This window comes from Enterococcus sp. DIV0970a (genome assembly GCF_051711265.1).
GTDB lineage: Bacteria > Bacillota > Bacilli > Lactobacillales > Enterococcaceae > Enterococcus_D > Enterococcus_D casseliflavus.
This window is the reverse complement of the sequence record NZ_JBIOMF010000001.1, coordinates 3088438-3137500: the sequence shown is the minus strand read 5'-3', so window position 1 is coordinate 3137500 and position 49063 is coordinate 3088438. Positions and strand designations below refer to the sequence as shown.

Annotated in this window: 42 protein-coding genes, 19 tRNA genes, 1 pseudogene, 1 riboswitch and 1 other annotated feature (2 of these 64 running past the window's edge); of the genes and pseudogenes, 48 read left to right on the top strand and 14 right to left on the bottom strand. The window is 45.2% G+C overall.

Annotated features, from left to right (window positions below):
* The 22 genes from IGK14_RS15220 to IGK14_RS15115 all read left to right on the top strand — a co-directional run.
* A tRNA-Arg gene (locus IGK14_RS15220) sits at positions 1–57 on the top strand (it extends 17 nt beyond the left edge of the window).
* An 11-nt stretch (positions 58–68) separates the two neighbouring features.
* A tRNA-Pro gene (locus IGK14_RS15215) sits at positions 69–142 on the top strand.
* Between the two features lie 13 nt (positions 143–155).
* Positions 156–228, top strand: a tRNA-Ala gene (locus IGK14_RS15210).
* 28 nt (positions 229–256) lie between these two features.
* Positions 257–330 (top strand) — tRNA-Met (locus tag IGK14_RS15205).
* Positions 331–343: 13 nt separating this feature from the next.
* Positions 344–417, top strand: a tRNA-Ile gene (locus IGK14_RS15200).
* A gap of 26 nt (positions 418–443) precedes the next feature.
* Positions 444–533, top strand: a tRNA-Ser gene (locus IGK14_RS15195).
* A gap of 66 nt (positions 534–599) precedes the next feature.
* Positions 600–673 (top strand) — tRNA-Met (locus tag IGK14_RS15190).
* 38 nt (positions 674–711) lie between these two features.
* Positions 712–788 (top strand) — tRNA-Asp (locus IGK14_RS15185).
* A gap of 1 nt (position 789) precedes the next feature.
* Positions 790–860: transfer RNA gene (locus IGK14_RS15180), tRNA-Gly, on the top strand.
* A gap of 17 nt (positions 861–877) precedes the next feature.
* Positions 878–951, top strand: a tRNA-Ile gene (locus tag IGK14_RS15175).
* A gap of 21 nt (positions 952–972) precedes the next feature.
* Positions 973–1060: transfer RNA gene (locus tag IGK14_RS15170), tRNA-Ser, on the top strand.
* 9 nt (positions 1061–1069) lie between these two features.
* Positions 1070–1141: transfer RNA gene (locus IGK14_RS15165), tRNA-Glu, on the top strand.
* Between the two features lie 12 nt (positions 1142–1153).
* Positions 1154–1243: transfer RNA gene (locus tag IGK14_RS15160), tRNA-Ser, on the top strand.
* A 66-nt stretch (positions 1244–1309) separates the two neighbouring features.
* Positions 1310–1383: transfer RNA gene (locus IGK14_RS15155), tRNA-Met, on the top strand.
* 39 nt (positions 1384–1422) lie between these two features.
* Positions 1423–1496: transfer RNA gene (locus IGK14_RS15150), tRNA-Asp, on the top strand.
* A gap of 8 nt (positions 1497–1504) precedes the next feature.
* Positions 1505–1577 (top strand) — tRNA-Phe (locus IGK14_RS15145).
* 7 nt (positions 1578–1584) lie between these two features.
* Positions 1585–1655 (top strand) — tRNA-Gly (locus tag IGK14_RS15140).
* A 16-nt stretch (positions 1656–1671) separates the two neighbouring features.
* A tRNA-Ile gene (locus IGK14_RS15135) sits at positions 1672–1745 on the top strand.
* Positions 1746–1760: 15 nt separating this feature from the next.
* Positions 1761–1832: transfer RNA gene (locus IGK14_RS15130), tRNA-Glu, on the top strand.
* 91 nt (positions 1833–1923) lie between these two features.
* A riboswitch (SMK box riboswitch) is annotated at positions 1924–2005 on the top strand.
* Complete coding sequence (metK, locus tag IGK14_RS15125; RefSeq protein ID WP_010749002.1) at positions 2003–3187, top strand: methionine adenosyltransferase; 1185 nt, start codon at positions 2003–2005, stop codon at positions 3185–3187. It overlaps the preceding riboswitch by 3 nt.
* Positions 3188–3253: 66 nt before the next feature.
* Positions 3254–4711: an MDR family MFS transporter gene (locus IGK14_RS15120; protein ID WP_010749003.1), complete on the top strand. Its 1458-nt coding sequence runs from the start codon at positions 3254–3256 to the stop codon at positions 4709–4711.
* Between the two features lie 22 nt (positions 4712–4733).
* Positions 4734–5513: an alpha/beta hydrolase gene (locus IGK14_RS15115; RefSeq protein WP_010749004.1), complete on the top strand. Its 780-nt coding sequence runs from the start codon at positions 4734–4736 to the stop codon at positions 5511–5513.
* A 24-nt stretch (positions 5514–5537) separates the two neighbouring features.
* Here IGK14_RS15115 and IGK14_RS15110 read toward each other — a convergent pair whose 3' ends face one another.
* Genes IGK14_RS15110 through IGK14_RS15100 form a run of 3 tightly spaced genes read right to left on the bottom strand, consistent with a single transcriptional unit; the run spans position 5538 to position 7739 of the window.
* On the bottom strand, positions 5538–6116 hold the full coding sequence (locus IGK14_RS15110) for a tRNA (mnm(5)s(2)U34)-methyltransferase (RefSeq protein WP_010749005.1): 579 nt from the start codon (positions 6114–6116) through the stop codon (positions 5538–5540).
* On the bottom strand, positions 6091–7074 hold the full coding sequence (locus IGK14_RS15105; protein WP_010749006.1) for a TIGR01212 family radical SAM protein: 984 nt from the start codon (positions 7072–7074) through the stop codon (positions 6091–6093). Before IGK14_RS15105 ends, IGK14_RS15110 begins: the two co-directional genes overlap by 26 nt.
* 14 nt (positions 7075–7088) lie before the next feature.
* The gene (locus IGK14_RS15100) at positions 7089–7739 is read right to left on the bottom strand and encodes a phosphatase PAP2 family protein (protein WP_010749007.1); all 651 of its coding nucleotides are present in this window, start codon (positions 7737–7739) and stop codon (positions 7089–7091) included.
* Between the two features lie 312 nt (positions 7740–8051).
* On the opposite strand from IGK14_RS15100, the gene IGK14_RS15095 reads away from it, so the two are divergent.
* On the top strand, positions 8052–9749 hold the full coding sequence (locus tag IGK14_RS15095; protein ID WP_010749008.1) for a LysM peptidoglycan-binding domain-containing protein: 1698 nt from the start codon (positions 8052–8054) through the stop codon (positions 9747–9749).
* 42 nt (positions 9750–9791) lie between these two features.
* Positions 9792–10011: a binding site (T-box leader), on the top strand.
* 87 nt (positions 10012–10098) lie between these two features.
* The gene (gene leuS, locus IGK14_RS15090) at positions 10099–12513 is read left to right on the top strand and encodes a leucine--tRNA ligase (protein ID WP_010749009.1); all 2415 of its coding nucleotides are present in this window, start codon (positions 10099–10101) and stop codon (positions 12511–12513) included.
* A gap of 105 nt (positions 12514–12618) precedes the next feature.
* Here leuS and IGK14_RS15085 read toward each other — a convergent pair whose 3' ends face one another.
* Entirely contained in the window at positions 12619–12849 is a 231-nt protein-coding gene (locus tag IGK14_RS15085) for a hypothetical protein (protein WP_005227680.1), read from the bottom strand.
* 220 nt (positions 12850–13069) lie between these two features.
* Between IGK14_RS15085 and IGK14_RS15080 the strand changes: the two genes are divergently transcribed.
* On the top strand, positions 13070–13369 hold the full coding sequence (locus IGK14_RS15080) for a DUF5960 family protein (protein ID WP_005227682.1): 300 nt from the start codon (positions 13070–13072) through the stop codon (positions 13367–13369).
* Positions 13370–13439: 70 nt separating this feature from the next.
* Here IGK14_RS15080 and murE read toward each other — a convergent pair whose 3' ends face one another.
* Entirely contained in the window at positions 13440–14960 is a 1521-nt protein-coding gene (murE, locus tag IGK14_RS15075; RefSeq protein ID WP_010749010.1) for a UDP-N-acetylmuramyl-tripeptide synthetase, read from the bottom strand.
* Between the two features lie 199 nt (positions 14961–15159).
* Here murE and IGK14_RS15070 point away from each other — a divergent pair, with 199 nt between their 5' ends.
* The 3 genes from IGK14_RS15070 to IGK14_RS15060 all read left to right on the top strand — a co-directional run bounded on the left by IGK14_RS15070 (position 15160) and on the right by IGK14_RS15060 (position 18813).
* On the top strand, positions 15160–16806 hold the full coding sequence (locus tag IGK14_RS15070) for a putative polysaccharide biosynthesis protein (protein WP_010749011.1): 1647 nt from the start codon (positions 15160–15162) through the stop codon (positions 16804–16806).
* A 69-nt stretch (positions 16807–16875) separates the two neighbouring features.
* Positions 16876–17595 carry a pseudouridine synthase gene (locus tag IGK14_RS15065; RefSeq protein WP_143112430.1) on the top strand — a complete coding sequence of 240 codons (720 nt, stop codon included), beginning with the start codon at positions 16876–16878 and terminating at the stop codon, positions 17593–17595.
* 141 nt (positions 17596–17736) lie between these two features.
* On the top strand, positions 17737–18813 hold the full coding sequence (locus tag IGK14_RS15060; protein WP_034696289.1) for a M23 family metallopeptidase: 1077 nt from the start codon (positions 17737–17739) through the stop codon (positions 18811–18813).
* A gap of 94 nt (positions 18814–18907) precedes the next feature.
* Here IGK14_RS15060 and IGK14_RS15055 read toward each other — a convergent pair whose 3' ends face one another.
* On the bottom strand, positions 18908–19762 hold the full coding sequence (locus tag IGK14_RS15055; protein ID WP_010749014.1) for an RluA family pseudouridine synthase: 855 nt from the start codon (positions 19760–19762) through the stop codon (positions 18908–18910).
* A 191-nt stretch (positions 19763–19953) separates the two neighbouring features.
* Between IGK14_RS15055 and IGK14_RS15050 the strand changes: the two genes are divergently transcribed.
* The 5 genes from IGK14_RS15050 (at position 19954) to IGK14_RS15030 (ending at position 27545) form a co-directional block, all read left to right on the top strand.
* Complete coding sequence (locus IGK14_RS15050) at positions 19954–22116, top strand: PBP1A family penicillin-binding protein (RefSeq protein WP_438712563.1); 2163 nt, start codon at positions 19954–19956, stop codon at positions 22114–22116.
* Between the two features lie 70 nt (positions 22117–22186).
* Positions 22187–22528, top strand: coding sequence for a YlbF family regulator (locus tag IGK14_RS15045; protein ID WP_005227708.1), 342 nt, complete (start codon positions 22187–22189; stop codon positions 22526–22528).
* Between the two features lie 193 nt (positions 22529–22721).
* Positions 22722–23912: a metallophosphoesterase family protein gene (locus IGK14_RS15040; RefSeq protein ID WP_010749015.1), complete on the top strand. Its 1191-nt coding sequence runs from the start codon at positions 22722–22724 to the stop codon at positions 23910–23912.
* A complete protein-coding gene (locus IGK14_RS15035; RefSeq protein WP_010749016.1) occupies positions 23909–26584 on the top strand; it encodes an AAA family ATPase in 2676 nt (891 codons plus the stop codon). Before IGK14_RS15040 ends, IGK14_RS15035 begins: the two co-directional genes overlap by 4 nt.
* A 16-nt stretch (positions 26585–26600) precedes the next feature.
* Positions 26601–27545 (top strand): 3'-5' exoribonuclease YhaM family protein, encoded by a 945-nt coding sequence (locus IGK14_RS15030; RefSeq protein WP_026008117.1) that lies wholly within the window; start codon positions 26601–26603, stop codon positions 27543–27545.
* A gap of 170 nt (positions 27546–27715) precedes the next feature.
* On the opposite strand, the gene IGK14_RS15025 is transcribed toward IGK14_RS15030, so the two are convergent.
* The 3 genes from IGK14_RS15025 to IGK14_RS15015 form a co-directional block, all read right to left on the bottom strand.
* Positions 27716–28750, bottom strand: a complete 1035-nt coding sequence (locus IGK14_RS15025) for a peptidylprolyl isomerase (protein WP_010749018.1) — start codon at positions 28748–28750, stop codon at positions 27716–27718.
* A gap of 115 nt (positions 28751–28865) precedes the next feature.
* Positions 28866–29240, bottom strand: coding sequence for a YtxH domain-containing protein (locus IGK14_RS15020; RefSeq protein ID WP_005227717.1), 375 nt, complete (start codon positions 29238–29240; stop codon positions 28866–28868).
* The gene (locus IGK14_RS15015) at positions 29241–29666 is read right to left on the bottom strand and encodes an HIT family protein (RefSeq protein ID WP_005227719.1); all 426 of its coding nucleotides are present in this window, start codon (positions 29664–29666) and stop codon (positions 29241–29243) included.
* Between the two features lie 212 nt (positions 29667–29878).
* On the opposite strand from IGK14_RS15015, the gene IGK14_RS15010 reads away from it, so the two are divergent.
* The 5 genes from IGK14_RS15010 (at position 29879) to trmB (ending at position 33976) form a co-directional block, all read left to right on the top strand.
* The gene (locus IGK14_RS15010; RefSeq protein WP_010749019.1) at positions 29879–30358 is read left to right on the top strand and encodes a hypothetical protein; all 480 of its coding nucleotides are present in this window, start codon (positions 29879–29881) and stop codon (positions 30356–30358) included.
* A gap of 77 nt (positions 30359–30435) precedes the next feature.
* Positions 30436–31170, top strand: a complete 735-nt coding sequence (locus IGK14_RS15005; RefSeq protein WP_005227728.1) for an ABC transporter ATP-binding protein — start codon at positions 30436–30438, stop codon at positions 31168–31170.
* Positions 31167–32378, top strand: a complete 1212-nt coding sequence (locus tag IGK14_RS15000) for an ABC transporter permease (protein WP_010749020.1) — start codon at positions 31167–31169, stop codon at positions 32376–32378. Before IGK14_RS15005 ends, IGK14_RS15000 begins: the two co-directional genes overlap by 4 nt.
* Positions 32379–32482: 104 nt before the next feature.
* Positions 32483–33262 (top strand): phosphotransferase family protein, encoded by a 780-nt coding sequence (locus IGK14_RS14995; protein ID WP_005227730.1) that lies wholly within the window; start codon positions 32483–32485, stop codon positions 33260–33262.
* A gap of 57 nt (positions 33263–33319) precedes the next feature.
* A complete protein-coding gene (trmB, locus tag IGK14_RS14990; RefSeq protein ID WP_005227731.1) occupies positions 33320–33976 on the top strand; it encodes a tRNA (guanosine(46)-N7)-methyltransferase TrmB in 657 nt (218 codons plus the stop codon).
* A gap of 124 nt (positions 33977–34100) precedes the next feature.
* On the opposite strand, the pseudogene IGK14_RS14985 reads toward trmB, so the two are convergent.
* Together IGK14_RS14985 and IGK14_RS14980 are read right to left on the bottom strand one after the other, a co-directional pair.
* Positions 34101–35395 (bottom strand): annotated as a pseudogene (locus IGK14_RS14985) (ISL3-like element ISEfa11 family transposase).
* A gap of 195 nt (positions 35396–35590) precedes the next feature.
* On the bottom strand, positions 35591–37141 hold the full coding sequence (locus IGK14_RS14980) for an IS1182 family transposase (protein WP_430599240.1): 1551 nt from the start codon (positions 37139–37141) through the stop codon (positions 35591–35593).
* Between the two features lie 210 nt (positions 37142–37351).
* Between IGK14_RS14980 and comGA the strand changes: the two genes are divergently transcribed.
* The 10 genes from comGA to IGK14_RS14930 all read left to right on the top strand — a co-directional run bounded on the left by comGA (position 37352) and on the right by IGK14_RS14930 (position 45280).
* Complete coding sequence (gene comGA, locus IGK14_RS14975; RefSeq protein WP_010749022.1) at positions 37352–38314, top strand: competence type IV pilus ATPase ComGA; 963 nt, start codon at positions 37352–37354, stop codon at positions 38312–38314.
* Positions 38268–39296, top strand: coding sequence for a competence type IV pilus assembly protein ComGB (gene comGB / locus IGK14_RS14970; protein ID WP_010749023.1), 1029 nt, complete (start codon positions 38268–38270; stop codon positions 39294–39296). Before comGA ends, comGB begins: the two co-directional genes overlap by 47 nt.
* Positions 39293–39598, top strand: a complete 306-nt coding sequence (gene comGC / locus IGK14_RS14965; RefSeq protein WP_010749024.1) for a competence type IV pilus major pilin ComGC — start codon at positions 39293–39295, stop codon at positions 39596–39598. Before comGB ends, comGC begins: the two co-directional genes overlap by 4 nt.
* Positions 39573–40046: a competence type IV pilus minor pilin ComGD gene (comGD, locus tag IGK14_RS14960; protein WP_010749025.1), complete on the top strand. Its 474-nt coding sequence runs from the start codon at positions 39573–39575 to the stop codon at positions 40044–40046. The genes comGC and comGD overlap by 26 nt, the downstream gene beginning before the upstream one ends.
* Complete coding sequence (locus IGK14_RS14955; protein ID WP_010749026.1) at positions 40027–40341, top strand: hypothetical protein; 315 nt, start codon at positions 40027–40029, stop codon at positions 40339–40341. Before comGD ends, IGK14_RS14955 begins: the two co-directional genes overlap by 20 nt.
* On the top strand, positions 40331–40756 hold the full coding sequence (gene comGF, locus IGK14_RS14950; protein WP_010749027.1) for a competence type IV pilus minor pilin ComGF: 426 nt from the start codon (positions 40331–40333) through the stop codon (positions 40754–40756). Before IGK14_RS14955 ends, comGF begins: the two co-directional genes overlap by 11 nt.
* Positions 40719–41090, top strand: a complete 372-nt coding sequence (gene comGG, locus IGK14_RS14945; RefSeq protein WP_010749028.1) for a competence type IV pilus minor pilin ComGG — start codon at positions 40719–40721, stop codon at positions 41088–41090. The genes comGF and comGG overlap by 38 nt, the downstream gene beginning before the upstream one ends.
* 167 nt (positions 41091–41257) lie before the next feature.
* Positions 41258–42262, top strand: a complete 1005-nt coding sequence (locus IGK14_RS14940; protein ID WP_008382040.1) for a class I SAM-dependent methyltransferase — start codon at positions 41258–41260, stop codon at positions 42260–42262.
* A 24-nt stretch (positions 42263–42286) separates the two neighbouring features.
* Complete coding sequence (locus IGK14_RS14935; RefSeq protein ID WP_005233419.1) at positions 42287–43471, top strand: acetate/propionate family kinase; 1185 nt, start codon at positions 42287–42289, stop codon at positions 43469–43471.
* 348 nt (positions 43472–43819) lie between these two features.
* Positions 43820–45280, top strand: coding sequence for a peptide MFS transporter (locus tag IGK14_RS14930; protein WP_010749029.1), 1461 nt, complete (start codon positions 43820–43822; stop codon positions 45278–45280).
* Positions 45281–45375: 95 nt separating this feature from the next.
* On the opposite strand, the gene abc-f is transcribed toward IGK14_RS14930, so the two are convergent.
* The 3 genes from abc-f to IGK14_RS14915 all read right to left on the bottom strand — a co-directional run.
* Positions 45376–46959 carry a ribosomal protection-like ABC-F family protein gene (gene abc-f / locus IGK14_RS14925; protein ID WP_010749030.1) on the bottom strand — a complete coding sequence of 528 codons (1584 nt, stop codon included), beginning with the start codon at positions 46957–46959 and terminating at the stop codon, positions 45376–45378.
* A 104-nt stretch (positions 46960–47063) separates the two neighbouring features.
* Positions 47064–47192: a hypothetical protein gene (locus IGK14_RS14920; RefSeq protein ID WP_010749031.1), complete on the bottom strand. Its 129-nt coding sequence runs from the start codon at positions 47190–47192 to the stop codon at positions 47064–47066.
* Between the two features lie 80 nt (positions 47193–47272).
* A protein-coding gene (locus tag IGK14_RS14915) for a KUP/HAK/KT family potassium transporter (protein WP_005227748.1) crosses the window boundary here: on the bottom strand, positions 47273–49063 show its 3' portion. It continues 210 nt past the right edge of the window; only the last 1791 of its 2001 coding nucleotides appear in the window; the start codon falls outside the window, past its right edge — the gene reads right to left on this strand; it ends in the stop codon at positions 47273–47275.

The window sequence follows — 49063 nt, the reverse complement described above, 5'->3', positions numbered from 1 at the left end:
GGATAGAGTGTTTGACTACGGATCAAAAGGTTAGGGGTTCGACTCCTCTTGGGCGCGCTTTTTAATAACGGGAAGTAGCTCAGCTTGGTAGAGCACTTGGTTTGGGACCAAGGGGTCGCAGGTTCGAATCCTGTCTTCCCGATACTTTTTCAAAAGGGGCCTTAGCTCAGCTGGGAGAGCGCCTGCTTTGCACGCAGGAGGTCAGCGGTTCGATCCCGCTAGGCTCCATATCATTTGAATAAATGATTCTTTTTTACGCGGTGTAGCTCAGCTGGCTAGAGCGTCCGGTTCATACCCGGGAGGTCGGGGGTTCGATCCCCTCCGCCGCGATTTTTAAGAGCCTGGACCTTTAGCTCAGTTGGTTAGAGCAGACGGCTCATAACCGTCCGGTCGTAGGTTCGAGTCCTACAAGGTCCATTGTGGCATTGTATCTGTTTTATTATGGAGGATTACCCAAGTCCGGCTGAAGGGAACGGTCTTGAAAACCGTCAGGCGGGTAAAACCGTGCAAGGGTTCGAATCCCTTATCCTCCTTAACTGTCTCTTTTGTTGCGAGCAAAAGAATCACAGTCTTTTAATTACTGTAAAGTAATTACTTATCGCGGGATGGAGCAGTCTGGTAGCTCGTCGGGCTCATAACCCGAAGGTCGTAGGTTCAAATCCTGCTCCCGCAATTGCTTTTGTTTTCAAAAGCGCAATAAAAGCTAAATATGGTTTGGTAGTTCAGTTGGTTAGAATGCCTGCCTGTCACGCAGGAGGTCGCGGGTTCGAGTCCCGTCCAGACCGCCATGCGGGTGTAGTTTAGTGGTAAAACCACAGCCTTCCAAGCTGTTGTCGCGAGTTCGATTCTCGTCACCCGCTTTAGCTTTTATTTTTTGGGGCCTATAGCTCAGCTGGTTAGAGCGCACGCCTGATAAGCGTGAGGTCGATGGTTCGAGTCCATTTAGGCCCATCAAAATGTAGTCATACATTTGGGGAAGTACTCAAGTGGCTGAAGAGGCGCCCCTGCTAAGGGTGTAGGTCGGGAAACCGGCGCGAGGGTTCAAATCCCTCCTTCTCCGTTTTTTATTGGTCCGTTGGTCAAGTGGTTAAGACACCGCCCTTTCACGGCGGTAACACGGGTTCGAATCCCGTACGGATCATTTTTTACTTTTGGAGGATTACCCAAGTCCGGCTGAAGGGAACGGTCTTGAAAACCGTCAGGCGGGTAAAACCGTGCAAGGGTTCGAATCCCTTATCCTCCTTAACTGTCTCTTTTGTTGCGAGCAAAAGAATCACAGTCCTTTAATTACTGTAAAGTAATTACTTATCGCGGGATGGAGCAGTCTGGTAGCTCGTCGGGCTCATAACCCGAAGGTCGTAGGTTCAAATCCTGCTCCCGCAATTGCTTTGTTTAACGGCAAAGCAGCAATACAAAGCTTCTGGTTTGGTAGTTCAGTTGGTTAGAATGCCTGCCTGTCACGCAGGAGGTCGCGGGTTCGAGTCCCGTCCAGACCGTTGTTTTTGGCTCGGTAGCTCAGTTGGTAGAGCAATGGATTGAAGCTCCATGTGTCGGCAGTTCGATTCTGTCCCGCGCCATAGGAATGCGGGTGTAGTTTAGTGGTAAAACTACAGCCTTCCAAGCTGTTGTCGCGAGTTCGATTCTCGTCACCCGCTTTGCATTTTTTATTTGGGGCCTATAGCTCAGCTGGTTAGAGCGCACGCCTGATAAGCGTGAGGTCGATGGTTCGAGTCCATTTAGGCCCATTACATTTTTAAACTGGTCCGTTGGTCAAGCGGTTAAGACACCGCCCTTTCACGGCGGTAACACGGGTTCGAATCCCGTACGGATCATGCAAACACTCTTGAGAGTGTTTTTTTATTGCCCAAAAATGATCTTTTTATCATTTTTTCAAGCATGAGCAGTCAAAATTTGTTATAATCAGTCCGTTGCAAGTTCCCGAAAGGATTCGCAGCTGCGAAGATGCCTTGTAACCGAAACATATATTAGGGGGAATACAAAAATGACAGAGAAACACTTATTTACATCAGAGTCCGTTTCAGAAGGACACCCAGACAAAGTAGCCGACCAAATCAGTGATGCCATCTTAGATGCGTTGCTTGCCGAAGATCCAATGGCACGGGTCGCTTGCGAAACGTCAGTTACTACCGGATTGGTTTTAGTCTTTGGAGAAATTTCTACTTCTGCTTATGTAGATATTCAAAAAGTCGTCCGAGAAACCATCAAAGAAATCGGCTATACACGAGCAAAATTCGGCTTTGACGGCGATACGGTTGCTGTTTTGGTAGCGATCGATGAGCAATCACCAGATATCGCTCAAGGCGTTGACGATGCTTTAGAAAGTCGTGGAGAAACGGATAAAGAAGATATCGGTGCCGGCGACCAAGGCTTGATGTTTGGTTTTGCTGTTGATGAAACACCTGAATTGATGCCTTTACCGATCGCGTTGAGCCATCGGCTGGTACGTCGCTTAGCAGAGTTGCGGAAAAACAACGAACTAAGCTACTTGCGTCCAGATGCAAAATCACAAGTAACCGTTGAATATGATGATAACGATCAACCACAAAGAGTGGACACCGTCGTTATTAGTACCCAGCATGATGATGCGGCTGATAATGAAACGATCCACCGTGATGTCATCGAAAAAGTGATCAAAGAAGTGATCCCTGCCGATCTTTTAGACGAGCAGACAAAATATTATATCAATCCTACTGGTCGTTTTGTGATCGGCGGTCCTCAAGGGGATGCCGGTTTGACTGGCAGAAAAATCATCGTTGATACTTATGGCGGCTATGCACGTCATGGCGGCGGTGCGTTTTCTGGAAAAGACGCAACCAAAGTTGACCGTTCAGCCAGCTATGCGGCTCGCTACATTGCCAAAAACATCGTAGCAGCAAAGCTAGCCAAAAAAGTGGAAGTACAATTAGCCTATGCGATCGGTGTGGCACAGCCCGTTTCGATCAGCATCAACACTTTTGGTACCGGAACCGTCAGCAACGAGCGCTTGATCCAAGCGATACGGGAAAACTTTGATTTGCGACCAGCAGGAATTATTGAAATGTTAGATTTGCGCCGTCCGATTTATCGTCAGACTGCCGCTTACGGACATTTCGGTCGTACAGATATCGATTTGCCATGGGAACGCACCGACAAGGTGGCGGCACTTTTGGCAAGTGTGAAGGATTAAAAGAGGCGACCTCTATTGATGACTATCAATAGAGGTTCTTTTTTTTGGAGTAAAAGGAGGAGTTATATGCGAACCAATGTAAAATTAGTCACCATTGCGGTCTTTGTCGCAACGTTTATGACCGCAATCGAAGGAACGATCATTACGACAGCGATGCCTACCATCGTTAGTTCATTGAAAGGGATCGAGATCATGAACTGGGTCTTCTCGATCTATCTTTTGACCAGTGCGATGTTGACCCCGATCTACGGCAAGTTTGCCGATAATATCGGCCGCAAACCAGTCTTTTTATTTGGGACGTTGCTGTTTATTATCGGGTCGGCGTTTTGTGGGATGGCCAACACGATGTTGACGTTGATCATTGCCAGAGCGTTGCAAGGATTAGGCGCAGGGGCCATGATGCCCGTTGCCCTAACGATCATTGCGGACCTGTATCCCGTTGAAAAGCGGGCGAAAGTCTTAGGGCTCAATAGTACGGCTTGGGGGATCGCCAGTGTCGTTGGTCCCTTAGCCGGTGGCTTGATCGTAGATACGATCGGGTGGCATTGGATCTTTTTTATCAACGTACCCATTGGATTAGGGCTGATTGCCTTGATTTGGTTTTATTTTCATGAAGAAAAGAAGGCCTTTGCTGCAGTCAACATTGATTATGCAGGCAGTCTCTTGTTGATGTTGACGCTAGTAGGCCTCTTGCTAGGCTTCCAGTTGCTGGGAGATTATGGTGTGAGTCTGCCTGTCATCGGGCTATTCGTTTTTTCTGTCCTTACGTTCATCGGCTTCGTTCAGGTGGAGAAAAAAGCAGCAGATCCGATTATTGATCTGAAGCTGTTTCATTCAAAATTATTTGTGGTGGTCAATATCGTAGCAGCTTTGGCTAGCGGCTTCTTGATGGGGATCGATGTTTATATCCCAATGTGGATGCAAGGGGTCTTAGGCATGAGTGCGGGGATTGGCGGGCTTGTGTTGGCACCGTTGTCGATTTTATGGATGATTGGTTCCTTCATAGCCAGCCGTTGGTTGACACAGCACAGTGTCAGCTGGGTCTTGACGGTTAGCTTGTTGATCACGGCTACCGGTGCTTTGTGGCTGTTTTTGACACCGGCACAGACCTCATTCTGGTTATTCTTGGTCATTTCTTCTATTACTGGCGTCGGGTTAGGGGCAACGATGGTGGTTTGTACGGTTACTGCCCAAACCAGCGTTGGCCCCACACAAGTCGGCGTGGCGACTTCTTTCAATACCCTGTTGCGAACGATCGGGCAAACCATCATGGTAGCGGTCTTCGGTATCGTTTTAAACACCAGTAATAGCGTAGGCTTAGCACAGGCACAAGTCAATGATAGCAGTGTCATGAATCAGCTAGTAGATCCAGCCGCTGCGCGCCAGCTGCCAACCGCATTATTAGGGCAATTACGGGAGATTCTTTATAGCGGTCTACACTGGGTTTTTGGGATCGGTGTTTTACTTATTGTGCTAGCGATTGGTTTGACCCGCACGATTTCGCGAGAATCTGGTACAATATAAAAAAAGGATCGCAGGTGATTGTATGGCTTTTTTACAAGCAAATATCTATTCAAATGTTCTTGAAATGGAGGTAATGATCGATGTGATCTTGCCTCAAAGTACCAAGAAAAAAATCGGCACGCAAAGCCAATCAACGGGCACAGATCTCCCGGTGCTTTATTTGTTGCATGGGATGAACGGAAATCATAGTGTCTGGCAGCGACGGACGTCGATCGAGCGGTATGCCGCAGAGTATCAACTAGCGGTCATCATGCCGTCTACTGATCTGGGTTGGTATACCGATACGATCTATGAGATGAAGTATTGGACTTTTATCGCCGAAGAATTACCACAGATTTGCCATGAGCTGTTTCCTCAGCTGACGCAAAAACGAGAAAAAACTTTTGCGGCTGGGCTTTCGATGGGGGGCTATGGGGCAGTAAAACTCGGGCTGAGAAAGCCTGACCAGTTTGCGGCGGTAGCGTCTTTGTCTGGGGCATTAGCGCTGGCTGAAAGCATGGATTCCTTGCTGCAGCTGCGAAGCCAAGCTTATTGGGAAGGAATTTTTGGACCATTAGAGCAATTCAAAGGGTCAGAAAATGATTTGATCCATCTGATTGAGACCATCGATCCAAGCACAGCGCCGCGCTTTTTTATTAGCTGCGGAACCGAGGATCAGCTGTATCCGGCAAGTGAATATGCGGTGGATAAGCTGCAAAAACGCAAACTAGCCGTAACGTTTGAATCGGGAACTGGGGATCATGATTGGAATTTCTGGGATCAATGGATCCAACGAGTCCTGCAATGGCTTTTTAGTGAATAAAAAAACCATCAGTCGATCGACACCTTAACGTGCCGAGGACTGATGGTTTTTTCGTTCGATACAAAATAAGATCGGCGGTTGGTTGCGCTGATTGATAAATTGATAGGAAAGGACATTGAATGCCTCTTGCGGCAGCTGCTGACAAAAGGAGTGTACTTCTTTCAGCTCTGCTTCGCCGCCAGTGTGTCCATAATAGCAGACGAGGATGATTCTACCTTTCGGGGCTAAACGTGTCAGTAAAGCTTCTAAAGCCGTTTTCGTTGTATCAGGCAGCGTGATGATCGCTTTGTCCCCTTTCGGCAAGTAGCCTAAATTGAAAATGGCGGCATGAACCGGACCACTCACAACATCTGCCAGCGTCTCATGGCCTTGATGGATCAGCTGGACTTGCGCCAACAGCTCTTTTTCAGCCAACCGCTTTTTGGTAGCTTGCAGGGCTTGTTCTTGAATATCAAAAGCAAACACCTGACCAGTTGGGCCAACTAAGGAAGCCAGTAATTCCGTGTCGAAGCCGTTGCCCATCGTGGCATCAACGGCGGTTTGTCCCGGCTGCAGAACTTCTTTTAAAAGGGTGTGGCTATAGCGCATGGCGGTCGGCAGCATTGACAGGCTCCTTTCGCACATTGAATTTCCCTTGATAGGAGTTGCGGCGCAGCATTTCTTGATCGATCTCATTCAAGACTTCCCATTTTTTCAAACTCCACATTGGACCTACCAGAGAATCCCATGGTGCATCGCCTGTCAAGCGATGAATGATGATCTCTGGGGGGATCATTTCTAACTGATCGCAGATCAATGACACATAGGTATCGCGCCGCATCAATTGCAAACGTCCTTCATGATAATCCCGCAGCATCCGAGTATTGCGCATCAAATGTAGCAGGTGCAGTTTGATGCCTTGGATATCAGAATCTTGAATGGTGCGGCGGACGTTTTCTTGCATCATCTCGATCGTCTCGCCTGGCAGGCCATTGATCAAATGGGTACAGACACGAATATTGTGTTTGCGCAGGCTGGCGACGCCGTCTAAGTAAGTTTGATAATCATGGGCGCGGTTGATGGCATTGCTCGTGGTTTCAAAAGTCGTTTGCAGTCCTAATTCGACCCATAAATAAAAGCGTTGATTGAGCTCTGCTAGATAGTCAACGACATCTTCTGGTAAGCAGTCTGGTCGGGTCCCAATGGAGATCCCGACAACACCAGGTAGTGTCAGCACTTGCTCGAAGCGCTCGCGGATCACTGCCACCGGTGCGTGGGTATTCGTAAAATTTTGAAAATAGACAATGTATTTGTCCACTTGCGGCCACTTTTTGTGCATCATGGCGATCTCTTTTTCAAACTGCTCTGGCAGTGGGGCTTCAGGAGCTACGATCATATCGCCAGAACCGGACACACTGCAAAATGTACAGCCGCCTTTGGCAACGGTGCCGTCACGATTGGGGCAGTCGAAGCCCGCATCGATGGGGACTTTAAAGATTTTTTCGCCAAATTCTTGCCGCAAAGCAAAGTTCCACGAATGGTATCGTTTGTTTTTATCTTCTGCATAAGGAAATGGATTCATTTTTTTACCTTCTTTTATAATTGTTTACGCGTGAAGCGCCAGACAAAGCGTTTTTGCAAGTAGTACGGATAGGTCAACAGCAGCCAAGACAGGCCAACACAAAAACCGCCTAATACATCACTGGGAAAATGCACACCAACATAAATTCGGCTGATGCCGATGCAGCCAATCAAAAGGCCCAGCAAAAGGCGGATGCCCCATTGCCAAAGAGGCTGCTTGAAGAAAACTGGGATCAAGAAGAGCAAGGTGCCATAAAAAATCATACTGCCCGTCGAGTGTCCACTGGGGAAACTGAAACTTGATTCCGTGACTAAGTGTTCAAGAGTTGGGCGCTCCCGTAAAAAGACCAGTTTGATCAATGGATTAAAGAGCCCAACAATCCCGATGGTACCAATACTAAGCCATAGGGCTTCAGCATAATACTTGTTGATCACTAAGACAGCTAAAACAGCGAGAAAAAGCAAGATGATCGTGGTAGGATTCGCAAATTTTGTGACCCATAGAAAAAACGGTGTCCAAAACGGGTAGCCGCTGCGGATGATGCGAGTCAAGGTTTCGTCAAATGAGACCAACCAAGTAGGGTAAAATTTCACGACATAGCCGAGAAAAACGAACAGCAGTAAAAAGCAACTGCCCGCAAATTGAAAATAAAGTTTTTTATGCATGGATAAGCCTCGTTTCTAGAGAATTTCTGTTAATTATTGTCATTAAGTCAAAGACACATCTAGAAGGTATTATAGCATTTATCACAAGTCGGAAAAAGCAGGGAACGAGCAGGGGGTTACTCGTCTGAGCAAGCGATACGTTTATCGGGAGCAGGCCAATTGCTTCATTGCAATATTCATTGCAATAAATGTTCGTTTGATTACAAAGAGTTTACAGTTTCTGAAATCGGCTCAAATACCTTTTATAAATTCTTAAGAAATTGTATACTAAACCTACGTTCACTATAAGGAAAAAACGGAGGAATAACGGACATGAACACGAGTCAATCAAGAAAAGTACATCGTCAAGCAGACCAATCGGGCGATAAGTATCGAGTGATCAAAAAAAGTGCAGTTGTTTTAGGAACAACACTGACTGCTTGCTCTGTTGTAGCTCCATTGGTGTCATCGGTTCAAGCAGAAGCCGTAGAGACCTCGATCGCCCAAGTTTCTACTAGCAATTTTGCCGCGCCGAATACTTCCGCGTTTATTGCTGAAATCGCTACGTACGCCCAACCTGTGGCAAACGCCAACGATCTATATGCTTCTGTGATGATCGCGCAAGCCATTTTAGAAAGTGGTTGGGGCCGAAGCAGCTTGTCAAAAGCACCGAATTACAATCTTTTCGGAATCAAAGGCAGCTATAACGGTCAAACCGTTTATATGAGTACCTTAGAATATTTGAACAACCAATGGTTGACTATGAATGAACCCTTTAAGCGTTACCCATCTTACACGCAATCATTTGAAGATAACGCACGTACTTTACGCTCAACTTCTTTACAAAGCGGTGTCGCGTATTATTCTGGCGCTTGGAAAAGCAATACGACTTCATATCTTGATGCAACCGCATGGCTAGCAGGCCGTTATGCGACTGCACCAAACTATGCTTCTTCCCTGAATGCCGTGATCCAACAATTTGGTTTGACGCAATATGACACACCAGCTTCTGGCAATGCCGGTGGTGGCGCCACAGCCAGTGCTTCAACGAGTACGACGACCACGACATCAGCTGTTAGCACGAGCGGCAGTCAAACCTATACAGTCGCTTCGGGCGACTCGGTCTGGTCGATCGCCAACAAACATGGCATCTCCATGGATCAGCTGCGCAGTTTGAACAATATCAAAAACGATTTTGTTTATCCAGGACAAACCTTGAAAGTCAACGGCAGCGCCCAAAGTACTTCGGCAACTTCAACGGTATCGATCGTCAATCGCAATGCTTCAGCAACTACATCAGGCAATACCTACACCGTAGTTTCTGGCGATTCCGTTTGGTCGATCGCCAATAAGCATGGCATTTCGATGGATCAATTTCGCAGTTTGAACAACATCAAAAATGATTTTGTCTATCCAGGGCAAAAAGTTGTCGTTAGCGGTGGTTCGTCTACGAATACCAGCAGTACTACGACTGTCAGCACGGCATCAACGGCTAGCCAAAGCAGTGGCGGCACCTACACGGTAGCAGCTGGCGATTCAGTCTGGTCGATCGCTAACAAGCATGGCATCTCGATGGATCAGTTCCGCAGCTTGAACAATATTAAAAACGACTATGTTTATCCAGGTCAAAAGGTGGTTGTCAGCGGTAGTTCTACCCGTACAAGTACAACGACGAGCACGACCGTCAGCAGCCAAACCAGCAGCAGTGCTGCAGGCAACACCTATACGGTGGCTTCTGGTGATTCAGTCTGGTCAGTTGCCAATAAACACGGGATTTCGATGGACCAATTCCGCAGCTGGAACAACATCAAAAATGATTTTATCTATCCAGGTCAAAAGGTGGTCGTCAAGCAAGGCGGCACGGCAGCTACTACCAGCACTTCAGCGACAAATGGTACGTACAAGGTCGCATCGGGGGATTCTGTTTGGGGGATCGCAGATAAGTTCGGCATCACGACGGATCAATTTATCCAATGGAACAATATTCAAAATAACTTTATTTACCCAGGACAAACAGTTAGGGTAAAATAGATTGCTATTCCTAATGATTTTTGTTAGGATAAGTGCAAAGAAACTTTCACGTTTGAGAAGGAATAGTAGAAGTACGGTGGGACTTTTAGAGAGTGCATGGTTGGTGGAAATGCACAGCACACCTTTCGAACTCGTCTTCGAGTGATATCTGACTGAACCTGATTTGGCTAGGCAGATACGGCGATGGCCGTTAAAACATCGAGGTCTGCTTTTTTGAGGAGCAGATAAACTTAGGTGGTACCACGTTGATAACGTCCTATAAAAATCATAGCGATTTTTATAGGACTTTTTTTAAGTTTTGCTGGTTGATTTGACGAGCAAAACACCAATTTTTTAGGAGGAGTCCATCGTGAATTACAATCACAAAGAAATCGAAAAAAAATGGCAAAAATATTGGGCAAAGAAAAATGAATTCAACACCCATGATGAGCCGGACAAACCAAAATTTTATGCGCTAGATATGTTCCCATATCCATCTGGACAAGGATTACATGTCGGACATCCAGAAGGCTATACAGCTACGGATATCTTGAGCCGCTTCAAACGCAGCCAAGGGTACAATGTACTGCACCCAATGGGCTGGGATGCCTTTGGTCTGCCTGCCGAACAATATGCACTAGACACTGGAAATGATCCAGCGGAATTCACGAAGAAAAATATTGAGACCTTCCGCCGTCAAATCAATGCGCTAGGATTCAGCTATGACTGGAATCGTGAAATCAATACGACAGATCCCGAGTACTACAAGTGGACGCAATGGATCTTTACCAAGCTTTATGAAAAAGGGTTAGCTTATGAAGCCGAAGTTCCAGTAAACTGGGTACCAGAGCTTGGGACCGTGATCGCCAATGAAGAAGTCATTGACGGCAAAAGCGAACGGGGTGGCTACGATGTGATCCGCAAACCGATGCGCCAATGGATGCTGAAAATCACAGCGTATGCTGATCGTTTGTTGGACGATTTAGAAGAAGTTGATTGGCCAGAAAGCATCAAAGAAATGCAGCGCAATTGGATCGGACGTTCGGTCGGAGCCAACGTTACGTTTAAAGTGGCAGGGATGGAAAAAGACTTTACCGTCTTTACGACTCGCCCAGATACCTTGTTTGGTGCGACCTACGCCGTATTGGCGCCAGAACATGAGCTAGTGGCCCAAATCACTACACCAGAACAAAAAGCAGCCATTGATGCCTATGTAGAAGAAGCGTCGAAAAAATCTGATTTGAACCGAACAGATTTGGCCAAAGAAAAAACTGGTGTCTTCACAGGTGCCTATGCCATCAATCCCGTGAATGGCAAAGAGATCCCGATTTGGATCGCCGATTATGTTTTGGCTTCTTATGGAACAGGTGCGATCATGGCGGTTCCTGCCCATGACGAACGTGACCACGAATTTGCCAAAACATTTGGCTTAGAGATCATTCCTGTATTGGCAGGGGGCAACGTGGAAGAATCTGCCTATACCGAAGATGGACTGCATATCAATTCAGACTTTTTGGATGGGCTAGACAAAGAGACAGCCATCGAAAAAATGGTCGCATGGTTGGAAGAAAACCACGTTGGGAAAAAAGAAGTCAGCTATCGTCTTCGCGATTGGTTGTTCTCTCGCCAACGGTATTGGGGAGAGCCAATCCCAATCATCCATTGGGAAGATGGGACGACTACGACGCTTCCTGAAGATCAGCTGCCGTTGCGTTTGCCAAAAACCGACAATATCAAACCAAGCGGTACTGGTGAATCGCCATTAGCCAATGTCACAGATTGGGTCAATGTCACCGACCCTGAAACTGGGAAAAAAGGACGTCGTGAAACCAATACGATGCCGCAATGGGCTGGAAGCTCATGGTATTTCTTGCGCTTTATCGATCCTCATAATAAGTCTGTTTTGGCAGACTACGACAAATTGAAACGCTGGATGCCAGTCGATATTTATATCGGTGGCGCAGAGCACGCTGTCTTGCACTTGCTTTATGCTCGCTTCTGGCATAAATTCTTGTATGATATCGGTGTCGTGCCAACGAAAGAACCATTTGAAAAATTGTTCAACCAAGGGATGATCCTTGGGGAAAACAATGAAAAAATGTCAAAATCCCGCGGCAACGTCGTCAATCCAGATGATGTCATCAATCAATACGGTGCGGATACTTTGCGTCTATATGAAATGTTTATGGGACCATTGGATGCATCGATCGCTTGGAATGAGAATGGCCTTGAAGGCAGTCGTAAATTCTTGGATCGTGTGTGGCGCTTGATCGTCGATGAAAATGGCAAAATGCGTGACCGCATCACGACATTCAACGATGGTAAATTGTCGAAAGTTTACCATCAAACAGTTAAGAAAGTGACGGAAGATTTTGAGCAGCTGCACTTCAATACGGCGATTTCCCAATTGATGGTCTTTGTCAATGAAGCGTACAAAGCCGATGCCTTGCCTTACGAATATGTCGAAGGATTTGTGCAGCTATTGGCGCCGATCGCACCGCATATCGGAGAAGAGCTCTGGTCGATCCTCGGAAATGACCATGGGATCTCTTATGTGCCATGGCCAACCTATGACGAAAGTGCCCTAGTGGAAGACGAGATCGAAGTCGTCTTTCAAGTCAACGGCAAAGTTCGCGCCAAAGCAATGGTGCCAGCGGATGCCGAAAAAGCAGTGCTTGAACAATTGGCGCAAGAAAACGAACTTGTCCAAGAACAGCTCCAAGGAAAAACGATCCGTAAAGTGATCGTCGTACCGAACAAATTGGTCAATATCGTTGCAAACTAAACGCTAAAAAATAGCTGCCTAGCAGATCGAGGGTCTGTTAGGCAGCTTTTTGGTGACGACAAAGAAAAAAAGTGTTACTGAGTGGTTCTCAGCAACACTTTTTTGTTATTTTTTGCGAATGATCCCATAGAACAAAGCGGCTGTTGCGACCAATGGAATCAAGATCACTAGTAGAAAGCCGTTTGGATACGTAGCGCGAGTGAAAATTTCTGATGAAGCATCACTTCCGCCAAATAGATGATTGGAAATCATGAACTGAGCCATCATAGCAACGATTGCGACAAAACCAATTGCAGCACCAGTACCGACGAAAATTTTTTTCTTTGCGTTGTTCATTACATTTGCCCCTTTTATAGTCTCTATGTATCATTATACAAAATTTGGATGCGTGTTCAATCTGATTTTGTCAAATAATTGATTCGTAATACACTTGAAATGTTTCTGACATATTTAAGCACCAGAAAAGTAAAAATTCCCCTGAAGACCGATCATATTATTCGCTGATCCTCACGGACTCTCGTATAATAAAGTAAGAGAAAAGAAAGAGGGGACTTACATGGAGTATCAATCATTTGAAGGCCAGTCGGCTTTTTTTGAAGATTATGCACGGATTGCCAAACCTGGCTATGAGGAAGAGGCAGTCACTGCCGATGTCTTGGAACAGTTGAATCAACAATTAACAGAAGAAGAGCTGTTTTACCGTTTAGCAGCCGAAGATGCCAAAGAAGGGCAAGTCTTTTTGTTTCCTTTCAGCAAACGAATGTTTACCGAAGACCTTGACGCCGCCATTTCAACAGAATTCCGGTATGATGGCGCACCCTATGTCTATGAGACTTACGAAGACGAACAACCATAATCACGCAGAAAAAAGCTTTCAGATGATCTGTTAAATCATCTGAAAGTTTTTTTGTTGAGGCAACTTGTTGCTATTGGTGTTTGGCTTGCTGCTGCGCTAAGGTCAAGTCACCGATGTAAGGGACTTTTTTTCCAGCGACTTTCATGTATTGTTCGGCGCCTTTGCCCGCAATAATCACGATATCCTTACTGTCTGCTTCAGCAATCGCCGATTTGACGGCTTGAGCCCGATCCATCTCATGAATGATGGCAATTTCAGGATTGGTGATCGCAGCTGCGATTTCTTTTGCGATCGCAGCTGCTTCTTCAAAATCAGGATCATCGCTGGTCAGGTAGACTTTGTCCGCATATTCTCCTAGCGCTCGTCCCATATCTGCTCGGCGAGATTGGGCTTTGCCGCCAGCACTACCAGTGACAAAAAGCAGGCGGCCATCTGGGCGCAATTGGCGGGCAAGTTCACTTAATGATTGGAAGCTAAGGTAATTGTGGGCATAGTCAACGATCATGACTGCGCCATTTTCTTTTTCTAAAACGATCATTCGTCCAGGGATGATCACTGTCGGCAGGACTTTCTGAGCGTCCTCACGAGAGGCACCCGCTAAGCAGGCAGCTAAAATCGCCGCTGCAGCATTCTCATGGTTGAAAGAACCTAAGATCCCCAGTTGATATTCCCCAGAGACCTGCAAGACATCAGAAGCAGCTGACAGCGCAAAGCTTTTTAGATCCGTCCCTTCTTGGACGACATAATCGGCGTCTGAACGTCCGTAGGTGATATAAGGAACTTGATGGACTTCACAAGTTTCTCGCAGCAAGTGGTAGTGATCACTTTGGCGATTCAAAATCATCTGTTTGCTGTTGCGGATCAGTTCCCGTTTGCAGTAAAGGTAATCGTCATAAGTTGGATGTTCCACTGGTCCAATGTGATCAGGCGAAATATTCAAGAACGCGCCAATATCAAAGGTAATACCGGCGACCCGTTTGGTTTTATAGGCTTGGGAAGAAACCTCCATCACAAGATGGGTCATGCCGTTTGCGACAGCCTCGGCCATCATCTTATAAAGATCCAGTGTTTCGGGGGTCGTCAACACTGCTTCATTAAAGGTTTTTCCGTCGACTGAGTTTTCCTCAGATGAAAAGAATGCTACTTTTTGACCCGTCGATTCTGCTAAAATCGCCCGAGCAAAATAGGCGCAGCTGGTTTTGCCTTTTGTTCCCGTGATGCCGATGGTCACCAGCTGTTCTTGAGGATGGCCATAAAACGCTTGAGCGATAACTGCCATCGTTTCTCGAATGTCGGTGACGATGATTCCATAAGTTGCAAAGTTGTCATAGGGCGTTTCTGAAATGTAGCACTGAATCCCTTGGTCAATGGCGGCAGCCAGGTAGCTTTCTTTAAAAGAAGCCCCTTTACAGAAAAAAAGCGTCGCCGCATCGGCTGTTCGCGAGTCGTAGCTTAATGAGGTAAAGGCAAGATCAGTCATTTCTTGCGGCACGGTATAAACCCAATCAGTGGGGGTGATGATTTCTTTCAATAGGTTTTCCTGCAATAAGAGCTTGCGGATCTGTGGCACGGTAATGAGTTCCTTTTGCATCGTTGTTCTCCTTCATTCCTCTAAAGATTTCTCTTATTATAGCATAACTCCTAAAAACCGCCGTTTGGGAGGGAAAAGTTTTCTTTTTTTTCTCCTTATTTTGAAGAAACTTTAAGATGTTGCAAAAATAGATTGCGACCAACCCTTTTTCGAATTAAAATGGAAGGGATATGTTTGTAGAAAGTTGGAGATAATGGCGATGGATAAACACATGCGTTCAGTGTCAAAAGAATTAACTACACAAGAAAAAATGGCTCAAGGATCTGCTTGGATGACGATGGGAAATATCGGCTCACGTTTGCTTGGCGCCATTTACATTTTACCCTGGTATTATTGGATGGGCGCAAATGCGGATAAAGCAAATGCGTTGTTTGGAATGGGCTATAATGTTTACGCCTTATTTTTAATGATCTCCACTGCGGGGATCCCTTCAGCAATTGCCAAACAGATTTCTTTTTACAATTCTCGCCAAGAATACCGCACGAGTCAGAAGCTCTTTTTAAGAGCGTTTCAATTGATGGCAGGCTTTGGCGTGGTGACCGCTGGAATCATGTATTTGGCAGCCCCATGGTTGGCAACGGCTTCAGGTGGCGGGGAAGAATTGATTCCTGCAATGCGCTCATTGAGTATTGCTTTATTGGTTTTTCCTTGTATGAGTGTCATGCGAGGGTATTTCCAAGGGAATCAAGACATGAAACCTTTTGCGATCTCGCAAGTCGTTGAACAAATCGCTCGTGTCTGTTATATGCTTTTAGCGACCTTCATCATTATGCGGGTCATCGAAGGCGAATACACGGCAGCCGTGACGCAATCGACCTTTGCCGCCTTTATCGGTGTCTTAGCCAGCATTTTGGTATTAGGCTATTACTTCCAAAAGCAGCGGGTGCGGATGGATGTTTTAGTGGATATGAGCAAAGAAGAAACGGTGCTGCAAACCAAAGAGTTGGTTTTAGCGACCATCAAAGAAGCGATCCCTTTTATTATCGTAGGCTCAGGGATCACGATTTTAAAATTAGTGGATCAGTACACCTTTGTTCGAATGATGAGCAGTTTTACCGAATTTTCAAATGATCAGCTCTTAGAACTAATGGCGATTTTCGGCAGCAACCCTGATAAGCTGACGATGGTGGTTATCGGATTAGCTACTTCCATGGCTTCAACGGGACTGCCTTTGATCAGTGAAGCAGTCGCCAAAAAAGACAAAAAGAACTTAGCCAAATTGATCAGCAACAACTTGCAATTGTATTCCTTTGTAATGTTTCCAGCGACTTTTGGGATGATCGTACTGTCTTATCCTCTATACACCTTGTTTTATCGTCCAGATGCGTTAGGGGCGAGCGTCTTAGTCGCTGCCTGTCTGTCTGGTCTGGTCTTGGGCTTGTTTATGCTTAGTTCGAGTATGCTGCAAGGGATGTACCACAACAAAGAAGCGGTTGTTTTCTTCTTTGTAGGGTTACTGGTGAAAGTGATCTTGCAGTATCCAGCGATTCGTTTGTTCCAAGTCTATGGACCATTGGTTTCTACCACGATTGCCTTAGGGATCGTCTGCTGGTTAAATATTCGCAAAATGATTCGCAAAGGCCATTTCAATGTAAACTTAACGTTGCGACGGACATTATTGATTGGCGCGATGACGATCATTATGGTGATCGCAGCGTTGATCGCTCGCCAACTCTTTGGGCTTGTCTTGAGCTCTGAAAGAAAAGTCCAAGCCTTTATCTTGAGCTTGCTAGTAGCAGGAGTCGGCGGCAGTGTATACATCTACATTGCGCTGAAATTGCGTTTAGCTGAAAAACTACTCGGCTCATCAATGGTACGTTTACGCCAGAAATTACACATCAAATAAAACCAGAAGCAGCCGCTGAGCCTCCTTTGTGAGACCTTGGCGGCTGTTTTATATGAAAGGAAGAAACCGATGCGTTTAGACAAGTTTTTAGCGGATATGGGCTATGGCTCCCGCAAAGAAGTGAAACAGTTGATCAAAAAAGGGCTCGTGACCGTCAATGGACAAGTCATCAAAAGTGACAAAGCACAAGTACAAGAAACACAAGATACCGTTTGTTTTGAGGGGGAACCCATCGCCTATCAAAGCCAGTTTTATTATTTGCTGAATAAACCCGCCGGCGTGATTTCGGCAACCGTCGATTCCTATGAAGAGACGGTCTTAGATTTGTTTTCTGAAGAAGCGTTTCGCGAAGATTTGTTTCCAGTAGGACGGTTGGATAAAGACACCGAAGGCTTTTTGCTGATTACGAACGATGGCGGATTGGCGCATCAATTATTGTCGCCTAAGAAGCATGTGGAAAAAGAATATTATGCCCAAGTCGAGGGAATCATGACAGCGGAGGATCAAAAAATCTTTGCCAAAGGCATCAAATTAGACGGCGAGTGGACCTTGCCGGCTGAGCTGCAGATCCTCAACGTCGATGAAAATGAATCGCGCAGCGAGATCAAACTGATCCTCCATGAAGGCAAGTTCCATCAAGTCAAACGGATGGTCCAGGCAGTAGGAAAAGAAGTCGTTTATTTGAAACGGATTCGCATGGGAGGCCTGTCCTTGCCTGATGATTTGGCATTAGGCGAGTATCGGGAATTAACGTCTGAAGAATTGGCGAAGCTGCAAGAGCGAGGATAAGACGATTGGCGAGCTAAAGAAATTCTTATAAAAGTTGTTATTCGGCTGCAATATTTGTAAAAAAAGCCCGTTTTATAGGTGATTTACATGAAAATTTGCAACAATAGACTTTAAACTGTTGGAAAAACCCTCTTTTTTTTCATGAATAAGCATGTTAAAGTAGCCAAGCTACTAAAAAAAGAAGGAGTTACCTCATTGAAGAAAAAGATTTTTTTATTGCTCGCCCTTACGTTGCCGCTTTTCCAGCCAGCTGTCAGTTATGCTGCTGAAACGAAGAGCACCGAGGAACTGCCGGTTTTGACTGCAGAACTTGCCACGTATGAAGAGGAAGTCACCACTAGCCAACAGAAAGTCACAGCGCTGGAAAGTCAATTAGCGGATTATCAGGAAGAATTAACCCAATTAGCACAAGAAAGCCAGGAAGTTCAAACGCAGATCGCTGCTCTGAATGACCAAAAAGCCCAGCATCAAGAAAGCCAAGCGCCAAGCAGCCTGGTAGTCGACGGACCACAAGCCACGATCCAACAACTACGCAAGTTTAGTGAACAACAAGCGGCTTTACGGGAAGTGAACCAACAGTTGGCGGAAAAAGAAGCCCAACAGCAACGAATCACTTCGTACCAAACCTTGACGCAAGCCCAATTAGTACATAGTAAAGAGCAACTAGCAACAGCAAAAGAAGAATTGCAGAGCCAACAAGAGCAGCTGCAGCAAACGCAAGCGCAAGTACAAGACTTGCAAGAAAAAGTGGACAAAGAAGCAAAAGCCGCTGAAGAAGCAAAACAAAAAGCCAAAGAAGCAGCAGAGAAAGCAGCAGCCAGTGAATTTTCACTGCCAATCACGGGCGCCGTGTCGATCTCCAGCGGGTTTGGTACTCGAGCTGACCCAACTGGTTTTTCTGGGACGCAGCATGACGGGATCGACTTTACAGGTCAAGCGGGGGAGAAGATCGTCGCCGCTCGTGATGGTCAGGTAGAAGATGCTGGCTATGGTCCAAGCACGGGGAATTACGTGATTTTGGCTCATGATAACGGCTTTTACTCGTATTATTTTCACTTAACAGCTGTCAGTGTCTCGAAGGGGGCAACCGTTGCAGTTGGCGAGCAAGTCGGTACGATGGGGACGACTGGAAACTCGACTGGCGTCCATTTGCACTTTGGATTGAGTAAGACGTTGTGGTCAGATTTCGTTGATCCAGCAGCTTACTTACCGCTATAAGCCGAAGCACCGAGTAGAAACATTGAAAAAAACATCTGAAACCAAAAAGCATGACTGACAAGAGGGGTTCCTCAAGTCGTCATGCTTTTTTTGTTTACCACAAGCCCGGTTGAGCGATGATCACTAACTGTTCTTTGGTAAAGGGATGCTCCAGATGCAATTCATAGCCATGTAGCAGCAAACGCGGCGCTGGTTTGTTTTGGTAAAGCGGGTCACCGACGACTGGATGACCGATACTGGCAAGGTGGACGCGAATTTGGTGGGTCCTCCCCGTGTCTAACACACAATACACATCGGTCGTCTTTTGTTGGGTGTGGGCGATGGTTACATGGGTGACGGCTGACTGACCGTTGCGGGGGTCAATGATCCGCTTGCGACGATCGTGACGGTCACGACCGATTTTTTTGGCGATCGTTTGATCTTGCGTAAGTTTGCCCCAAACTGTGGCTTGATAGCGGCGGAAAATCTGTTTGTTTTCCAACATTCGACCCAAGATCGGCAACACCAAAGGATTTTTTGCGAATAAAACGACACCGCTGGTTTCTTTGTCTAGACGATGGACCACATAAGGCTGCTGCTGTTTCGGCGCAAGGTAAGCAGCTGCATCATTTAATAGGGTATCTGCTTCTAATGGCTGATTGGGGTGCGTCTTGACCCCCGCAGGCTTGTTCAGCACCAATAAGTGCTCATCTTCAAAAAGTACGTCGACTTTGTTTGCTTGGCCTAACTGGATCGGCTGATAGCTGTAATCACTGTCTTCAATGATCAAAGTGATTTGATCGCCGCCACGAACTTCTTGATGAAACATCGCGGGCTGCTGATTGACGGTAACATTTTTCCGTGTGCGCAGAAAATGGCGCACTTTTCGTGGGACGAGCCACTCCCGTTCCAACAAATCGCGAAGCGGCATGGGCGGGTGATTTTCGGGTAAAGTCATGGTGTATTCCATAAAAACGTCCTTTCTTTGCTGTTCGCTATCGACTATTATAGCATCTTTAAGCTTTTCTTATAAAAAAAACAATAAAAAACAGAGCATTCAATGCTAGAATAATAAAGCATTCTTTTCGAATGAAATTACGTCTAGAGCCGTATAACAAAGAAAGTCATTTATGCTACACTTAACCAAAGGAGCGTGAAGTAATGGATTGGAAACACATCCTTCACAAAATAAAGACCGGTTGGCTGACCTTTTGGCGCTGGTTAAAACCGTATTTGCAGCAATTTCATCAATGGCGCAAGCGGGTTTGGAAAAAATACCACGTAAATAAAATTTTTATTTTACTTAGTTTAGTTGCTATCTTAATCATGAGCGGGTATTTGTTTTATATCGCCAAAAATACGAAAGTCAGTGAATTAGAGTCAGGTCTGAAAGAATCGACGGTGATTTTTGATGCCAATGGTGATGAAGCAGGGCAGTTGTACTCGCAAAAAGGCACGTACGTTTCTCTTGATGCCATCTCCAGTGATGTGGTCAACGCCTTGATCTCAACCGAAGACCGCAACTTCTATAATCACCACGGGTTTGATATTAAAGGGATCGCTCGGGCAGCACTGCGCATGCTGGTCAACCGCAGTGCCGAAGGCGGTGGGGGAAGTACCATCACCCAGCAGCTTGCCAAAAATGCCTATCTGTCCTTGGATCAAACCTTTAGTCGAAAAGCCAAGGAGCTTTTCTTAGCGATCGAGATCGAGAAGAAATATTCCAAAGATGAGATTTTGGAAATGTATTTGAACAGTTCCTATTTTGGTAACGGGGTTTGGGGCATTCAAGATGCCTCGCTAAAATATTTCGGTGTCAATGCTTCTGAACTAAGCGTGGGAGAAGCTGCGACGTTGGTGGGGATGCTCAAAGGTCCTTCGATCTATAACCCGATCGACAATCTGGAAAACGCCACGAACCGTCGCGATACCGTCTTGAGTTTGATGGTGGATAACGGCAAGTTGGACCAGTCCGTTGCTGACCAAGAATCGCAAGTTGCCTTAGCCAATTTACTGTATGATGGATTTGGCAATTCAGAATCTGGCTATAAGTATCCTTATTATTTCGATGCGGTCATCGATGAAGCCGAATCCTATGGGTTGGACGCCGATGATGTCATGAATCGCGGCTACAAGATCTATACAGCACTGGATCAAAACTACCAAGCGCAAATGGAAGCTGCCTATAAAAACGATGCCTTGTTCCCTGAAAATGCCGCTGATGGCACGATGGTGCAATCTGGCTCTGTCGCACTTGATCCGAATACCGGTGGGGTGCAAGCGGTGGTGGGTCGTCGTGGCGAGCACGTCTTTAGAGGCTTTAATTTTGCCACGCAAATGAAACGTTCACCAGGCTCCACGATCAAACCGATCAGCGTCTTCGCCCCTGCCCTAGAAGCTGGGTTTGAACCCGACAGTATCCTGAAAGACGAGCCCCTCGATTTTTATGATGCTCAAAACTTTGATGGGACCTATGCTGGCGAAGCAGTCATGTATCAAGCCCTCGCCCAAAGCTTGAATCTGCCAGCAGTTTGGCTGTTGCATGAGATCGGCTTAGATCGTGGGTACAGCAAAGCACAAGAGTTTGGACTTTCCTTGACCGAATCCGACAAATATTATGGCTTAGCCTTAGGTGGTTTGGAAAAAGGGGAATCTCCAATGACGATGGCAGCAGCGTATGGGGTCTTCGCAAATGGCGGGTATTACTACAAACCGCATTTGATCACCAAAATCGTTGATTCAACTGGTGCCGTGATCGTTGACAATACGTCTGTGCAAGGCAAACGGGTGATTTCTAAAGAGACCGCTGATAAAATGACGAGCATGATGCTGGGCACCTTCTCTAACGGGACGGGTGTTAGTGCAAGTCCGTACGGCTTTACGATCGCCGGTAAGACGGGTACGACAGAGACCAACTTTGATGCTTCTAAGGTCAATGACCAATGGATCGTCGGCTATACTCCTGATATGGTTCTTTCAACTTGGTTAGGATTTGAGCATGTGAGTGAAGATCATTACTTAACGGGAACCAGTGGGCAAGTCGTTGGGAAAATATTCAAAGCAGAGGCCGAAAGCTTACTGCCTTATAGTCAAGGCACCCAATTTCAAGTTGCAGACGCTTATTGGACAGGCGGAAAACTGATGGCGGCCGATGAAGTACCAGATCCTGAGAGCAGTACGTCACAAAATGGCAATGATTGGCAGAAAACCATCGATGACTTTGCCGAAAGCGCCAAAGAAGGCATGAAGGAATTCGGCAACAAGATCAAAGAAGGAACGAAAGAACTGTTTGGCGGCTTACGGAATTCCATAAGCGGAAATTAAAGGAATTAGGCAACTGCTAGTCTAGAACCTGAGAAGAATGGTATACTAGAAAAAAAGAGGAGGCGTCAAAATGGCAAATATTTATGATACAGCAAACCAATTAGAACGTGAATTACGCGAGTCAGAACAGTTTCAAGATTTGAAAGGTTCTTTCGACCGCTTGAAAGCAAATGAAGAAGCGTATGCGTTATTCAAAGAGTTTCAAGAGTTGCAACAAAGCCTGCAACAAAAAATGATGGCTGGCGAAGAAATGACAGAAGAAGAAGCGCAAAAAGCCCAAGAATTATCGCAAAAAATTCAACAAGACGGCATTGTTTCTGACTTGATGCAAAAAGAGCAAGCCTTCAGCTTAGTAGCTAATGACTTGAACCGCATCATCATGGGTCCTGTAAGAGATCTATACGAAGCGTAATCGCCAACCAACAAAGACCAAAGAAGCAAGTGAATCTTCAGAGCAATCGGCTGCAACTGCAAGAGCCTTTTCCAAAGAAGTTTCAAAATCGCTTCTTTGGTTTTTTTTATGAAAAAGGCGAACAAATTTTCGTATTTTGCTGACGAAATGCCTGAGAAATGTTATGATAGAAGCATTAAGGAGGGAGAAAGAAATGCGATTTTTACATAGTGCAGACCTGCATATCGACCGGTCATTTGAAGGGGTTCATTTGTTATCTGAAAAAGTGAAGACCCAACTCCCTGCCATCAATCAAAAAATCATCCGTAATTTGGTGGATGTTGCCTTAGAAAAAGCGGTCGATTTTGTTTTGCTGGCTGGGGATACATTCCATCAAGCACGGCCGAGTCTAAAAGTGCAGCATGACTTTTTTGCCCAACTGCAACGACTAGGGGAAGCACAGATCCCTGTCTATATGATTTTCGGCAACCATGATTATTATGATCCGCAACGGTATTGGTTTGCTTTTCCAGAAAATGTCATTCTCTTTTCATCAGAAGAAGTTCAAACGGTTCAAGGAACAACGAAAAACGGTGAAACCTATGCAATCAGTGGATTTAGCTACCAACATCCTTGGATTACTGAAAATAAAGTAACAGAATTTCCTGCAAGAGCAGCGGTGGATTACCATATCGGGCTTTACCACGGGGACCAAGCTGGTGAACGGTATGCCCCCTTTTCAATCAGTGAAATGAAGCAAAAAGGCTATGATTATTGGGGCTTGGGGCACATCCATGTACCTAAGACGCTCTCAGAGCAGCCACCGATTCTCTATCCAGGTACACCTCAAGGAAAGACCAAGAAAGAACAGGCGACTGGGGTGATTTTGGCAGACTTAACGCCGCAGGGACCAACGATCGAGCGCTTGGAGATCGCAGAGATCGCTTGGCAAAAGCAAGTGGTCTCCTTAGCGGATGTGACTGCCTCGAATGCCGTATTGCCAGCGATCATCGAGCGCTTAAAAAGTCCTCGTTCGCGCTTGCTGCATCTGGTGTTGACCGATGTGCAGCAGCTGCCGCCAGATTGGTTTCCAGCTGCGGAAAAAAATGAATGGCTGACCTACCTCAATGAACGGTTGGCACAAACAGAGCCGCTGCAAGTGATCTATGCCCTTGAAGTCGAGCAAGCCAATGAAGACAAGATCGCATTGGCGGTATCAGAAGATTATATGCTGCAGTTTTTAGCGATGTATGAGTCGCCAGAGATGTTTGCGGATCGATTGTCGGATCTATTGCAGCATCCACTGATCCAGCGGGGGATCACCCATGAATCATTTCAAGAAGAAGTCTTGCAGCAAGCCAAGCAATTGTTGAAAGACGACTTTCAATGGGAGGAGCAGTCATGAAAATTTTAAAAGCAGAAATTACCGGTTTTGGGAAATACCATGAACAAAGCTTTGCCTTTCATCCGCAAAATCAGCTGCTCTTTGGGCACAACGAGATCGGAAAATCGACGTTGTATCAATTTATTGCCGCCATCTTGTTTGGCTTTCCGAAAAAGACAGCCAAGAAAAAAGACTATACCCCCAAAAACGGTGCTGCTTACGGTGGCAAGTTATGGTTGGCGCTGGAACCCTTCGGCGAAGTGATCGTGGAACGCTATCGGCAAGTGGACCGTGGTCGTGCCAAAGTCCATGTCGCTGGCCAGACGGTCGATGAGCAATGGCTGGCACAACACCTGCAGCCCCTCAATCGAGCATTGTTCTTCGATGTCTTTACTTTTCAGCAAGAGCAATTGACCCAGATCGATAAGCTAGAAGAAAATGAGCTGCACCAAGCGTTGATTTCTCTAGGGATCAGCGGCAGTCAAAAAATGCTGCAGCAAGTGGCGCAATATGAAACCATCAATCAGCAGCAATACAAGCCACGAGGGCAAAAGCTGCCTTTGAATCAAGCGTTAAAACAATTAGAAAAACTGCAAAAAACGATTGCGGAAAAAGAAAGCGAAGAAAGCCGCATCCAACAGCAGTATCAGCAGATCGCCCAGCTGCAAGAACAGATCCAAGACTTGCGGCACCAGTATCAAGCATTGAATGACGCTTATCAGGAAAATCAGCAACAGCTGAGTCACTGGGGCCTTTATGAAGAGTGGCAGCAAATGGCACCAGCAGATACGCTAGCCGATCCTCAGCAAGTCCAAGCCATCAAACAGTTTTATCAGCAGTATCAGCAGCTGACGGAAGAAATTCGCAAAAAAGAAGCCGAATTAGATCAGTTGGAGCAAGGAAAAGAATCAGACAAGTATTTCTTTTACCTTGATCACGAGCATCAGATCAATCACTTGCTGCAGCAGCAAGTGACGATGGCGCGTTTGGCAGATCGTGAAGCAGCAGCCAATCAACAAGAAACTGTCGCCATCACAGAGTTGAATCGCTTGATTGAAAAGCGCCAGTGGAGCAGAGAATCGCCGCCGCTAGTAACGGCTTCGATCCATGAACAAATCACACGTTTACTGCAAGAACGTGTGCAGTTAGAAGAGCTCGAAAAGCGCATGAGGCATTTAGAAGAAAAAGCGCAACCTTTGCAAGCCACCGCGGCCCGCTTAGAACAGCAGCATCCTCAATTAATTGGCCGCAAGCCCGTTTCTCGCCCACTATGGCCGCTAGGGATCGTCGGTGGGCTAGTCGCAGTGATCGGTATCTTTTTGCCGAGTCCCTGGCGCTGGCTTGCATTAGGTGCGGGGATCGCAGCGATCATCGGCAGTATTTTGCCGCTGATGAAAGCAGCACCAAACAAGCAGCAAGGCATCAAGCAAGAATGGCAGACGGTCCTCATGCAGTTGGATCTACTGGGCGAAGAGTTGGCACAGCTGGAAAATGAACAGCAGCAAAAGCAACAGCAGATCAGCCGTGCCCACCAAGCGTTGACACCCTTTTTTGCTGATTTGCCGGTGGACAACTGGCAGTCGTATCTATTCGCCTATGATGAAGATGTTGCTAGCTATCAAGCCTACTCGCAGCAGCGCAAGCAAGCCTATCAAGAACGGCAAGCTGTCACGGAAGAATTGGCCCCCTTTGAGGAGCAATTCCGCCCGTATGCGGAGTGGCTGCCGCTGCAAAACAAAACCTTGTTAGAAAAAGCGGCGATGTTGCAGAAGTTTCATGAAGAGATGCAAACGATCAAGCTTTCGCGGTTGCAACAACCTAGCACGTTACTGGCCCAACAATTGACCCGTACCCGCAACGAACGCGACCAGCTGTTTGCCCAAGCCAGTGCGCTCTTGCAGCAGCAAGGGTTAGATCACCCTGCAGAAATCAGCCTCTGGTTGAAGCAATGGGAAGCAGCGCAGCGCACGCAGCAGCGAGCAGAAGAATTGGCGGGGATGTTAACACCGATCTATCCCAAACCAGTCACACAAGCAGAATTGCTGCAGCAAAAAGACCAGATCAAGCAGCAGCAAACACAGCTTCAGGCACAAATGCAGCAGTTGACGGAGCACAAACAACGCTTGGAATTAGAAGCAGCAGCCAGTCAAAAAAACGGCACCTTGAATCAGCTTTATCAAGAAGAAAGTGAGCTGAAGGCGGTTATTGAAGAACTCGCTGTGGCATGGGGCAGTCGTCAGTTGGCGGCTTCGATTTTAACGGATGTCACGACCGAGTTGTCAGAACAGCAATTGCCGCAGCTATTGTCAGCCGCTTCGACTTATTTTGAACAGCTTTCAAACGGACGTTATCAAAAGATTCTTCTGGAAAATGGCTTGTTGATAGCGGCAAATGCCAGCGAGACCTTTTCGATCATCGACTTGTCCACAGGCACGAAGGATCAGTTGATCATGGCGTTACGCTTCGGTTATCTAGCGCTGCAAAAAAATCACCCATTGTGTCCAATCATTATTGATGATGGTTGGCTGCATTATGACAGTGTTCGTAAGGAACGCTTTGCCGCGCTGTTAAAAGAGTTTGGACAAAGTTATCAAGTAATTTGTTTGTCTTCTGACCAAGAAATGGTAAGCTATTATCAGAAGTACCAGCAGCCTATCCAGGATCTGAGTAAAGGAAGTGAAAGATTTGGCTGATCGGCCAAATAAGCCCATGAAAAAAATTCGTGAATTAACTGTTGATGAAACGTTTCAACTTTTCTTGCTGATCAAGAATGCCGATGTGCGGATTGCGAAAAACGGCAAAAAATTTATTGCCTTCACCTTTCAGGATACATCTGGCACGATAGATGGAAAGTTTTGGGATGCATCAGATGAAGAAATCGCCCGTTTTGAACCCGGGAAAGTGGTACTACTAGATGGGAAACGAGAAGTTTACCAAGGCAATCCGCAAGTCAAAATCATGCATTTGCGTTTAGCGAAGCCGGAAGAACCCCACGAACCAAGCCAATACATGGAAAAAGCGCCCTTGCGAAAAGAAGAGATGGAAGAAGAAATCAGTCAAACCTTGTTTGAGATCACAAATCCTCACTGGAATCGCATCGTCCGTTTCTTGTTGAACAAGTATAAAAAGGAATTCTTTGATTTTCCAGCTGCGAAGCGCAATCACCATGCCTTCGCCAGTGGATTGGCGTATCATACGACAACTATGCTGCGCTTAGGAAAAGCGATCGTCAAAGAATACCCTGAATTAAATGCGTCACTGCTGTATGCGGGCATTATTTTACATGATTTAGGAAAAGTGATCGAGTTGACAGGTCCCATGACGACAGAATATACCTTAGCGGGGAATCTAGTAGGGCATTTGGTCTTAGTGGATGAAGAAATCACGCAAGCCTGTATTGCTTTGAAATTTGATGACAAACAAGAAGACATCGTTGTTTTGCGGCATATGGTCTTAGCCCACCATGGCTTGTTAGAATATGGGTCACCTGTTCGGCCCCGCATAATGGAAGCGGAGATCCTCCATCAGATCGATAATTTGGATGCTTCCATGCAAATGATGCTGACCTCGATCCGCCTGACAGAACCTGGTCAATACACAGACCGAATTTTTGGGATGGACAATCGGAGTTTTTATGTACCGAAAGAAGTGTAGCAGTGATGTTGCAGCTTGATCGATCAAAGTGAATGATATAAAGAACAAAAACCACGCTAGGCTTGCTTAGCGTGGTTTTTTTAGCTGCTGGAAAAAGCAGTTGAATCGTAGATAGAAATCTAATCGGCACAAAAAAAGAAGCACCGCTATGACGGCACTTCTTTTTTCGTTTATTCAGCAGAAGAATCTGTAGCACTTTCACTTGTTGCAGTAGAATCATCGGTTGCCTCAGTAGCAGAAGAATCTGCTGCAGAGCTGTCTGTTGCATCCGTTGCAGAAGAGTCAGCAGTTGAATCTTCTGTTTCAGCAGCTGTGATGTAATCAGAAAGCAAGTCTGCTAAGTCAGAGTCTTTCATTTTCACGTTGGCTGCTTGCAATTCTTGACCGATCGTTGCTGCCATAAAGGTTGAATCATTCAACAACGTGTTTTGAGCAATTTCAGTCAGTTCATCTTTGTATTTATCCATATCGTTGCCTTTGTCTTGGTTTTTCACCATTTTCACGATATAGTATTCCGTCGTATAAGTCGACGTGTTGGTTGCAGAGATCACTTCAGAGATTTCACCATCTTTTAAATCAAAAGCGGCTGTTTTCACTTCGTTTGGCACAGCAGTTGACGTAGAATCAAATTTGATCGTTCCGCCATCTTCTTTTGTTGCTGCATCCGTTGATTTTTCTTTAGCGATTTCGCCAAAGTCAGCATCATCTTTTTTCGCTTCTTCTAAGACATCTTTGGCATCATCTTCACTTGCTACTTTGATGATTTGTGCTTCTACTTCTGGGTGGAAAGAATCCCAAGCAGTTTTCATTTCTTCATCAGTAATATCCATGTTGGCTTTTAAGCCTTCACGTAACGCAAGCTGTTCTTTCAATTCTGCACGGTAAGATTTCACCGTATAACCAGAAGCAGTCAAGGTTGATTCAAAGGAATCACTACCGCCGTATTGTTCAGCCACGTTGTTGAATTGTTCGTCGATCATTTCTTCAGTCACGTCATCGCCGTATTTTTCATTAAAGACTTTTAAGACGATCATTTGACGCAACGCATTTTGGTTTTCTGAACTTGTTTTTGCTTTGTCATAAAAATCTTGAACAGTGATTTTACCGCCCTTCATTGTTGCGATTTCCTCACTTGAGTTTCCACAAGCCGCTAATGCAAAAAGACTCATTGCACTGACTGCTACTAAAAGTAATTTTTTCTTCATTCGTTTAAGCACTCCTAATTCTAAAAAGATTCATAATAATCACTGCACCTACTATACCACTTCTAGAAATGGTTGGGAAGAAAACAGTGGATGTTTCAAACAAAATTCATAAAAACTACAAATTTTCGATTTGTTTGTCATCCTCGGCGCTTTGGGCTTGAATCGTCGTAATGTGTTGATTCAATTGCTCCATTTGAGTCTTGATCCGAGCAAGGCGCGGTTGTGCTTGGAATTTGAAGGCTTCCAAATCTTTCGTGAAAGACTCCGTAACAACAGGGATCGTTTCGTCGATCGTTTTGCGGGTTACCATTACGGCATCTTTTAGCTGTTTGACGCTGTCATTGAATTCTAAGGTCGCTTCTGTCGTGTCATCTAAATAGCGAATCAATTCTTCACGGGTTTCATTGCCGCTTTTCGGTGCAAAAAGCAAACCGCCTAAGCCGCCGGCGATGGACCCGAATAATAGTCCTTTAAGAAAATTGCCGATCATTTAGTCCACCTGCTTTCCAATTTTTTCGGCGATTGCCGCTAGTTCTTCCCCCGTGTAATTGTCTGCGTGATTGCCAAAATGGATCTTGAAATCATCGTCTTTGCTGTAACGAGGAATCAAATGGACATGGGAATGGAAGACCGATTGGTACGCCAATTCTTTATTGTTGTTGATGATATTTAAGCCTTCGATCTCAGGGAATGCTTTTTCGATCGCCCGAGCAATCTTAGGGATACGGGCAAAAACCGCTGCTGCCAACGTTTCATCGTACTCAAAAATATCCGTCACATGGGTTTTGGGAATCACCAATGTATGACCAGGGGTGACTTGGGAAATATCTAAAAAGGCATAAACTTGCTCATCCTCGTAGACTTTGTAGCTAGGGATCTCACGATTGTTGATTTTACAAAAAATACAATTTTCCATTGTAAAAAAACCTCCTTGATCTATTACCTCTACTTTACCATATTTTGCTTTTTTTCGTCTGGTTTCCTCTTTGAAAAAGTCGGAACAAGGCAACTGTTCCTTCAACAAAGGCGCTTTTTTAAAGAAATGCGAAAAGCGAGCGAGAAACGCTTGCATTTAGATTCCAACAACCCTAGACTTAATATCAGAAATCAATTGGAAAGAAGGAACCTATGAAACCGATCATCAAAGAAACCTTACAGAAAAAAACAACGACTTCAGCGAAGCTCCGCTACTTGGCTTATGCCTATAAAGAATGGTTGATTGCGATCACGCTTTTTGTGGTGTTCGCAGGTTCGATCACCTATTCGCTAACGCGTCCAAAAGAAGAAGTAGTCAATGCCGCCATCGTCACTGAAACAGCGATGGACCCTACGGTGCAGAGTGAATTGGAGACAGCCATTGAGACCTGGGCGATCGACCAAGGGTATCAAAAAGAAGAGTTGAGGATCAGTCTGGTTTCCTATGCTGAACCTGCTGCTGTTCAAGCCTTTACCACCCGTCTTGCCGCCGGTGCGATCCAAATGGTCATTTTTCCAGCGAGTGATGCACAACTGTGGCAAGAACGCTTTGGCAGCCAAGAATTGCCGCAAGAAACCATTACAGTGGGAGAAAACGAATTTATCTTACAAGTCACGAATAAAGAAAAATAAGCAACGGTTTTGCTAGCGGATTGAAAAAAGAGCCTACGTTGACAGAAAGCCGTAATTAGGCGAATCGGAGGAAAAGAATGACTTTACAAGTAGCGAATGTGACAGGCGGTTATAACCAGCTGCCAGTCTTAAAAAATATTGATTTTACGATCGGCGATGGTGAGCTCGTTGGTCTGATTGGCTTGAATGGGGCAGGGAAGAGCACGACGATCAAAGAAATCATCGGGTTACTGCAACCTCACAGCGGGACGATCACGATCGATGGCTTGACCTTGAAGGAAAACCCAGAGCAATACCGCAAACAAATCGGGTATATTCCCGAAACCCCATCTTTATATGAAGAATTGACCTTAAGAGAGCACATTGAAGTGACAGCGATGGCCTATGATCTTCCGCAAGAAGAAGCCATGAAGCGAGCGGAGCGTTTATTAAAAACCTTTCGCTTAGAAAACAAACTCGATTGGTTCCCAGCAAACTTCTCAAAAGGGATGAAACAAAAAGTCATGGTGCTGTGTGCCTTTTTGATTGAGCCAAGCGTCTACATCATTGATGAACCTTTTCTAGGATTAGATCCTTTAGCGATCAATGCGTTATTGGAACTGATGAATGAGATGAAACAAACCGGGGCATCAATTTTGATGTCCACCCATATTTTAGCAACCGCAGAGAAGTATTGTGACAAATTCATCCTACTGCATAACGGTGAGATCCGCGCACAAGGGACATTGGCGCAGCTAAGAAGCCAATTTCAAGCACCAGAAGCCTCCCTTGATGATCTGTACCTCGCACTGACAAAGGAGAGTCAAGCATGAAGCAGTTTTTCTCGCAACGCTTACAGCGGCATCAAAAACAGATGACACGCTATTTGCGCTATGTCTTCAATGATCATTTTGCTTTGATCAGCACCTTCTTAGTGGGAGGTCTGGGGCTGTATTATTCAGAATTGCTAAAAACATTGCCTCGGCCGTTTCCATTAGGCGGCATCATCGTGGTCGCTGTTTGGCTCTTCGTTTTACCGCTGGGACGCTTAGCGACACTGACGAAACCGGCAGATTTGATTTTTCTGTTAGCCAAAGAAGGGCAAATGAGAAGTTACCTCAGTCAAGCCCTGCGTTATTCCCTCTGGCTGCCCTTTGGGGTCTTATTTTTAGCCGTAGGAGCAACGATGCCTTTAGTCGTGGTCACAGCAAACAGTACATTTGCTTCCTTTCCCTTCTTTTTAGGAATGATGTGGCTGTTAAAACTGGGGGATTTTTCACTGCAGCGGATTCGGTTGTATCAAGAAACACAGCAGCAAGTCAAACAGCAGCGAGGAATCTGGTTCGCCAGTGCGTTAGCTGCCACACTTGCCAGTATTTATGTAGCACCTTGGCTAGGGTTGGTGATCAGCATCCTCCAAGCAATCTGGTTCCTCTTTGGTGTGAAATCTAATCGTCAGCTCTTGGATTGGGACTATATGATCCAAGCCGAGCAATCGCGCTTATTACGGATCTATCGATTTATCAACTTGTTTACAGATGTTCCCCAAATCACGACGGAAGCCAAACGACGCAAATACCTCGACTGGTTGCTGGCAAAGATCAAACCAGCCCAAAGCAATACGTATCTTTATCTTTACTTGCGCCGAGTGATTCGTGGTGGGCAATACGGCGGTCTTTATGTCCGGTTATCCTTGATTGGTGGCTTCGTCTTATTCTTTGTCGATGAGCTTTGGATCAGTCTGCTGATCGGCTGCTTGTTTCTTTATCTGATCGGTTTCCAACTGATCCCTTTGATCAATGAATTTCAATACATGGTTTTGACCCATTTGTATCCCGTGCCAGAAAAACAAAAAGCCGCAGCAATCAAAAATATTATCGGGTCACTTTTGCTTGTGACGACTGTTTTTTTCGGCGTGATCTGTTGCTTGCGCTTGCCCGTTGTTTGGCAAGGGGGCATCGCTTTTGTGGGCTTCTTCCTCTTTGCGGGTCTTTTTTTAGGCATCTACTTGCCAGGGCGATTAAAGAAAATGCACGCCTGATCCTCAGGAAACCTCTCTTACAAAAAGCGAACGCATATGCGCTTGACGGCGACCCTTTAGGAAGCTAGAATAAGAGGTACTGCGAAATAAGGAGAGAAGCTAGGATGGATATTCGCTTGGATCAAGATTGGCGTATGCGGCCGATCAAAGGCGACACCGGGAAAGCCTATATCGGGCTCAAGGACAACGACAAAGTCTTTATCAAACGAAATACGACCCCGATGCTTGCGGCACTCTCTAAAGAGGGCATTGCACCCAAACTCGTCTGGACGAAACGGACGGGAAATGGGGATACGCTCTCCGCACAAGAATGGCTGGATGGACGGGTCTTAGATCCCGATGAGATCGGCCAAAGAAATGACGTCATTGATGTGTTGTATCACTTGCATCATTCAAAAACGCTGGCACAGATGCTAAGCAAAATCGGCGGACAAGTCAGATCGCCTGAACAAATGCTGATGGATTATCAAGATCAGCTGCCTTCTGCGGTGGCTCAAAACCGTTTTATTCATTTGGTCACCGAGTATTTAAAAGCCAATATTCCAGCTTTTGACGAGCAAAAAGCCGCGGTCGTCCATGGCGATGTCAATTATCGAAATTGGCTGGTTTGTCAAAACTATTTGTATTTAGTCGATTGGGATTCCGTGATGTTTGCAGATCCAGCAATCGATATCGGGACTATTTTAGGTCACTATGTGCCGCTATCCAGCTGGTCCCATTGGCTGGTGCGCTACGGTATCCATAGCAGCAGCGAAGTGATCGAAAAGATTTATTGGTATGCATTGTTGAGTATGCTGCAAGAGGTCAAAAAATATTATCTGCGGGGCGATTACAAAGCCATGAATGCAGAGATTTTACAATTAAAACGAATTTATAGTGAATGAAGAGAAGATGGAGCGAGGCAATTTGGTTCCATCTTGTTTTTTCGGAAAGGAAGAAACATGAGAGTAAGAAAACGTGCAGGTGCAAAAGAGCTGATTGAAGCTCATCCACAATACGTCGTTGCAGAGCCTACCGAATGGAAAGGGCGTTGGCATGAACGCTTTGGCAATGATCATCCGCTACACATCGAGATCGGCATGGGAAAAGGTCAATTTATTACGGAAATGGCGAAAGCTCATCCCGAAATCAATTATATTGGGGTAGAGATGCAGATCAGTGTCGTTTCGATCGCATTGGATAAAATGATCGAGCAGGAGATCCCAAACTTGCAGCTGCTGCATGTGGATGGTTCGGCTTTGACCAACTATTTTGCGGACAATGAAGTAGACCAGATCTACTTGAATTTTTCTGATCCATGGCCTAAGAAGAAGCATGAGAAGCGCCGTTTGACTTCTAAAGCCTTTTTAGCGGTGGACGAGCAAATTTTACGACCTAATGGCGAGATCCATTTCAAAACGGACAACCAAGGATTGTTTGAGTATTCCTTAGCGAGCTTTTCTCAATATGGCATGATCATCAAACAAGTTTGGTTGGACCTGCATAACAGTACCTTTGAGAACAATATCATGACGGAATATGAAGAAAAATTCTCAAGCCGCGGGCAGCGAATCTATCGGGTGGAAGCCCAATTTGTGGCAAAAGACCCGCAGGAATAAAGAAGTGATGAAAGATGAAGCAAATTTGCTTCATCTTTTTTTGGCTCTTTGTCAATAAGGACTGATGAGTTGTGCAAAATCAAATCTGGGTCAGAATGAACCACATTCTGGCTCAGATTTTTTGTTATCTTACTTTGATTAATTGATTGATCAAAAAGATTCTAATTCTCATGTTCTCGAATGATTTAAATCCGTAGGATACTCGTTTCATTGTCTTTATGTGGTATTCTTCGCTTCTATTTTTCCATTGGAATAAGGTTAGATCATTGCGTTGGTGATGCCTTCTTCATAGGTCAGAAGGTTTTGAAGCTTCTCCCGAAAGCTGTCATCTAACGTTTCGGGAAGTTCTGTCAATAAGGAGAAAAACAAGTCAGGGTCTTTGTCTCGAAAGGCTTCAACTAATTCATGAAAAAAGGGATACGCCTCCTTCAGGGGCGTAGAAAACTCAAGCAATCGATCAATCATCATTGCTTCAGTAAGAAATGGGTATTTTGGTGCTCGGAAACTTTTCCATGTTTTGTATTCATAATGGTTGATGTTTGCACGATTTTTTAGCAAAAAGCGCCAGTTCTTTTTCAGTTTTTCTGCCTGGCTTTTCTGTCCGGCTTTACGAAGTTCATTCATTTCACGGATACGCAACTCATTGAACGCTTGATTCATGTGTTTGACAATATGAAACCGATCAATCACTACTTTCGCATTTGGCAGAACACGTTTGGTGAGCTGGAAGTAGGCGGCGTTCATGTCTGTCACCAAGAATTCTACTTCTTCTGGATTGGTACAACCTAAGAAATAGCTTGTTAATCGAGGTAATTTACGCGTAGGCAAAACATCTATTAATTTTCCTGTTTCGCCATCTGCGCAAATAAAGCTCATTTTATCTTCTATGGAAGCGTGCGAACGAAATTCATCAACCATCAATACTCTGGGGAGAATCTTCTTAGATTGCTTTGGTAAATAGCTTTTAAACTCTTTCAATGTACGAATAACGGTGGTCAAAGATACCTGACAGCTTTTCGCAATAAAAGATAAAGATACTTTTTCAGTCAGTAAAGAAGCAATTTTATATCTAACATGATTTGCGATTGAATGTCTGGGTTGGACAAAATAACTTTGAGTAGTCCAATGGGTTCGGCAGTTTTTACAGGTATAGCGCTGTTTTTTTAGGCGCATAACCAAAGGCATATGATTGTATTGTTCAAAACGGACAATCGTTTCCTTCTTCCCATTTTTCACTATAATTGCTTTCCCGTTTCCATCTACCACAGTAGAACCACAACTTCTACAAGCACGAGGAGTAGGCGAGAGAACAGCATCGACGACCAACGTCTTTTTCTTCTGAAGGGTCTCGTAAGAGACCTCTGTAATCATCAAATCTTTCTCTATTATTCTCAGCATTTTTTTGATAGAATCATTCATATAGCATATCGTCCTCTCAGTTGTTTATTTTGTGGTGATTTAATCATACTAGAGAACGATATGTTTTTTAATACCTAAAATGAAAATGGGGGCGTGACATAAGTTAACTAGTTACGCTCTCCAAAATATAAGGAGCACTCGAAAATCATGTGATTTTTCGAGTGCTCCTTGTTTTTTTTATTCATTTTGGGTAGTTCAAGTACCTATTTTTGTCAGTTTCATCATATTGATTGCCGTAATGAGTAAACCCGTCTGTTTTCTGACTTTTTCTAAGTCCCGAACCGTGTATCGAGTGAAACCCAAACAAGCCTTCATAAATCCGAAGACTGTTTCCACGTCGATCTTTCTCCGACCATATATTTTTTGAATTTCAGGCGTTGATAAGCGCTCTTTTTGTTTTTCTTTATGGTATTCCCAAGACGGATTTACAGTGATCTTTCTGCGATTCCCCTTTGGGGTTAAGGCTTCAGGAATGAGCGCTTGGTTCGCATCCGTTTTTTCTGCTTGGTATTCTTTAAAATCTCGGACAAATCCATCCGCATCTGTTCGTTGACGGTAAGCATGAAAATTGAATCGTACCCCTTTGGGGTCGATGTAAAAGTCCTCCTTAGGCTCATAATCCCAATTCATTACTTTCCGATCATCTGTCTGCCATTTCTTGCTTTGTTCTTTAAACATCGTTCCATAAGGAATCAGTGCAGTATGCTGGGGAAGTTCATCTTCTATATAGCGGTAATTGCTTTCTGAACCATAGCCTGCATCGGCGACCAAATAATGAGGGGACTTTTGTGCAATCTTCATCTTTTCCAGTAATGGCTTCAGTGTCTTAGTGTCTGTTGGGTTTTGAAAGACATCGTAGCCGAGTACAAATTGATTACAAGTAGCGATTTGCAGGTTATACGCAGGCTTAAGTTGGCCATTTTTCATAGGGTCTTCTTTTAGGCGCATGAATGTCGCATCATGATCAGTTTTTGAATAACTGTTTCTTGTCCCATAAGTAGAAAACTGCGTTTGATGTTCCAGAACTTTTTCTCGTTTTGTATTTAATTTGCGTACTTGGCTTTTCAACGTTCGCCGTTGTTGTTTCGCTGGATTTGGCGAAAGACGTTTCGTTGCCTCAACTTCTTTTTCTAGTTCTTCCAGACGTAGTTCCATCCGTGTTAACAGTTCATCTATCATGTCTACTGTCAAGGTCGTCCCTTCGGGAATCTGTTTCAGGGCATACGCTTCTCTTAGTTCCGTCATCATAGTAAGCAGTTTTTCGCGATTCATTTGATCGAATCGGATCGTGTTTTTCTTCCAGACAAAGCTGTACTTATTCGCATCTGCCAAGATTTTTGTACCGTCAATAAACAACGCATCATCAATCAGATTCCGTGCACGCAGATACTCTGTCAACTGATCTAAGCCTTTATTGGTCAACTCCTGCACATCGTTAGATACACAAAAACGGGCGATCGTTCGATAAGTCGGAACCCGTTCTTGCGTCAACCAGCGAGCATATAGGTTTTCTTCAGCTAAGCGTTCAATCTTGCGACTTGTAAAGGTTTCTCGCGTATACGCAAAAAGAACCAACTTCATCATGGCACCTAAATCATATTCTCTTGGTCGACCAAAAAGATAGGGGTCATTAATCTGAAGCGCTTCGACCAGTTCATGGATAAAAACGGCGACATGATTTTCTTTTGGAGAAAATGAAGTAGATAGATCCAAAGTGAGTTGATTCATGTTATAATTAGTATACATTTTGTTTAGTCCTTTCAGGATTAAATGATGGGGCATTGGCGGCAACCGGTGCTCCTTTTTATTTTACCCAAAAAACCGCAAGAAATGAACGATTTCTCGTCATTTCTTGCGGTTTTCTTCTATGGACTTATGTCACAGCCCCATAAATTATAGAGCCCTTTTTTTCTATTCTCAAAGCGTTTGCGTATTTCTTTTTAGGAGGGATAAGTCGTGGATATTCAAGCATTCTCAGATGAGTTGATTCATTATGGCAGACAAGAACGCATGCAGGATCTGGCCATTTTGCCGAGCGGTACACAGATGGAGGTGATTTTCAGTAAAAGCTATCTCAGAAAGACCTATCAAGTACTGACCAACGAAGAAGCCCAGCAGCTGATCACTCGCTTCAAATTTTTAGGAGGAATGGAGGTGGGAGAACGACGCAAAGCTCAGTTAGGAGCAGTCAGTTATCCGTTAGGCGATCAGCTGCAGCGGCTGCGCATCTCCACAGTCGGTGATTACCAAGGGCGTGAAAGTCTCGTGATGCGGTTTCTTTATCCTTTGACTCAGGAGCACCTGCGCTATTTTTTTGCAGAAGACGTCCAGCAGATCCAACAGGCAACCAAACAAAGAGGGCTGTATTTGTTTTCTGGCCCCACTGGCTCAGGGAAATCGACCCTCATGTATCAATTAGCTCGGGCAACCAAGTGGCAAATCATTACCATCGAAGATCCTGTGGAGATCGAGGAGCCGCGCTTTTTACAGCTGCAAACCAATTTGAAGATCGAACAAGACTATGATGAATTGATTCGCTTGTCCTTGCGGCATCGTCCAGACCTGCTTTTGATCGGCGAGATTCGTAACAAAGAAACGGCGCAAGCCGCTGTACGAGCCGCTCTGACAGGTCACCGAGTATTTGCCACGATCCATGCCCGAGGTGTAGCAGAAACCAAGACGCGGCTGCTGGAATTGCTCGGGACAGACGATCGTCTGGCACATGCGCTGCAAGGGATCATTTATCAGCGATTGTTGCCAAATGAAGCGAATGAACCTCATGGATTGCTGGCATATCACTTTTATGAGGGGCAAGTGGAAAAACAGTGGCAGCAGGTATTAAAACAAGTGAAAGAAAGTGGGTGGATCAGCGATGAAGTTTATGAAAAAGAAGCCCCAGCTACCACGCCGTGCAACTGAAGCCCTCTTAGTCACCTTCACGGTGTTATTGGAGAGTGGCTTTTCCCTACAAGAAAGCCTCCAAGTGCTGCTGCGCAGCCGCCAGTTTTCTGAACCTGTGATCGAACAGCTAATTGTCCATCTCGCCCAAGGGCAAAGCTTTGCAGCAGCGGTAGCGCCGTTGTCGTTATCGGCTACTGAAAAAAGTCAGCTTCATTTAGCAGAAAATCATGGGGATCTCACGGCGACCTTGCGGCGGATGGTCGACTACCATAAATTGGTCAACAAGCAAAAACAGCTGCTGTACAAAGTAGCTGCCTATCCGCTTTTGTTACTGGTCTTTTTAATAGCTGCGCTTTTTGGGATGCACCGCTTTTTATTGCCCCAATTGCTAGCCTCTGGCATGATCGACGAAGGTCATTGGGGCATTCGCGCCATCACTTGGGCACCAGCAGTACTTATCCTCTTCTTGTTGTTAAGTGTGCTGCTTTTTGTGATCAGCCGCTGGATGTTTGCCCGCCGCACTGCCTTGCAAAAAGCTGTGTTTTTCAGCCACCTGCCATTGTTCGGAGCATTGTACACGAGTTATCACACGAGTTTTTTCGCATTGGAATGGGGCAAGTTGTTTCAGCAAGGGTTAGATATTCAACAGATCATTGAGTGTATGGAGCACACCAATAAAGCTACCTTGATCCAAGAATTAGCACGAGAACTGCGAGTGACCTTGACACTTGGGGGCGAACTCCCAGAAAAACTTCGTCATTTCTCGTTTCTCACACCCGAATTTTCTTTGATCGTCTTTCAAGGAGAAGTACGAGGAAAGTTAGGAGAAGAGCTTTTTTTATACAGTCAATTATTGATGGAACGCTTGTTTCAACGAATCGAAAAAGCCATTCACTGGGTTCAGCCTCTGATTTTTTTGTTGGTTGCTTTAATGATCGTTGGGATCTATGCCGCTATGTTTTTACCAATCTATGGAAATATCCAAGGAGTGATCGAATGATAGAAAAGAAAGTAGCATCTCCTCGCAAGCAGGGGATTTGGCGTGTCAAAAAAGGCTTTACATTGGTTGAAATGCTAGTCGTTTTATTAGTGATCAGTATTTTGGTTTTGTTGTTTGTCCCAAATCTTGCCAATCAAAGAGGAATCATTGATGAGAAAGGAAATGCGGCGATCGTGAAAGTAGTGGAAACCCAGATCGAACTCTTTCGTCTAAATGAAGATCGGGTGCCTTCGAAAGAAGAATTGATTGCAGAAGGGTATGTATCTGAGGAACAATATGCGATTTATGAGCAGGGAAAGTGAGAACAATGGCACTAGGGGATTTTCTGGGTTTACCTTGATGGAAAGTCTCTTGGTACTCTTGGTCAGTAGTCTCTTTCTCTTTTTCCCCGTCGTGGCTATCGAGTACTATCAACGATCGGCGGAAGTTTTCGGCTTTTGTGCTCGCTTAGAAAAAGGACTCTATACCTTGCAGCAATCGGCCATCATCGATAACACACAAACCCGAGCAATCTATCAAGCAGAGCCAACACCAACTGTTTCATTTTACGGCGCTGCAACTGAGCCAGTCACCAAGATCGACGTTCCTCCTCAACTAGCGATGCAGGCGTTTCCCGATATTCTTTTTAGTAGTCAATCCGGCAATAACAGCAGTCTGCGAAGGATCATTTTCTATTGGCATGAGAAAAAGCAAACCATCAGCTATAAGTTTTTATTTGGGAGTGGCCGTTATGAAAAAATCGTTGAATAGTGGGTTCATCTTAGCAGAAAACCTGATTGGCTTTGGGGTCTTGGCAACTTGTGTGTTACTGTTTTTAGCAATGCAGACCGCTTCACTGACGCAAAGTGCGGCATTGCAAGAAAAAGCCCAAATGCTGCGGGTGCTGTATGAAGAAGTCCAGAACCACTCCTTTGATGCGTCAACCATTACCTACACGACGCAGCGTCAGGCAGTCTATCAAGTTCACTTTTGGCAAGCAGCGCAGCATCAACAAGCACGCATCCAAAGCTGCGAGCAGCTCTGGGAGATCGTGTATGAAGAGTAAAGGCTTTACTTTGTTGGAGTGTCTGTTGTCTTTATGGGTATTGGCGATCTGCTTATTGCTGATCAGCGGGATCGTCAAGCACCTCGCACCCGTCAATCAGCAGATCATGGCTCGCAAAGATCAAGAATGGCATGTGTTTTTGTTTCAGCTGGAACGGGAATTAAGTACCTGTACCTATCTATCGGTCAGTGAGACCACACTGTATTTGCGAAGCAGTCAAAACAATTCGGTCACCATCGATCGCATCAATCGCGTGCTGCGAAAGCGGGACAACAATGGGTATCAACCACTATTGACAGAAGTAACGGATGTGTCTTTTGAGAAAATTGGCGCAGCGATCCGCTTTACCGTTTCCTTTGAGAATGGAGAGCAGAAAATTGGACAATGGAAAATTCATACACAAGAGGTGGCATAAAGGCGGTATTTTACTCACAGCATTGTTGTTTGTGCAGCTGTTGAGCTTGATGTTATTGCTAGTGTTAGAAAACAGCCGCACAACAGCCCTTTTTTATACAAAAACCATTGAAACCTATGAAGCCCGCATCATGAGCGAACTGTTTCATGCGGAATTCTTGCAAAACGAATTGGCAGATCAAGGGTCACGACTTTATAATGTAGGAAAGTTGACCTATGAACGGCAAGGACAACTCTTACAGATCGAGTGCCACGTCAAAAGCCGCCGCTTTACATTTACCTTTTTGTTACCCGAAGAAGAGCCTGAAATAGACACAGATGACCAAGAAGAATAGTACAGGAAAAGGATGGTTGTTTCGACCATCCTTTTTCATACAGAAATAGAAAAAGAATGTTTACAGCTTCACAAATTATTCTAAACGAAAGCGATTGATTATTTTGGATGAATCGGCTAAAATTAAACAGGTATATATGTTGTTATAGTTTTGAAAAGAGGTGCAAGATGTCCGCAGAAAAAATGGAAACGTCTTTTCATTTGACCGTTGAAGCGATCCAACTGCTTCAAAACGCATTGGAAACGTCTTTTTTTGATGCTTACGTAGAGACGATTGAAAATTTTGTTGATCAATACCAAGTTCGCGTGATCGATGGGGTACCAGATGAAGCAACTGCTGCTCGTTTAGAAACCATCTATCAAGAAATTCGAGCAATGGAACTATCGGCAGAAGAAAAACGCAAGCTTGCGCAGTTGGTTTTGTTGAAAGGCAGCCAAACGGAGCGCCTGCAGGCCAATCACCAACTGACACCAGATAGTCTTGGGTTTTTATTCGTCTATTTGATCGAGCAGTTGAGTAGTGCCGACCAACCAGTGAAACTTCTTGATTTATCGGTAGGCATGGGGAATCTCTTATTGACAGTCTTGCTGAATCTGCAATTAGCGAAGCGTCCAGTAGAAGGAACCGGTGTGGATATTGACGAAACCTTGTTGGCGATCGCAGCTGCGACTGGCGAATGGACCAAAGCGCCCTTGCATTTGTTCCATCAAGATGGCTTGCAAGAGCTTTTGATCGAACCGATGGATCTGGCGATCAGCGATCTACCGGTGGGCTATTACCCACAAGATGACAAAGCCCGCAGCTTCATTACGGCGGCTCCAGAAGGGCACAGTTACGCCCATCATTTGTTGATGGAACAAGCGATGAACTATGTCAAAGCTGGCGGTTACGGTTTGTTCTTAGTACCAAGCAACTTCTTGGAAACGGAACAGAGTGAATTTTTGAAAAAATGGCTGAAAGAAAAGGTTTATTTGCAAGGAATGATTCAGCTTCCTGAAGAACTCTTTAAAAATGAACATTCACGTAAAAGTATTTTGCTTTTACAAAACCATGGAGGGACAAGCAAACAAGCAGACGAAGTCTTGCTGGTCAAGCTCGCCTCACTGAAAGAACCAAAGAACATCACAAAACTTTTTGAACAATTTGCGGCTTGGAAAGCAGCAAATCTGTAATATAATTCGGATAAGGAGATCATCATGTCAAAAACAATCGCAATCAATGCTGGAAGTTCAAGTTTAAAATGGCAATTATATCAAATGCCAGAGGAAACAGTTGTCGCTAAAGGAATCGTTGAACGAATCGGTTTGAAAGATTCTATCTTTACCATCAAATATGGGGAAGATCAAAAATTCGAACAAATCATCGACATCAACGATCACGAAGTAGCTGTAAAAATGTTATTGGATCAACTGATCGAATTAAACATTTTAGGTGCCTATGATGAAATCACTGGCGTCGGTCACCGCGTCGTTCACGGCGGAGAAGATTTCCCTGATTCAGTTGTGATCACAGACGAAGTGATGGAACGCATCCAAGCATTGGCTGAATTTGCGCCATTACACAACCCAGCAAACTTGATGGGGATCACTGCTTTCAAAAAAATCTTGCCAGAAATCATCAGTGTCGCTGTTTTTGATACTTCTTTCCATGCAACGATGCCAAAACACAATTACCTATACAGCTTGCCATTAGAGTACTATAACGAGTTTAAAGTACGTAAATATGGCTTCCACGGTACAAGCCACCGTTATGTTTCTGAGCGTGCGGCAGAAATGTTAGGCAAACCAATCGAAGAACTAAAAATCATCACTTGCCATCTAGGAAACGGTGCGTCGATCACGGCGGTTGACGGCGGAAAATCAGTAGATACATCAATGGGCTTCACGCCATTAGCTGGTGTAACGATGGGCACACGTTCAGGTGACATCGATCCTGCTGTTTTGCCTTACTTAATGGAAAAATTAGATTTGAACATCGATGAAATGGTGGATGTTTTAAACAAAAAATCTGGTTTATTAGGCTTAACTGGTATTTCCAGCGACATGCGCGATCTAGAAGCAAACTACGACAAAGAAGAAGTCAAAGTTGCTTATGACGTCTTTACTGACCGCATCCGTAAATACATCGGTGGCTATGTCACAACCATGAACGGTGTCGATGCAATCGTCTTTACTGCTGGTATCGGTGAAAATGATGCCCACGTCCGCAGCGAAGTTATCAAAGGCATGACTTGGTTTGGTTGCGAATTAGATGCCGATCAAAATGCAAAACGCGGCGAAGAATTAGTGATCTCAACTGAAGAGTCAAAAGTCAAAGTACTTTTGATCCCAACAGATGAAGAATTAATGATCGCTCGTGATGTGGAACGTTTACGCGGCTAATTCTTAGAATAGAAGAGGAAGCACATGCAAGAGAAATGCTTGCATGTGCTTTTTTTGTAGGAAAGTCCGCAAAATGGGGTTAGAGAGAAAAATTGGTGAAGACCATTTTCTAATTTTTTAAACAGAAAATTTAATAATTATACATATGAAAATTGGCTCATACTGCACCTAGGTGGAGGGCTTCTCATTTTGCTTTCATTTGAATTTAAATTTCCCTCCTTTTTTACAAGATGTTCTCAGGGAAATACCCTTGTAAAAGTTGCCAAATGGGAATAAACTGGCATTTGTGAATTTTCAGAAAAATTCCGCTATTTTATTTTCATTAATTTTTATAAGGGGCCATTACATATGGAAAAAGAAAAAACATTCTTAGGTCAGCCGCGAGGGCTGTCGACTTTATTCTTCACGGAAATGTGGGAACGATTCAGTTATTATGGTATGCGGGCGATTTTGGTGTACTTCATGTACGATGCAGTTGCCAACGGCGGCTTAGGGTTGCCAAAAGGAACGGCTGTAGCGATCATGTCGATTTACGGTTCCTTAGTGTATATGTCAAGTATTGTTGGCGGCTGGATCTCGGACCGTCTTTTAGGATCAAATAAATCCGTCTTTTATGGTGGGATCTTGATCATGTTAGGACACATCGTCTTGGCAACACCTTTAGGGATTCCAGCGTTGTTTGTGTCCATGATGCTGATCGTCATTGGAACCGGACTCTTGAAATCCAACGTGTCGGGTATGGTGGGGCATTTATACAGCAAAGACGATATCCGTCGGGATGCTGGTTTCTCGATTTTCTATATGGGGATCAATATCGGCGGCTTGTTAGCACCGATCATCGTCGGTATCTTAGGCCAAGAGGTCAACTACCACTTAGGTTTTTCGATTGCTGCCATCGGGATGTTCATCGGTTTGGTGCAGTACTATGTGCAAGGAAAAACAACGTTGAAAAGTGTAGCGATCGCGCCAACGAATCCCTTATCGGCAGCCGAAAAGAAAACCTTCTTCCGAGCAGTCGTTCTAGTTCTTCTCGCATTGGCAGTGTTGTTTGGCGCAGCAGCTGCAACTGGCCATCTGACGGTTGATTTCTTCATCAACTTTATCAGTGTTCTAGGTATTTTCTTACCGATCTACTACTTTACCAAAATGCTGCGTTCGAAAGATGTCACGCCAGATGAAAAGAAAAAAGTGTTGGCCTACATTCCGCTGTTTTTGTCAGCGATCGTCTTTTGGTCATTAGAAGAACAAGGCTCATCGATCTTGGCATTGTTTGCCGCTGACCGTACGCAATCGACGTTATTCGGCATCAATATTCCAGCAAGTTTGTATCAAACCTTAAATCCACTTTTTGTCGTCTTACTGACACCTGTTTTTGTCTGGTTGTGGACCAAACTAGGCTCTCGTCAGCCACGGACAGAAGTGAAGTTTGCCATCGGTTTAGTCTTAGCCGGTATGTCCTTTCTATTGCTAATGCTGCCAAGCCTTTTGTTTGGAGTAGAAGAACGGGTCAGCCCATTATGGTTGGTATTGAGCTTCTTCATTATGATTGCAGGGGAAATGTGTCTTTCACCAGTGGGCTTATCGGTGACGACTAAACTAGCGCCGAAAGCCTTCGAAGCACAAACTTTGGCGATTTGGTTGTTAGCAGACGCTTCTTCACAAGCCATCAATGCGCAAATCGCTCGGTTCTACACACCGCAAACAGAAGGGATGTACTATGGCATCGTCGGCGGAGTAGCCGTTGTTGTCGGCATCATCTTGTATTTAGCTAGAAAACCGATCCGCAACTTGATCGGCAACATTCATTGATCAAAAAATAAAAACTTGATTTTCCGCCTACACATGGATTGAACAACCCATGCATACGATAGGAAAATCAAGTTTTTTTGTTGCGAATCAATGTCTTAGTCAATCAAGGGGCTCAGGGACTGGCGCGTGATTTGCTGCTGTGCAATGACCAGGGCCTCTTGGAAGTGCTGCTGTAAAAAGTAGCGGTCATGGCTGACTGCCAGCAGGGTCCCTTGATAATCTTGCAGCATTTCTTCAATTTCTTCTCGGGCATAGCTGTCGAGGTGATTGGTTGGTTCATCCAAAATCAGGACGTTGATTTTTTCTAAAAAGAGTTTCAGTAACGCCAAACGGATTTTTTCACCACCAGATAAATCTTTGATTCGTTTGGCCACATCACTTTGATAAAACCCGCTTTTGGCCAATTGCCGACGAGCAGCCTCTTCGTTTCCTGTCAACGTCTGTACGTAGGCCAACAAGCGGCTCTCAGGATCGGCAAACTGCAGCTGTTGGGGCAAATAGCCGATTTGTAAGCTGCTGCCGCGCTTGATGGTGCCGCCGCTAGGAAGCTCCTCACCGAGAAGTAATTTGAGTAAGGTTGATTTTCCTGTACCATTGTCGCCGATGATGGCTAGATGCTCCCCACGGTAGATTGCAAAAGTGCTGTCTTTGAATAGGAGCTGATCGGCGTATTGCTGGTGCAAATCGTGAACCATGAACACCTCTTTGCCTGATTTTCCGCCATTTGCCAAGCCATGCAGCCGATTTTTCGGGGGCGCTGGCGGTTTGACCAGCGTTAGTTTCGCTAGGCGGCGTTCCAATTCTTTGGCTTTTTTGAAGAAGGATTCATTGTCTCCTTCATGGGCCCACTGACGAAACCGACGAATCATGACTTTCAGCCGCTGGACTTCTTTTTGCTGCAGTTCGTAATTTTTGGTCAGCTCCGCCAAGCGAGCTTCTTTCAAGACACGAAATCGGCTGTAATTTCCAGGATACTCAACCAAGGCGCCTTCTTCCAGTTCCCAGGTCTTGGTGGTGACTTGATCGAGAAAGTGCCGATCGTGAGAAACGACTAGAACCGCTTTTTTCGTATTCTGTAAATAATTTTCCAACCAGCGGATACTGGAAAGATCCAAGTGATTGGTTGGTTCATCCAGTAACAGCAAGTCAGCATCGGCAACTAGCACTTTGGCTAAAGCGACTTTGACCCGTTCACCGCCGCTAAGCTCTGTTAAGCGTGCGTCCTGCCGATGGGGAATTCCTAAGCCTTGTAAGATCGCGGAAATACGGTCTTCCAATCCATAGCCGCCCAGCTCTTCAAAGCGCTGCTGCAGTTCGCCATAACGGATCAGACACTTCTCTAAATCAGTATCGGGTTCTGCCATCAAGGCTTCGTAATGGCTCATTTGCTGCTTGAGTTCTTGAATGGTAGCAGCAGAATGGAGCAGGTAGTGGGTAACGGTTGCTTCAGAAACTGTCAGCTCTTGCTCGACCGTCCCGATCCTCAAGCCTTTTTGGCGGCTGATAACGCCGCTATCGACGCCTTCACTGCCAGTCAAGATTTGTAAAAAGGTTGATTTGCCCGTTCCGTTGATGCCGACTAGGGCAATTTTTTCCCCAGCTTCGATTTGGCAGGCTAACTCCTCAAATAACGGATTCCCGCCGATGGTTTTTTTAATAGCAATTGCTTGTATAATCATGATCTCTCTCCTTGAGACCACTCAAAAAGGCCATGGATATCCATGGCCAGTGTTATTTAAACTCAGATTTTCTTGAGAAAAATACCTTGAGATGGCCATTGATTTTACGTAAATGTAACTGTTTTGGACAGACTCGTCCCGTCAACAGCAACTGTAAAACCAATTGCATGGCTAAATGCGATATGGTATCGTTGGTAATTTTCATTACTTGTTATTTTAGTCATGCGCATCATGGTAGTTTTCCCTCCTTTGTGTCTTTGTCTTTTCAGTGTACCTGAAAGTATCAGAAAGTTCAACCAGTACTGGCGGTTTCTTAGCGTTCCTCGATGCGTAATTCTGTCAGAGAGCTTTCTTTCATCTGACCGATGACTAATGGAACGGTCTCATGAACCACATCACTGTATTCTAAGCCGAACCAGCGTTCAGGTGAAATGGTATGGCGTTTGATAAAAAGCTTCGTCTGCATGACTTGCTTCTGCCATTTGCTTAATGCAGTTGCATTCGACAGCTCTTCTTCGATCATCACGAATTGGAAATCGCCCACATTGCGTCCAGGCGTTAAGGAGTAGCGTTGAGGCTGCAGCGGCAAGCGACCATCTTTCATCAATTCTTGAATGATTTGGCGAATGTAGAGATTGACTTCTTGCGGCACCCGAAAGCCGAGATAAAGCTTTAGTTTAACGATAAAATCGGTATCTGCCATCGAAACTTCATATTTTTTCGTATAGGGTTCGTCGGTGACTTCCACATTGACGAACCAATACACTTTGGCACGTTTTGGCCGTTTGTCTAAAATGGAATAGATGAACTGCTGACCGATCTGATCGTCTTGCAGTTTAGGAACCATGAAGACGACGTTCGTCTGAGATAACGGCAAAGAATCATCTTCCCGCAACTGTTTCAATTGAGGGATGTAGGTAGAAAGCGCAACTTCTTCGGCAGCATTTTCTTGAATACGATTGCCCCATTCCCAAATCAGCATCACGCCGATGATCACGCTGGCTAATAAGATGGCAACGTAACCGCCATGGAAAAATTTGGTCGCACTGGAGATAAAGAAAATCCCCTCGATCGCTGCAAAAAAGAGCGTGATGAACGGTGCCAAGAAACGGGTCTTCTTGTTTTGGTGCAAGTAGAAATACAGCAAAATAGTGGTCATCAACATCGTTACCGTAATGGCCAATCCATAAGCAGCTTCCATCCGAGTAGAGGTCTGGAAGAACAAGACCACGCCAGAACAGGCGATCCACAGCAAGGTGTTTAAGGCAGGAATATACATTTGCCCGATAGACGCCCCCGGATAGATGATTTGCATCCGCGGCAATAGTTTCAACTTGATGGCTTCAGAAACCAGGGTAAAGGAGCCAGACAGCAGGGCTTGCGAAGCTATGATGGCAGCGAGGGTGGCAAAGCTGACACCAAAGACTGTCCACCCTTGCGGCAACGCTTGGAAGAATGGATTCAAGTTTTCGATTTCTTGATAAGTCGGGTTTTGATAGACTTGCAGCAACCACGCCGCTTGACCAAAGTAATTTAGCATCAAGCAGATTTTGATATAGGGCCAGCTGGCATAAATGTTTTTCTTGCCCACGTGACCTAAGTCTGAGTAGAGGGCTTCCGCACCAGTCGTTGCCAAAAAGATATTGCCGAGAATAAAGAGACCGGCACTGTTATCGGGACTAAAGAGCAAATTGATCGCATAACGGGGATCAAGGGCGCGAATCACCGAAAGGTCACCAGCAAAGTTCATCACCCCGACGATCCCTAAGAAAGTGAACCAGCCTAGCATGATCGGTCCGAAGGCTTTGCCGACAAACTCAGTCCCAAAGCGCTGCAGGGCAAAGAGGACCAATAAGATTGCTAAGGTGATGCCGACGATGATCGATTGGTCATTGCCGAAGCGATCAAAAAAGACTGGAATCCCCCGTAATCCTTCGATGGCAGTGGTCACCGTCACGGCTGGCGTCAACACGCCATCTGCTAGCAGGGCTGCGCCCCCGATGATTGCTGGAATAATCAAATAGCGGCTGTTTTTACGAACTAGAGTATAAAGGGAGAAAATCCCGCCTTCTCCATGATTATCCGCGTTTAATGCGATCAAGAC

Coding starts and splice junctions, on each gene's coding strand:
- metK (WP_010749002.1), top strand. CDS start 2,003: ATGACAGAGAAACACTTATTTACATCAGAGTCCGTTTCAGAAGGACAC.
- IGK14_RS15120 (WP_010749003.1), top strand. CDS start 3,254: ATGCGAACCAATGTAAAATTAGTCACCATTGCGGTCTTTGTCGCAACG.
- IGK14_RS15115 (WP_010749004.1), top strand. CDS start 4,734: ATGGCTTTTTTACAAGCAAATATCTATTCAAATGTTCTTGAAATGGAG.
- IGK14_RS15110 (WP_010749005.1), bottom strand. CDS start 6,116: ATGCTGCCGACCGCCATGCGCTATAGCCACACCCTTTTAAAAGAAGTT.
- IGK14_RS15105 (WP_010749006.1), bottom strand. CDS start 7,074: ATGAATCCATTTCCTTATGCAGAAGATAAAAACAAACGATACCATTCG.
- IGK14_RS15100 (WP_010749007.1), bottom strand. CDS start 7,739: ATGCATAAAAAACTTTATTTTCAATTTGCGGGCAGTTGCTTTTTACTG.
- IGK14_RS15095 (WP_010749008.1), top strand. CDS start 8,052: ATGAACACGAGTCAATCAAGAAAAGTACATCGTCAAGCAGACCAATCG.
- IGK14_RS15085 (WP_005227680.1), bottom strand. CDS start 12,849: ATGAACAACGCAAAGAAAAAAATTTTCGTCGGTACTGGTGCTGCAATT.
- IGK14_RS15080 (WP_005227682.1), top strand. CDS start 13,070: ATGGAGTATCAATCATTTGAAGGCCAGTCGGCTTTTTTTGAAGATTAT.
- murE (WP_010749010.1), bottom strand. CDS start 14,960: ATGCAAAAGGAACTCATTACCGTGCCACAGATCCGCAAGCTCTTATTG.
- IGK14_RS15070 (WP_010749011.1), top strand. CDS start 15,160: ATGGATAAACACATGCGTTCAGTGTCAAAAGAATTAACTACACAAGAA.
- IGK14_RS15065 (WP_143112430.1), top strand. CDS start 16,876: ATGCGTTTAGACAAGTTTTTAGCGGATATGGGCTATGGCTCCCGCAAA.
- IGK14_RS15060 (WP_034696289.1), top strand. CDS start 17,737: ATGAATAAGCATGTTAAAGTAGCCAAGCTACTAAAAAAAGAAGGAGTT.
- IGK14_RS15055 (WP_010749014.1), bottom strand. CDS start 19,762: ATGGAATACACCATGACTTTACCCGAAAATCACCCGCCCATGCCGCTT.
- IGK14_RS15050 (WP_438712563.1), top strand. CDS start 19,954: ATGGATTGGAAACACATCCTTCACAAAATAAAGACCGGTTGGCTGACC.
- IGK14_RS15045 (WP_005227708.1), top strand. CDS start 22,187: ATGGCAAATATTTATGATACAGCAAACCAATTAGAACGTGAATTACGC.
- IGK14_RS15040 (WP_010749015.1), top strand. CDS start 22,722: ATGCGATTTTTACATAGTGCAGACCTGCATATCGACCGGTCATTTGAA.
- IGK14_RS15035 (WP_010749016.1), top strand. CDS start 23,909: ATGAAAATTTTAAAAGCAGAAATTACCGGTTTTGGGAAATACCATGAA.
- IGK14_RS15030 (WP_026008117.1), top strand. CDS start 26,601: ATGAAAAAAATTCGTGAATTAACTGTTGATGAAACGTTTCAACTTTTC.
- IGK14_RS15025 (WP_010749018.1), bottom strand. CDS start 28,750: ATGAAGAAAAAATTACTTTTAGTAGCAGTCAGTGCAATGAGTCTTTTT.
- IGK14_RS15020 (WP_005227717.1), bottom strand. CDS start 29,240: ATGATCGGCAATTTTCTTAAAGGACTATTATTCGGGTCCATCGCCGGC.
- IGK14_RS15015 (WP_005227719.1), bottom strand. CDS start 29,666: ATGGAAAATTGTATTTTTTGTAAAATCAACAATCGTGAGATCCCTAGC.
- IGK14_RS15010 (WP_010749019.1), top strand. CDS start 29,879: ATGAAACCGATCATCAAAGAAACCTTACAGAAAAAAACAACGACTTCA.
- IGK14_RS15005 (WP_005227728.1), top strand. CDS start 30,436: ATGACTTTACAAGTAGCGAATGTGACAGGCGGTTATAACCAGCTGCCA.
- IGK14_RS15000 (WP_010749020.1), top strand. CDS start 31,167: ATGAAGCAGTTTTTCTCGCAACGCTTACAGCGGCATCAAAAACAGATG.
- IGK14_RS14995 (WP_005227730.1), top strand. CDS start 32,483: ATGGATATTCGCTTGGATCAAGATTGGCGTATGCGGCCGATCAAAGGC.
- trmB (WP_005227731.1), top strand. CDS start 33,320: ATGAGAGTAAGAAAACGTGCAGGTGCAAAAGAGCTGATTGAAGCTCAT.
- IGK14_RS14980 (WP_430599240.1), bottom strand. CDS start 37,141: ATGTATACTAATTATAACATGAATCAACTCACTTTGGATCTATCTACT.
- comGB (WP_010749023.1), top strand. CDS start 38,268: ATGAAGTTTATGAAAAAGAAGCCCCAGCTACCACGCCGTGCAACTGAA.
- comGC (WP_010749024.1), top strand. CDS start 39,293: ATGATAGAAAAGAAAGTAGCATCTCCTCGCAAGCAGGGGATTTGGCGT.
- comGD (WP_010749025.1), top strand. CDS start 39,573: ATGCGATTTATGAGCAGGGAAAGTGAGAACAATGGCACTAGGGGATTT.
- IGK14_RS14955 (WP_010749026.1), top strand. CDS start 40,027: ATGAAAAAATCGTTGAATAGTGGGTTCATCTTAGCAGAAAACCTGATT.
- comGF (WP_010749027.1), top strand. CDS start 40,331: ATGAAGAGTAAAGGCTTTACTTTGTTGGAGTGTCTGTTGTCTTTATGG.
- IGK14_RS14940 (WP_008382040.1), top strand. CDS start 41,258: ATGTCCGCAGAAAAAATGGAAACGTCTTTTCATTTGACCGTTGAAGCG.
- IGK14_RS14935 (WP_005233419.1), top strand. CDS start 42,287: ATGTCAAAAACAATCGCAATCAATGCTGGAAGTTCAAGTTTAAAATGG.
- IGK14_RS14930 (WP_010749029.1), top strand. CDS start 43,820: ATGGAAAAAGAAAAAACATTCTTAGGTCAGCCGCGAGGGCTGTCGACT.
- abc-f (WP_010749030.1), bottom strand. CDS start 46,959: ATGATTATACAAGCAATTGCTATTAAAAAAACCATCGGCGGGAATCCG.
- IGK14_RS14920 (WP_010749031.1), bottom strand. CDS start 47,192: ATGATGCGCATGACTAAAATAACAAGTAATGAAAATTACCAACGATAC.